Genomic DNA, 57,185 nt, shown 5'->3' on the forward strand with positions numbered 1-57,185 from the left:
CCTCGCTGTCGTCGAGGTCGAGAAGCGGCATCGGCGCTGTCATCTCACCGCACCCCCTTCTCCGTTAGCAGTTCCCGCACCATCCAGCATTCCAGCTCCACGCGGTCCGTGGTGGCAAAGCCCTCGTTCCCGAGGCCGTGGTTCCTTAGATAGTCCCCCAACTATCCCAGGGCTTCGGCTCACCGACAAACCGATCAGACTCGGATTCAAGCCCGGACGATCGCCAGAATTTCGTTCACCAATGCGTCGACATCGGCGGACGTGGGTGCTTCGACGTTGAGTCGCAGCAGTGGTTCGGTGTTGGACGCGCGCAAGTTGAACCAGGCATTTCCCTCGAGACTGACCGTGACACCGTCGAGGCGATCCACCGACTCGGTGCGGTCGGCAAATGCCGCCAGTACAGCGGCCGTACGATCTGCCGCGTCAGCCACGGTGGAGTTGATCTCGCCCGAGGCCGCGTAGCGGGTGTACTCCGCCATCAACTCGGAGAGCGGACGATCCTGCTCGCCCAGTGCGGCGAGTACGTGCAGCGCCGCGAGCATGCCGGAGTCGGCGCCCCAGAAGTCGCGGAAGTAGTAGTGAGCGGAGTGCTCGCCGCCGAACACCGCACCGGTCTCGGCCATCTCCTGCTTGATGAACGAGTGGCCGACTCGGGTACGAATAGCGACGCCGCCGAGTTCTTCGACCAGTTCGGGCACTGCCCGTGACGTGATCAGGTTGTGGATGATCGACGCGCCCGGTTCCTTCGCGAGTTCGCGCTTGGCGACAAGTGCCGTCACCGCGGACGGCGAGACCGGGTCGCCCTTCTCGTCTACGACGAAGCAACGGTCCGCGTCACCGTCGAACGCCAAGCCGATGTCCGCTCCGGTTTCGCGCACGTAGGCCTGCAGGTCGACGAGGTTGGCCGGATCGAGCGGATTGGCTTCGTGGTTGGGGAACGTGCCGTCGAGCTCGAAGTAGAGCGGCAGGACGTCGAGGGGCATCGGCCCGAATACGGCCGGCGCGGTATGGCCGCCCATACCGTTGCCTGCATCGACTGCGACCTTCAGCGGGCGCAACGCAGCCAGGTCGACCAATCCGCGGAGGTAGCTCGCGTATTCCTCGAGGACGTCCTTGGTGCTGGCGGTGCCTGCCGGTCCGTCGTACGCGGGAACACCCGAGACGACCTCGGCAGAGATGACTGCGAGGCCGGTGTCCTGACCGACCGGCTTGGCGCCGGCCCGACACATCTTGATGCCGTTGTACTTGGCGGGATTGTGGCTCGCCGTGAACATCGCGCCCGGGCAGTTCAGCAAACCGGATGCAAAGTAGAGCTCGTCGGTCGACGCCAATCCGATGTAAACGACGTCGAGCCCTTGAGCAAGCACGCCGTCACCGAAAGCCGAAGACAGTGTGGGCGACGATGCGCGCATGTCGTAGCCGATCACAACCGTCGTGGCGGCGCCGGCCTCGTCGCGGACCAGGCGGGCGAACGACGCACCGACGTCGCGGACAAAATCTTCGTCGATCTGCTCACCGACCACACCGCGTACGTCGTACGCCTTGATGATTGCAGCAACCGACTCGGCTGTTCGCCCCACTGAAAACTCTCCTTGTGCATGCACCCTCACAGACGGGAACGTCCGGGCGCATGGCGTCCGGAGATTCGCAGTACTCGGGTGTGGAAGTACTCGGTCGAGCCTAGCGTCTACGGCGACGAATCTCGCGTCAGTTGGACGGGTCGGGCAGAACGCGTAGGTGTCCACGACGCCCTGTACGGGCAGTACTCGGAGCTGCGGGACGTATGTCCTCATCTGCATCGACGTTGGACTTGCTGCGATCTCCGAGACCGGCCTCACGTACAGCTTCAGCCAAAGCGGTCAGATCGTCTTCGTCGGGAGTACTCGACGCGAATCCGCCTTCGTGGCGGACGAGTTCCCACCCCTTGGGGGCGGTGATTCGAGAGCCGTGAGTGTCACACAAATCCCATGAATGGGGCTCGGCGACGGTTGCCAGCGGCCCGACAACCGCAGTGGAGTCCGAGTAGACATACGTAAGCGTCGCGACGGCGGGGTTCTTGCACCCGGGGCGGCAGCAGCGACGCAGAGATCTCACAGGTACGGAGCCTAGCCCTCCCCACGTCCGGAACCTACTCGGACACACCGAGCAGTTTCTCCTGTCGTAATCTGGCGCCATGCCACAAGCCCGCCGCCGACGCTCGGTCACCACTCGTTCCATCGAGCGACACGGCCGTGGCCTGCGCGGACCGCTACTTCCCCCGGAGGTGCCCGCCAGGCGTACCCGCGCGGAGAAGTTCGATCTCCTGGTGCTCGACGCCTTCTCTCCCGTCGACCTCACATGGCACGACCGGCTGACGAAACTCGACATCGCAGTGGACGAAGTTCCGAAGATTCACGCGCACGATCCGGAGTCCGTCACATGGCCGCCGGAGGTCATCGCAGACGGCCCGGTTCCACTGTCACGACTGATTCCGGCCGGAATCGACCGTCACGGAAATACGACTCGCGCAAGAATTGTGCTGTTTCGCCGCCCATTGGAGCAGCGAGCGAAGGATCCGGAAGAACTCACGGATCTGGTGCACGACGTGTTGGTCCATCAAGTCGGCACGTATCTGGGCGTCGACCCACAGGTCATCGACCCCACGCTGCCCGACGAGGACTGATACTGCCCGACGAGGACTGACGCACTGTCAGACGAAAAAACTGATGTCACACGAAGAAGTAAATCCACACGAAGAACAAAACAGTCGTTGCTTGACCTGCAATTCCCCGTTGCAGGTCAGACTTTCGAAGACCGCCCGTCAGCCCCGACGCTGACAGAACCGATTCAGCAGCAGATCAGATGATCCCCCGCTTGAGTCGCCGACGCTCGCGCTCGGACAACCCTCCCCAGATTCCGAACCGTTCGTCGTTCGCAAGCGCGTACTCGAGGCACTCGTCACGAACTTCACAACCGAGGCAGATCCGTTTTGCTTCCCTCGTCGATCCTCCCTTTTCAGGAAAGAACGCTTCGGGATCGGTCTGCGCGCAGAGAGCACGCTCCTGCCACTGATCCTCGATGGTGTCGAACAATTCTTCGAAGCCGGTGACGAGACTCAGCACTGGCCGAGTACTCATACCGTCGAACTCACTGCTGCAGGCACCTTCTGCTGCGCCTGCTCGGGAATCGGTCTGCGGTTCGTCGCTTACTGTCATTGCGAGAGAACTGATCTCGACATTTTCATTGGGCATCGTTCCGCCTCCTCACCTGTAATAGCGCAGAATTTTCACTCCATCTTCAACCCCACCCCGTCGACCGTTCGAAACTGTGTTCGAAACCGGCCCCGCTGCAAGTGAACTCACAAGTAGCGGTTGGAATGACACATTTGAGATTACACACGTCCAGCGTGTCGCGGTCAAGCTAAACGAGATGAATCCATTAGTATTCCGGCCCTCAATTGACGGGACCTTCTGCCCGCCAGACACGACGACGCGCCGACCGCCTAGGCTCTGTTGTCGTGAACGTGACTGTATTGGTTGGCGGCGTCGGCGGGGCCCGTTTCCTTCAAGGTGTTCAAAACGCGCTCGGAATCGCCGGTGGTGAATCCCTCGAGAAATACGAAGGCCCACATCGCATCACGGCCGTCGTCAACGTCGGGGACGACGTGTGGATGCACGGTCTGCGCATCTGCCCCGATCTGGACACTTGTATGTACACACTCGGCGGCGGCATCGACACCGAACGCGGGTGGGGGCACGCCGGCGAAACCTGGAATGCGAAAGAAGAACTCGCCGCGTACGGCGCGAAGCCGGACTGGTTCGGCCTCGGAGATCGCGATATCGCAACGCATTTGATTCGCAGCCAGATGCTCCGCACGGGATATCCGTTGTCCGCGATCACCGAAGCGTTGTGCAATCGCTGGAATCCCGGTGTCGCACTGCTTCCCGTGAGCGACGACCGCAGCGAAACACACGTCGTGATCACCGATCCGGAAGACGGTGAGCAGAAGGCGATTCATTTCCAGGAGTGGTGGGTACGCCATCGGGCACAGGTGGAAACGCACAGCTTCGCTCACGTCGGCGCCGAGCAGGCCAAGCCTGCGCCAGGGGTGGTCGAGGCGATCGACGGTGCCGACATCGTGCTGATCGCACCGTCCAATCCCGTCGTGAGCGTCGGCGCGATCCTCGCGGTGCCCGGCATTCGCGGTGCCCTGCGAACAACCGCGGCCAAGGTTGTCGGCCTCTCCCCCGTCATCGGCGGAAAACCGTTGCGCGGCATGGCTGACGAGTGCCTCGAGGTGATCGGGGTCGAGACGACTTCGGAGGCGATCGGTCGCCACTACGGAGCTCGTTCGATCAACGGTATTCTCGACGGCTGGCTCGTCGACGAAGGTGACACGGCCGACATCGACGGGGTGGACGTGCGAAGCATCCCACTTTTGATGACGTCCCCCGAAGAGACCGCGAAAATGGTTCGCACGGCTTTCGAGATCGCCGGAGTCGAACTGTGACCGAGCCCGGAACCGAAGCAAGCCGCGACAGAAATCACTCTCCCGGTGATCACTCCCCCGGCGCCGCAATCGAAGTCATTCCCGTGCTCGGGCTTCCCGAGTTCCGGCCCGGAGACGACTTGGCCACCGCTGTCGTCGACGCGACGCCGTGGCTCGAGAGCGGCGACGTCGTTGTCGTCACGAGCAAGGTGTTCTCCAAAGTCGAGGGTCGCATCGTTTCCTCACCGACCGATCCGGAAGAGCGCGACGCGGCACGACGCCTCCTGGTGGATCAGGAAGCCGTCCGCGTCGTGGCACGCAAGGGCCGCACTCTGATCACCGAGAACAAACTCGGAATCGTGCAGGCCGCATCGGGCATCGACGGCTCCAACGTCGACGGTGCCGAATTGGCGCTGCTCCCCGTGGATCCGGATGCGAGCGCTGCGGGTCTGCGCGCCCGAATTCTCGAGAGCACGGGCAAGTCCGTCGCCGTCGTCGTCACCGACACGATGGGTCGTGCGTGGCGCAACGGGCAGACCGACGCCGCAATCGGTTCCTCCGGCATTCCGGTCCTGCACGGCTACCTCGGAGCACAGGACAGTCAGGGCAACGATCTGATCGTCACCGAGATCGCGATCGCGGACGAAATCGCCGCTGCGGGCGACTTGGTCAAGGGCAAGCTAGGCGGCGTTCCCGTCGCCGTCGTTCGTGGGCTTCGGTTCGAGGACGACGGTTCGAGTGGCCAGGATCTGATTCGCCGCGGCCCGGACGATCTGTTCTGGCTGGGCACCGAGGAAGCTACGGCGATGGGCCGTGGCCAGGCGCTGCTGTTGCGTCGATCGGTCCGACAGTTCGCAAGTGATCCCGTCGACGCGGAGATCATTCGCAGCTCGATCGCCGAGGCACTCACCGCTCCCGCACCGCACCACACGAGACCGGTTCGATTCGTGTGGCTACGCACGGAGTCGGTCCGCACGGCTCTTCTCGAGCAGATGCGCGAGAAGTGGGCCGCCGATCTTCGCGCCGACGGTCGCAGTGACGAATCCGTCGAGGCCCGGGTTGCCCGCGGAAACATCCTGTTCGACGCCCCCGAGGTCGTCATTCCCTTCTGCGTGCCCGATGGCGCACACAGTTATCCGGATGCCGGACGAACCGCGGCGGAGTCGACGATGTTCACGGTCGCCGCCGGCGCGGCAGTGCAGGGACTGCTGGTCTCGTTGGCCACCCGCGGCGTGGGAAGCTGCTGGATCGGATCGACGATCTTCGCCGCCGATCTCGTACGCGAACAACTCGATCTCCCGGCGGATTGGCAGCCACTCGGTGCCATCGCAATCGGGCACCCCCTCGAACCACTGACTCCGCGCTCTGTCTCCGCCCCCGGGGACGCGTTGGTGGAGCTGTAGGTCCCATGTCAGCCGAATCGCTGCACGCCTCCGCCAAGGGCGTCCTGGAGGGCTGGGAGACGTCCTCCGAAGCGGACGAATCATTGCGGCACACGATGCTCGCGTTCCTCGATTCGGCTCCGGACGGCTGCCTTCGTCGCCACGCACCGGGACACATCACCGCGTCGTCTCTCGTTCTCGACGAGAGTGGCTGCCACGTCTTGCTGACCCTGCATCCCAAGGTGGGCAGGTGGATTCAGCTCGGCGGCCACTGTGAGCCCGACGACGAGACGGTGGTAGATGCGGCATTGCGGGAAGCTCGCGAGGAGTCCGGAATTCACGACGTTCGGATAGACGCGGACCTACTCTCCGCCCACACGCATCCGATCACGTGCTCACTCGGAGTACCGACTCGCCATCTCGATCTACGGTTTCTTGTTGTGGCGCCGGACAATTCACATATCGTCCGCAGCGCAGAGTCCACCGACCTCAGATGGTGGCCGGTGGACGTGCTCCCACCTACAGCGGAACGCGAGACCATCGACCACCTGGTCGCGCTCGCCCGTCAGCGCAAGAATCAGGACTGAATCGGAGACAGCTGGGGCTGCTTGGCGCTCACGCCGTCGCCCGACGATGTTCCCTTCACGCGCCGAGCTACCCACGGCACCAAGAACTCTCGCGCCCATTGACGATCCTCGCGACGAGTTTCGGCTTTCGTGAGAACCGGCGCAGGCCCGAGATCGGGCGGGGTCAATCCGTGTTCGACACCAAGCACGTCGAGCACACGCGTCGCCATGTTCTCGTGCCCGGAGGGCGACATGTGGAGGCGATCCCAGTCCCACATCCGAAGGTCCTGATATTCGGAGAATCGCCAGAAGTCGACGAGGGTCGCGTCGTGGCGGTCGGCCACCTCGCGAACAAGCTCGTTGTAGATCGCCAGACGTCCGCGGAGCTTGCCGAAGAAGGCGGACCATCCGGTGTCGTACGCGGTGAACATCAGAACCCGAGCGCCGGATGCAGTGAGCTGACCGATTGCCGAATCGTAGCGGGCGACCATCGCATCGATGTCGAGCTTCGGACGCATCATGTCGTTTCCGCCGGCGTAGATGGTCACCAGATCGGGCTTCAACGCCAGAGCGGGTTCCAACTGCTCGTCGATGATCGGTCCGAGTAGGCGACCACGAATCGCCAGGTTGGCGTAGCGGAAGTCGGGATTGTTCACCGCCAGCTGCTCGGCCACTCGGTCTGCCCACCCGCGCAGACCGTTGGGGAATCGTTCGTCGGCGTCGCCGACGCCCTCGGTGAACGAGTCACCGAGGGCAACGTAACGGCTCGGAAGAGAAGTCATACCCGCCAGTATTCCAGTAGGTCAGCTAACGATCACACATCTGTGCTGAAGCGCACGCCACCGTCCGGCAGCGTCACCCCCGGCCACACGCGTGCGCCGCGCAACAATTCACACCGCGCACCGATGTCCGCGCCGTCTCCGATGACAGCGTCGCGGACCAGCGCTCGGGGTCCGATACGGACGCCGAATCCGAGGATCGATCGTTCGACCACCGCCCCGGCTTCCACAACGGCGCCGTCGAAGAGAATTGCACCGTCGAGGCGAGCGCCTGCACCAACTTCTGCGCCTCGACCGACAACCGTGCCGCCGATCAGAACAGCGCCCGGCGCGATTCCGGCCCCGGGGTGAACCAGCGACTCGCCGCGCGGACCTTCGAGAGCCGGCGAAGGTGCGATACCTCGCACCAGGTCGGCGGAACCGCGAACGAAGTCCTCGGGGGTTCCCATGTCACGCCAGTACGACGAGTCGACGTGGCCGAACACCCGCTTGCCCTCGGCCAGCAGATTCGGGAACACCTCGCGCTCGACCGATACCGGTCGTCCTTCGGGGATCTGTTCGATGATCTCGCGCTTGAAGACGTAGCAGCCGGCGTTGATCTGATCCGTCGGCGGATCCTGAGTCTTCTCCAGGAATGCCGAGACTCGTCCGTCCTCGTCGGTCGGAACACAACCGAATGCTCGCGGGTCTCCCACACGAACCAGATGCAGGGTCACGTCGGCGTCCGTCTTCTCGTGGGTCTCGAGAATGCCGTTCAGATCGGTGCCACCGAGCACGTCGCCGTTGAACACCATGACGTTGTCACCGCGCAACTTCGGCAGAACGTTGCGGATTCCGCCACCGGTGCCCAGCGGTTCGGTCTCGAAGACGTAGTCGATCTCGAGGCCCATCTTGGAGCCGTCGCCGAAGTAGTCCTCGAATACCTCTGCCTTGAAGGACGTTCCGAGCACGACGTGCTTGATTCCGGCTGCCTCGATGCGGGCGAGCAGGTGCGTCAGGAACGGCAGGCCGGCGGTCGGAAGCATCGGCTTGGGTGCCGACAGCGTCAGCGGACGCAGCCGAGTGCCTTTGCCGCCTACCAGGATTACGGCGTCGGTCGGATTCGGATCGGACATCATTTTCCCCCGTGGTTCGAAACTGATGGGTTGTCGGTCGAGTTGTCGGTGCGAGCGCGCTCGCGAACTGCAGAAGCTACGGCGATCTTGGATCGCACCGCGAGGCCACCGCGCAAGGCAAGTCGTAGCGGAGCCTGCCACCAGTGCGGATGGCGATCAGCCTGGAACTGGTACGCACTGCGATGATGGGCAGGCAACATCAGTTCCGGATGACGTCCTGCCGCATGGCCTTTGGCATGGGTGACGACGGCCGAGGGGACGAATACGTTGAGCCACCCGGCTTTTCCGAGGCGGTCACCGAAGTCCACGTCCTCCATGTACATGAAGTAACGAGAGTCGAAACCGGAGATGGTGTCGAAGGCGTCGCGTCGCACCAGCAGGCACGACCCGGAAAGCCACCCCACTGCACGCTCGGTGACGGCCTCGTTCTCCTGACGGTAACGAGCAGTCCACGGGTTCTTCGGCCATACGGTACCGAGCAACGCGTGCCCGACGCCCGAGGTGATGTCGGGCACCGTTCGCGCCGACGGATAGACACTGCCGTCCGGTTCGAGGACCTTCGGCCCCAGTGCACCGGCCCTTGGCCACCGATTTGCCGCAGCCACCAATTCGTCGAGTGAACCGGGTGCCCATTGGACGTCCGGGTTGGAAATCACGACGAATTCGATCGACGAATCGATCTCCGCTACAGCCCGATTTATCGCTCCCCCGTACCCGATGTTTCCGCCGGTTCGAAGCAGACGGACATGCTCGTACTTGGCATCGGCGGCCTCGGGGGCACCATCGGTCGACCCATTGTCGGCCATGATGACCTGGGGTTTTTCTGTCGTCGCCACAGCGAGCGTGCTCAAGAAATTCTCGAGATGCTCGCCTGGCGAGTAGGTCACCGTTACCACGGCCAGCTTGGGACTCACGCCGGTCAGCCTAGCCGTCCGCGGCCACTGTCCCGAACAATGCTCACGCCAGAGCGGCGTGCAGAGCCTCTCGCCACGGACGCAGCGGCGTCATTCCCGCGGTAACCCACGCCCGCTCGGACAAGACCGAATATGCCGGGCGCGGGGCAGGGCGTACGAACTCCGCACTACTGCACGGGCGCACCCGAGCAGGGTCTGCTCCGATCTCCTCGAAAACAGCTCGCGCCAACTCGTACCAACTTGCTTGCCCGCCGTTCGTCACGTGGAATGTCGACGCACCCGCGAAGTCCAGCAGCGCGAGTTCGACGATGCCGCCGGCCAGATCGACGCTGTACGTGGGTGACCCGATCTGGTCGTCCACGACGTTCACGAATTCGCGTTCGGCTTCGAGCCTTCTCATCGTGGCGACAAAATCCGTGCCGACACCGGAATACACCCACGCGGTGCGGACAACGGCCGCGTCAGCCCCCGACTCTCGAACAGCGATCTCGCCGTCCAGTTTGGTTCGGCCGTAGACCGTCGCGGGACCGGTCGGTGCATCGACGTCGTATGGCGAGCTTGCATCGCCCGGAAAGACGTAGTCCGTCGAAACGTGGATCAACCGCGAACCCGCCCGCGCACAGGCTTGCGCGAGATTCCGCGGTCCGATCTCGTTGACCGCCCTCGCCGCCTCCTGGTCGGTCTCGGCAGCATCGACGGCCGTGTACGCAGCGCAGTTGATCAGCACCGAACCAGGCGAGACGAAGTCGTCAACCGCGCGGCTGTCGGTGATGTCGAGCTCGCGGGAACCGACGGCCGTCACAGTGTGACCCGCCGACGTTGCGAGAGCATCGATACGTGTTCCGAGCTGCCCTCGGGCGCCGGTGAGCAGGATATTCGTCACACGGTTGAGTCTGGCACGCCGCGTCGAGGTACCCGCGGCCGAGCATCGGACCAGTAACCTGAAGGGGTGTCCCACCAGCAACCGCAGCGCCGCGCGCGTCCACGACCTGCGCCGATTCGGACCAAGACGAGCCCGGCTCGCATAGCGGTCGCGGTGCTGTCCGTGCTCGTACTGCTGGTCACCGGGTTCGCATGGCGGGGTGTGGACTCGTTGAGAAACAGCCTTGCCACTGCCAGCGGACTCGGCCTCGGTGGCGGCAAGGACGGAGCAATCGACATTCTGATGGTGGGAACGGACAGTCGAACCGACGCGCACGGCAACCCGCTCTCACAAAGCGAGCTCGACTCGTTGCGCGCAGGTGAGGAAGTTGCGTCCAATACCGACACCATCATCTTGATCCGCGTCCCCAACGACGGGAGTTCCGCGACCGCGATCTCGATTCCCCGCGACGCGTACGTCAACGTCCCGGGTATCGGTATGTCGAAGATCAACGCCGCGTTCGGTGCCACCAAGGAAACCGAACGGCTGAAGTTGGTCAACAACGGGTCGTCCGACAGCGACGCAGACAAGAAGTCGACGGAAGCCGGCCGGACCGCGCTCATCGGAGCGGTGGCGAATCTGACCGGCATCACCGTCGATCACTACGCCGAAGTCGGACTACTCGGATTCGTCCTGCTGACCAACGCAGTGGGCGGAGTCGACGTGTGCCTCAACGCGCCGGTAGACGAGCCGATGTCCGGAGCCAATTTCGCGGCCGGGAAACAGACACTCGACGGTGCCGACGCGCTGAGCTTCGTGCGACAACGACACGATCTTCCTCGCGGCGACCTGGACCGGATCGTTCGCCAGCAGGTGTTCATGGCTTCTCTCGTCAGCAAGGTACTCAGCGCAAAAACCCTCAGTGACCCCGGCAAGCTCAGTCAGCTGACCTCGGCTGTCCAGCGTTCCGTCGTGATCGACGACGATTGGGACATCATCGAGTTCGCCAAGCAGTTGCAGAATCTGGCCGGCGGCAAGGTGCAATTCGAGACAATTCCCGTTCTCGACATCAACGGCATGACCGATTACGGCGAGTCCATCGTCAAGGTCGATCCCAAGGCCGTCAAGAAGTACATCGCGGGATTGGTCGGCGCCGACAGCGAGGACTCGGAGGAGACCTCCGAGGCACCGACCACGGTGAATGCGTCCTCGATCACGGTCGACGTCGCAAACGCCAGTGACATCGCAGGGTTGGCCAGCGGGGTTTCCGAAGCGTTGAGTGCCCTCGGATACAAGCAGGGTCAGGTCGGCAACAACACCGGCTCCGACGTCACCGAATCTACGGTGTTCGCAAAGTCCGCGGACGACGACGCAGCACTCGCGGTGGCCGAGGCACTCGGCGGTCTGACGGTCAAGGCGGATTCGTCATTGTCCTCGGGCAAGGTTCGGGTTGTCATTGCCGAGGACTACAGCGGCCCGCAGTCCGCGGACGCGGTATCCCCGCCCGAAGGAGCGACAAGCACGACTGAATCGTCGAGCACCACCGAGACCAGCCCCACTCCCGCCCCTCCCGGTCCGCCGATCGACGCGGCCTCCAACGGCCCGCGCTGTGTCAACTGAAAAATTGTGTGAACTGAACGGCTGCGTAAGCTGACGACGTGCCTTCGCCTGTAGACAACCTGACCGACGCCCTCCTCGGACCGATCCTGGCTGCCGACCCGGCCGGCCCTCGCGTGACCTACTACGACGACGCCACCGGCGAGCGCATCGAATTGTCTGCGAGCACTCTGGCCAACTGGGCGGCAAAGACAGCGAATATGGTCCGCGACGAGTTCGCTCTCGAGCCGGGCGGCAAAGTTGCCGTGCTGCTTCCCGCGCACTGGCAGAGCGTCGCCGTCTTGCTGGGTGTGTGGTGGGCAGGCGGTGAGGTGGTCCTCTCCCCCGACGCCGACGCCGAACTGGCTTTTGTCACTGCCGACCGACTGGACGATGTTGCGGACGTACCGGAGGTAGCCGCACTCTCCCTCGACGCGTTCGGCAAAGGTTTGAGCGATCTTCCGCTCGGCGTCGCCGACTACGCAACCTCCATCCGTGTGCACGGCGACCAGTTCCGTAGCGCCGGAGCCGGTTCGGCGCTCGAAGGCCGGTCCGTAGCGGACACGATCGACGCGGCACGGGCATCGGCGAAGAACGTCGAATTGGTGTCGACGGATCGTGTCCTCTCCAGTCGCACGTGGGACACGGCAGACGAATTGATCGACGGGCTTCTGGCAGTTCTCGCCGCGGGCGCCTCACTCGTGCAGGTGGCCCACCCGGACGCGGAAGCTACCGCGCGCCGAGTGGGCACCGAGAAGGTCACGAAACAGTTCTGAACGCTAGCTCGCGAGAGCTGTTACCGGTGACACCAGCCCCGCCCGCCTAGCGGGGAGCAGTGACGCGATCACACCGCAGATTCCGCCGATCAACACGATGGCTACCAACTGCACCCACGGCACTGCGCTGAGGGCGACGTCCTCGATCCCGAATACCGATGCGGTACCGGCTACACCGAACACCATCCCGAACAGCACTCCGATCACCGATGCGACTCCTGCCACGAGCAGCGCTTCCCAGATCAACATGGCTCGAATTCCCTTCTTGGTCAGTCCGAGTGCGCGAAGCAGTCCGGATTCGCGGCGCCGTTCGAGAACGGACAGTGCCATGGTGTTTCCGACGCCGATCAAAGCGATCAACACCGCTACCGACAGCAATCCGGCAACCACCATGAGCATGGTGTCGAGGATCGAATCGAGAGCTGAACGCATCTCGGTCATGCCCTGAACATCGCTGCCCGGCGCTTCCTGGCGTGCCAGTTCCGTGATGCGGTCGGTGGCGGCCAAAGCCTGTTCGTCAGTATCCGTCCCCAGCCTTACCCAGTACGAATCGGTGGTCGGCGCGGTGGCCGCTGCACCGAGATCGCCTCGATCCAGTAGTGCTGGTTGACCTTTCACGCCCTCGACCACGCTGACGTTCACGACGCCGCGATCCCCACGCACCGTCGCCGTATCGCCCGCCGAGAGCTTGTATTCGGTCAGGTCAGCGGGCGAGAGCACCAACTGACCGGCCGCGGGTACCGAGATCTCGGTACGCAGAACATCTTTCACCCGCGCAGCGTCGACGCCGAATCCGGCCAACGAACCGCGCCCGTCGATCGTCAGTTCGGCCTTGTCCAGACCGCTCACCGCGCCGACACCGTTGACCGCGGCGATGTCTGTGCCCAACCCTGCGGGAAGCGGTGCCGAACCTGAACTGCTCACCATGACGTCGACGGGGAATTGACTGTCCATCGCCGCGGGTGCGGCTTCCTTGACCGTCGCGATTCCCACGACGAGCGTGCTCGTCAAGGCAACACCGATCAACAATGCGGTGGCCGTCGCCGAGGTGCGGCGTGGGTTCCTACCGGCGTTGCCTGCTGCCAGGCTTCCCACCGGACCGATCAGTCTCGCCAACACTCCGCCGGCCGCATTGATCAGTGCAGGCACGATTCGACCGGACAGTGCCGCGATCCCCAGGAACGAGAACAGTCCACCGGCGGTTGCGGCCGGCACCTGCTGATTCGTCACTCCCAGGACGGTCATCGCGATGCCCGCGAGCAGGATCACGACGCCGAGAACCCGGCGCACCACCGATACCTGAACGCTCTCGGGCTTGGACTCCATCGGCTGCAGTGCTGCCAGCGGGGAGAGCCTCGTTGCCGCCCTCCCGGGCGCAGATGCAGCGAGCATCGTCATCACGATGCCGACGGCAAGACCGACGAGCACGGTCACCGGGGTGACGCTCAGTGACGAAAGAGGAACCGGCACATCTGCGGCCGTTGCTACGCGACCGATTGCCCAGGCAAGTCCGACACCGAGTCCGACGCCGATCACCGAGGCGATCACGCCGACCGCCGCGGCTTCACTGCGAATGCTCCGGCGAACCTGTTTGGCCGTGGCGCCGACGCATCGCAGCAACGCAAGTTCCTGAGTGCGCGCCGCGAGCAGCACGGCAAATGTATTGGCGATCACCAGCGCGGCAACAACAACGGCGATGGCGCCGAAGGCGAGCAACACCGTGCTGAGGATCTTGGTGCCGCCCATGTATTCGGCTGCGGCGTTGTCTGTGGCTTCTTCGCCGGTCAGCACGGTGGAGTCCGCGGGCAACGCGCTCGAGATCGAATCCACGAGTTCTTGCTGAGAGCGTGAACCGTCACCGGCGACACGGAACTCACGTTCGGCACTGTCACCGGCCCACGCGCTCACCTGCTCGGCGGTGGTGAATATCTTGATCCCGCCCAGTCGTTGCGCCGAACCGGAGAGGTCGACCAGTCCGACTACCTCCGCGGTGGGTGCGGCGGCACCGACCGTCGAATCCCGTGCCGTGACTGTGATTCGGGCACCGATCGGTATCCCGGAGTCCGCGCTCACCAACACCTGCCCCAGACCAGCCGGAATCGATCCCTCCGACACCTTCTCCCAACGCAATTCGGGATTGTCGACAATCGAGAGCGCATCCCCGTAGGACGCGCCCTTTGCCTCGGAGTCGACACGAACATAGGTCGACACGTCGTCGGCCACCGCCGAGACGCCCGGCACCGCGCTCAGCAGTGCTTCTGTCACGCCTGGACCGGACGCGACGACATCTGTGGTTTCGTATTGCGTCGCAAGTGATTTGCTCACACTCGCGTCGACAGTCGAGCTCAAGGTCAAAGTCGCGACGATGTATCCGACGGCGATCACCACCGCGAGTATCGACGCCACATAGCGCCCGGCATGTGCCCGCGCCTGCGCAAACGCCAGACCTCTCATCGCAGTGCACCCGAAACTGCAGGAACATCGGCCAGGTCGTCGGCACCGAGAGCTCGCATGGCACCGATCACCGAGTCGACGGTGGGATGGTCGATCTCTCCGGCTATACGCCCGTCCGCGATCAACACGACTCGATCCGCGTACGACGCCGCCACCGGATCGTGTGTCACCATCACGACCGTCTGACCGGTCTCCCGGACACTGGTGCGCAAGAGTCCCAGAACCTCTGTCCCGGAACGGGAATCCAGGTTGCCGGTAGGCTCGTCGGCAAAGATCACGTCGGGCTGCGGCAGTAGTGCGCGGGCGACGGCTACGCGTTGCTGCTGACCGCCGGACAATTCGTGCGGCAGGTGGTCGAGGCGCTGCGACAGGCCCAGCTTTCCGATCACCTCGTCCATCCACTCGGGCGAGGGTTCACTACCTGCCAGCTTCATCGGCAGCAGCATGTTCTCCCGAGCAGTGAGCACCGGTAGCAGGTTGAACGCTTGGAAGACGAATCCGATCCGCTCGCGTCGCAGTTCGGTGAGCTCCGTGTCGCCGAGTTTCGTGACTTCGGTGTCGCCCAGGAAAACCTGCCCACCCGAGACCGTGTCGAGTCCGGCCAGGCAGTGCATGAGCGTCGACTTTCCGGAGCCGGACGGGCCCATGATCGCGGTGAACCGCTCGCGACCGAAGTCCACGTCGACTCCGCCGAGCGCGTGAACCGTGGTCTCACCGGTGCCGTACACCTTGGTGACACCGCGGGCAGTGATCGCCGGCACTGCGGCTGGTTCCGTCGTGGTGTGCGCATGCATTTTTTGCCCTCCGTAAAGCTTCTCGCTATGACGGAATCGACGTTATTGCAGCGCAAGTGGTCTCCGCGTCGGAGTGCGGGGCGATCTTGGAGAGCCCGGTGTCATCCCGGGGTAGGACTGGACAGGGCGGCGTGTCAGCCCTCGGTGCCGAGGAGATCTGCGCGCCGGACAAGTTCGATCTGGAAGGCGAAGACGACTGCCTGTACACGATCACGAGAATGAGTCTTTGAAAGAACCCGTCCGACATGGGTTTTCACTGTCGTCTCGGAGACGTGGAATTTCGCAGCGATCTCCGAATTCGACAGCCCGTACGCCATGGCTTCGAGCACCTCGACCTCGCGCGGCGTCAACTCTTCGGGCAACTGCGCTTCGGGCGCCGAGCCTTCCAGAAGTGGCCCGACGTGCTGAAGCAGTCGCCGAGTGGCCCGGGCTTCGATCACCGCGTCCCCGCGGTGCACGGTGCGGATGGCGTCGAGCAACTGCTCCGGTGGCACGTCCTTGAGCAGGAAACCACTGGCGCCCGCCCGGATAGCCGACATCACGTACTCGTCGTTGTCGAAGGTGGTGAGCACCACGACCTTCGGCGCATCGGGGTCGGCCAGGAGCCGACGAGTCGCCTCGATGCCGTCCATCTTCGGCATCTGGACATCCATCAGAACGACGTCGACATGACGGGCGGCCAACTCGGTCAGCGCCTGCTGACCGTCCGAAGCCTCGACAACCACCGACAGATCCGGCTGTGAGTCGATGACCATTCGAAAACCTGCGCGGACCAGCTGCTGATCGTCGATCAGTGCCACTGCGATCGGAGCCACGTGTTCGTCCATGCCACTCACCTTAAGACCTTCGGACGTTTCAAGACCTACCCAGACGTTCGTTCGTACGGCAAGACGGCCCGGACGCTGTATCCGCCGCCTGATTTCGGTCCGGCGGTCACTTTGCCTCCGTGCAGCTTGGCTCGCTCGGCCATTCCGATCAGTCCCTGTCCGCCTGGTGACGATTCGACCAGCGCGGCGCTGCCGCCTCGTCCGTCGTCGGTGATACCGAGAACGAGTTCGGTTTCAGCCCATGTCATCTCGACGCTCGCCTGTGCTCCAGGCCCCGCATGTTTGAGAACGTTCGTCAGCGATTCCTGCACGATGCGATACGCCGTCAACCCCGCACCCGCAGAGAGTTCGCGTGGTTCCCCGGTCACGCTGACGGCGATGTCGAGTCCGCTGCTGCGTAACTCGTGGAAGAGACTGTCGATGTCGCCGGCGCCCGGGATCACCGAGAAATCACGGGGCGTGTCCTCACGCAGGACGGACAGCAGCGATCGCATGTCGGTCAACGCTTGGCGGCCGGTGGAGGCAATTGTTTCGAGTGCCTGAATTGCAGCCTGAGGATCCTTGGCCGCGCTGTAGCGTCCACCGTCGGCCTGAGCGATGACAACGGTCAACGAATGCGCGACGATGTCGTGCATCTCGCGCGCAATCCTCGAGCGTTCGCTGATCGTCGCGATTTCCGCTTCCTGCGCACGCTCGAGTTCGAGCAACCGTGCGCGCTCGGTCAGACCTTCCAATTGTTTGGTACGAACTCGACGCAAATCACCGAACGCCCAGACCGCGAGCATGAAGATCATGACGGCCACGGACTGCATGACCTGCGAGGACATCGGGATTCCGTCGTAGCCGAAGTATCGAACAGTCCCGGCAATCGAGCCGAGCAACGCGAGCACCAGCCCGGTGAGTGAACTCCACCGAGCACCATAGGCGGCCAGCGCGTACAGGGAGATGGGGACGACAACGGCCGATGCGAGCAGTGTGTTGCCGATGAAGATCACGTGTAGAACTGCGAACCCTGCGATCACCATGCCGGAGAGTTCGGGGCGCGAGCGTCGCCACGCCAACGGAACGGTCATACCCAGCGAGATGAACACCGCCAGCGGACTCGCCTCGACCGCCACGACAACGCTGAACAGTGCGGCAACCGTCGCAATGCAGATGTCCACACCGCGAGCATGATCCGCGCTCCAACGGACGAAGCGCTCACTAGTCGGAAAACGAGCCATGCCGCCAAGAGTAGCTTTTACTGACGAGCTTTCACTCAGGTGCGGTAACCGCCGTCTTCGAGACCGGCCTCGATTTCGAAGCGGTTGCGCGGCCCGCGATGACGCAGTTCCTCACGCAGGTACAGCAACCCGAATATGATTCCGTACCTGGCCCATTGGTCTGCATGAACGGCCTCGTGACGAAGGACGGATCGAGTCGTGTTCCGCCGCGTGAGATACACACCACCGAGAGTTGTTCCCCCTCTGGCGAACCCGCTGAGCAGCCCGGAAGCGACGAAGATCCCGGACTCGTCGTCGAAGCGGATGTCCGCGCCGAGAATCCTGGCGTACAGCAGGGCGACGCGTGTGACGAACGCGGACTGCGCGCTGCCCCGACTCGCTCGGATCAGCGGCAGCCCGCGTCGTGCACACACGAGAAGATCAGCCCAGCAGTTTTTCGCGGAGCGCCTTGTCCTTGTCGAGCACCATCGACTCGAGGCTCTCCTGGAACGCCACCATCCGCTGCTGCAGTGCGGGATCCGAAGCACCGAGAATCCGAGCAGCCAGCAGACCGGCGTTGCGAGCGCCACCGATCGAGACCGTCGCCACCGGGACGCCGGCCGGCATCTGCACGATCGAGAGCAGCGAATCCATACCGTCGAGGTACTTGAGCGGCACCGGAACACCGATGACGGGCAACGGCGTGGCCGAGGCAACCATGCCCGGAAGATGCGCGGCGCCACCGGCACCGGCGATGATGACCTTGATTCCGCGGCCGGAAGCTTCCTTGGCGTAGTCGAGCATCCGCTGAGGCGTGCGGTGCGCCGAGACGACACCGACCTCGAAGCGGATACCGAACTCGGCCAAAGCTTCGGCTGCAGCTTCCATGGTCGGCCAATCCGAATCGCTGCCCATGATCAGGCCGACCTGCGCGCTCTCACTCACCGTGTACATCCCATCCGTCGGTCCAAACTGCGTACGAAAGCCAATGTGCTGCACGCTCGGCGCGTTCCCGAACTGCGGCAACGTAATTCGGATCGTCGATGGATCCGGCGCCGCCCACGATGTTGACGTGTCCGATCTTGCGATCCTTGCGCTCACCCTTGCCGTACAGGTGGATCTTCGCGTCAGGCATCCGCGCGAACAGGTGATGGACGCGCTCGTCCATCGTCATCTCGGGAGCTTCCGGCGCACCGAGAACGTTGGCCATCACGGTGACCGGCGCGATCGGCGAGGTGTCGCCGAGCGGGTAGTCGAGAACTGCACGCAGATGCTGTTCGAACTGAGAGGTGCGTGCGCCGTCCATCGTCCAGTGACCGGAGTTGTGCGGGCGCATGGCCAGCTCGTTGACCACGAGAGTGCCGTCAGTCGTCTCGAAGAGTTCGACGGCCATCGAGCCGACAACACCGAGCTCCGACGCGATGCGCAGCGCCAACTGTTCAGCTTCCTCGGCAACGGCACTCGAAAGCTCGGGGGCAGGTGCGATCACGACGGCACACTGGCCGTTGCGCTGAACCGTTTCCACGACCGGCCACGTAGCGCCCTGTCCGAACGGCGACCGCGCCACCATGGCGGACAGCTCCCGACGCATCGAGACCATTTCCTCGACGATCAGCGGAACACCCTTGTTCAGCTGCTCGGTGACGATGGCTTCTGCTTCGTCCTGATCGTCGGTGATCCAGACGCCGCGGCCGTCGTAGCCTCCGCGTGTTGCCTTGATGACGAGCGGCCAACCGTGTTCGGAGCCGAAACGCACGACGTCTTCCGCCCACGTCACTTCGGCGTACGCGGGTACGGGTGCGCCCAGTTCGGCAAGTTTGCGACGCATGAGCAGTTTGTCCTGAGCGAAGATCAGAGCCTGCGGCGGCGGCTGAACGTTCACGCCTTCGGCAACAAGAACCTCGAGGTGCTCGGTCGGCACGTGCTCGTGGTCGAAGGTCAGTGCATTGGAACCGACCGCTGCACGGCGGAGAGCATCGAGGTCGGTGTGGCTGCCGAGCACGACGTCGGGGCTGACCTGAGCTGCCGGCTCGTCCGAAGTCCCGGAGAGCACTCGGAGCGTCTGGCCCAGGGCCACCGCCGCCTGGTGAGTCATCCTGGCCAACTGTCCGCCACCGATCATGGTGACGACGGGCATGGATGCTTTTGCCGGTCGAGGGGTGGTCGGGCGGGCGGGGATCTGCGCGGGATCGTTGTTGCCGGTCACGGCTCTCTATGTTGTCATGTGCCGCGTTCGCCCGTTCATTCAGCGTTCCCAATCTGTGATTCTGCTGATGAATCCGCGGCAAATTGGTGGTAACGCGGTTTCGTTTCGTAAACTCATCTGTTGTGCCATTTGTCGACGGGGTCATTGCCCGCATACCCCAACCGTTTCGTGACATCGCTCTGCGTCACAGCGAGCTGATCAAATTCGCGATCGTCGGCGGAACGACCTTCCTCATCGACTCGGGCATCTTCTACACACTCAAGCTGTCGATCCTCGAATCCAAGCCGATCACGGCCAAGATCATCGCCGGCGTCGTCGCGGTGATCGCGTCGTACATTCTCAACCGCGAGTGGTCGTTCAAGAACCGTGGTGGCCGTGAACCAGCGCACGAAGCTGCGCTGTTCTTCATCATCAGCGCTATCGGTGTCGTCATCAGCTTCATCCCGCTGTACATCTCCAGTTACGTCTTCAACCTGCGCGTACCCGAAGTCAGCCTGGCGACGGAGAACATCGCCGACTTCATCAGTGCATATGTCATCGGCAACCTGCTGCAGATGGCGTTCCGATTCTGGGCCTTCCGCAAGTTCGTGTTTCCCGACGAGAATCCGGAACCGCTCGAGCTGTCCGACACCACAGGATTGTCCGAAACCACAGCGTTATCCGAAACCACGGCGCCTGACCCGGTAATTCCTGATGCCGAAGAGGAGCTCGGGCACTCCTGAGTTTTCCGTCTGCGCCGACCTTTCGGTCAGCGCGGTTCGCGGTGCGGAACGACGTCCGCGGTCGGCGCCGTGTTGGCCACCGGCAGGAAGACGGCGAACAAGGCAGGCTTACGCCTCTGCAGTTCCAGGCGGCCCCCGTCGGCTTCGATCAGTGCACGTGCGAGCGCCAACCCGACGCCGGTGGACCCCGCCCCCGAAAATCCTCTGTCGAAGATGTGCGGCGCCAGATCGTTCTCCACACCGGAGCCTTCGTCGGTGACCTCGACGCACACCATCGAGTCACGGCGAGACGAACTGCGACCCGTACCGTCGATCAATCGCACCGACACCGTGCACGTGCCTTCACCGTGTTCGAACGAATTGTCGACCAGAACGGAAACAGCTTCACGCAGACGCGAACCTGTGGTCGCAGCCATCACCGTGCGATCGCCGCGTAGGCGCAGCCTGCGTCCCTCTCCGTCGAACTGAGCCTGCCAGTCGCGAGTCACCTGTTCCAGCTCGCCGACTACCGACACCAGACTCGCCGATGACCCACTGGTGCGCGACGAGCGAATCAGGTCGTCGATTCCGTCGGTGAGCCTGTCCACTTGCGCCATGGCTTCCTCGGCCTCGTTCACGACGTCAGGATCTTCGTGAACGGACAACTCGTCCAGGCGCAGCCGCACTGCAGTCAGTCGACTGCGCAGTTGATGCGAGACGTCCGCAACCAGCGCGCGCTCTCGTTGCAGCCGCACCGAAATCTCCACGGTTGCCGCATCGAGGACGTCGGACACGCGGTCGAGTTCGGGGATGTCGTGCCGACGAGGATCCGGCCGGAAGTCGCCTTCGGCGAGGCGCGCCGCCCGGTCGGCCACATCCTGCAGCGGATCGGCAAGCCGACGCGCAGTGACCACAGCAACCACGGTGCCTGCCGTGATGGACAGAAGCACGAGCACGCCGACAGCCATCACCGCCTGTTTCTGCTGGGTGCGCAGGTTCTCCGACGGCACCTCGAGGCGCAACGAGCCGGACGTTCCCATCGCGAGCGATTCGACGAGTGCGTTCTTGACCGTCGCCTCACCGACGTCGACGCGTGCAGCGCCGTCGACGACGGTCGGATACACGACGACGAGGCGCCCGTCGTTCGGGGTGAGAACCTTGAGCGAATCTGTGTTCAACGCACCTTCGACGAGTCCGTTCGTCCCCTCTTGCGCGATGACCTCAGCGGCCATCCGGTCGAGGCGCACCCGGAGATCACTTCGCGTCACGTCCTCCACCCAGAGCCACGCCGTGTAGATCAGCGGAACCCCCAGCAGCAACGCCGTCATGATCACGACAGCGAGAATCGACTGCAATATGCGACGCCGCATGCCGGCAGTTCCTGATTCTCGAGAAGTTAGTCGGTGTTGATTCGGAAACCGACACCGCGGACGGTGGCAATCCTGCGTTCCACGGCGGGGCCCTCGTCGCCGATCTTGCGGCGCAGCCACGACATGTGCATGTCGAGCGTCTTCGATCCACGAAGCTCGACGTCGCCCCACACCTCACGAAGGATCGTATCGCGCGAGACCACTTCCCCGGCGTGCTCGAGGAGGACCCGCAGAAGCTCGTATTCCTTGTTGGCCAAGGCGATTTCGGAGCCGTTGACGAGTACGCGTCGTGCCGCGGGCTCGAGCCTGATGCCACCGACCTCGACGATCGTGTCCTCGCGGCCACCGTGGCGACGCAGGAGTGCTCGCACACGTGCCATCAACTCGGCGAGACGAAACGGCTTGCTGACGTAGTCGTCGGCGCCCGCGTCCAACCCGACCACGAAGTCGACTTCGTCGGTCCTGGCGGTCAACATCAGCACGGCGAGCGAGGTGCGATGCGCACGAATCTGTCGGCAGACCTCGAGGCCGTCCATGCCCGGAAGGCCGAGATCGAGAATCAACAGGTCGAAATCACCTTCGAGCGCCTGCTGCAACGCAGCGGGTCCGGTCGGTTCGACCGTCACCGAATACCCTTCACGCCCCAAGGCGCGGGAAAGGGGTGCAGCAATGGCCTCGTCGTCTTCGGCTAGCAATACGGCAGTCACACGAACAGACTACGGACAACACGCCTTTGCACGTTGATTACCAGCCATTTCGATCGTTCGGGTCGTCGTTTTCACCTGACGGCCACTGCGGTGCCTGCGATGGTGGCTGCTGCATGGAATCGAAAACCTGGTGATACAGCAGGGCGTGAACGTGCTCGACGTCAGGAATGTCGTCGAACTCGAGCGGATCGTCACTGGCAGATGCGATGACCAGAGTTCCGGTCTTGAGCATTCGATCGATCAGGCCGTGACGGAACTGAACATTGCTGATCCGTCCCATGGGAATGTCGATACCCGTGTGCGTGAGCACTCCGTGGCGGATGAGCACTCGCCGATCGGTGACGATGAAATGCGTGAACTTCCAGACCGTGAACGGCGCAACCGATCGCCAGGCCACGACACCGAGCCAGATGATTCCGACGGCAATGGACGACACGGTGCGAGCCGTGCCGTCCAATCTCGTCTGTGCGAGGCCCAACAAGAAACCGGCGACGGCCGTCGCAAGTACGAACGTCAGCGCCGGAAGCACCAACATCTTCCAATGAGGATGGCGATGCAGTATCAGTTCCTCGTCCTGAGCGAGGGCGTCTTCGGGATATCCCATGACGGGAAGTCTGCCACCCCGCACCGACTTTCAGACATACCGACTTTCAGGCACACCGACTTTCAGGCACACCCGCCTTCAGGGCAACGCTCAGGGCTGCGCGATCTTTCGCAGCACCAACGGGGTCACGACGATGATGATGCCGTACAGCACCATCCACACGCCGACCACGATGCGGAAGACGTCGAGCGAGAGTTCGGGCTGCAGAAGGACGATTGCACCCGCGACGATGCTGATGACTCCGAGCACGATCGACAGACCGCGATCGACGGTGTGCCCGGACGCCGCGTCGACCAGATCGAGAACGCCACGGAATACCCACCAGGCACCGATCACCAACGCGATCAGAACCACCGTCTGCAAAGGGCTACGGAGAACCAAGAATCCGAGGAGCACTGCCAACGCGCCGGAGATCGCGACGAGCGTGCGAGTTCCACCCGAAGCCGTCACGTCCGCGAACGAACGGATGATCTGAACGATTCCGAATCCGAACAGCTGGATCGCAATGACAACCGCGACCACGAACAGGGTGGCATCCGGCCACGCGAGTACCGCGATACCCAGGCCCAATGTGAGGACACCGAGCAGCACCGTCACGCCGGTGAGTACGCGGCGAGCGCTCTCGGCCGTCTCGGCTTCGGTCGGAACAACGATCGGTGTGGTCATGACGCCCCTAGGCAGCTCGGTAAATCCCGCAGTTGAGTGAAATGAAGGACGGACGGTTGGTTCGAAAACCGGTCCGGGCCAAAAATTAGCACTTTGGTGCCAGAAAATCCGGCAACGTTCACGATTCGGTGACCGGGGCGGCGCGAAGGTGCGTGATATCACCTGCTGCGACCGCAAAGGTCTCCCCATCTGTTCCCTCGATTTCGATGACGACGCGTCCGGAAGTGTCGACGTCGGTCGCGATACCGAACACCTCCTTGTCGCCCGGCAAAACCGCGCGGACTCGTTTGCCCAGCGTCCCGCAGCGCTGCCGGTATTCGGCAGCCAACACAGATGTATCCCATTTCGACGATTCCCAAGCACGGAATTGCGTCGCCAATTCACGGGCGATTGCGCGAACGAGAGTGTCGCGGTCGACAGTCGATGCTTCTTCGATCAGCAGTGACGTAGCGGTCGGGACGGGCAGCTCCTCGACGCCGAGGCTCACGTTCAGCCCGATCCCCACCACCACCGCGGGATCGGGCGCCGTCCTCGCCACCTCGGCCAGAATGCCGGCGACCTTCTTGTCACCGATGAGAACGTCGTTCGGCCACTTGAGTTCTGCGGGCACTTCGGCCACGTTGCGCAGCGCGTCGACGACCGCGATTCCCGACAGTAGCGGGAGCCAACCCATGTCCGCGAGATTCATTCCGGGCATCGACAGCAGAACCGACATCGAGATCTGCGCTTGCGGCGGACTCACCCACGTGCGCGAATGACGGCCACGGGCACTCGCCTGATATTCGGCGATCAGAACGTGACGGTCGGCATCCGGATCTGCCGCTCGCGCAAGGAGATCCGCGTTCGTCGAACCGGTCTCCTCGACAACGTCGAGGCGGTTCCAGAAAACGCGCGCGTCGTCGTTGTCACTGCGCACGAGTGCGCGTCGTAGGGCATTGCCGTCGAGGGGCGGTCGGTTCAAGTCGGTCCACATAGCCCCAGCCTATGACGACGGCGAGAATGTACTGGTCAGTAGCTTGAGCCTGCAAGACAGCGACAATCGGACCTGCCTTCGAAGCCCCCCACGCACTCTCGTTAAGCTCACGTCCATGACCACTGTCCAAGAGCCGAACGCGCCGGAGGCGGCGGCCGCACCCGATATCCACACGACCGCGGGAAAGCTCGCGGACCTGCGGAATCGCCAAGCCCAGGCGCAGGCACCGAGCGGCGAAGCCGCCATCGACAAGGTGCACGCCAAAGGCAAGCTGACCGCCCGCGAGCGCATCACCGCCCTCCTCGACGAGGGCTCCTTCGTCGAACTCGACGCACTGGCACGGCACCGAAGTGTGAACTTCGGTCTCGCTGACAACCGCCCGGTCGGCGACGGCGTCGTCACCGGTTACGGCACCATCGACGGCCGCGACGTCTGTGTCTTCTCACAGGACGCCACCGTTTTCGGCGGATCGCTCGGCGAAATCTACGGTGAGAAGATCGTCAAGGTCATGGACCTCGCGATCCGCACCGGACGGCCCCTCGTCGGCATCAACGAAGGTGCAGGCGCGCGCATTCAGGAAGGCGTCGTCTCGCTCGGCCTCTACGGCGAGATCTTCCACCGCAACGTCCAGGCCTCGGGTGTCATCCCCCAGATCTCACTGATCATGGGACCCGCCGCCGGCGGCCACGTGTACTCCCCCGCACTGACCGACTTCGTCGTGATGGTCGACGAGACCTCCCAGATGTTCGTCACCGGCCCCGACGTCATCAAGACGGTCACCGGTGAAGACGTCACGATGGAAGACCTCGGCGGTGCTCGCACCCACATGGTCAAGTCCGGCGTCGCCCACTACGTCGCTTCCGGCGAGCAGGACGCACTCGACTACGTCAAGGACCTGCTCAGCTACCTGCCGTCCAACAACCAGGCAGCGGCTCCCCGCGGCGAGATCACCGACCCCATCGTCGGTTCGATCGAAGACAGCCTGACCGCCGAGGACATCGAACTCGACACCCTCATCCCGGACTCGGCCAACCAGCCGTACGACATGCACGAGGTCATCCGTCGCATCCTCGACGACGACGAGTTCCTCGAGGTCCAGGCCGAGCGCGCGATGAATATCATCGTCGGTTTCGGTCGCGTCGACGGACGCTCGGTCGGCATCGTCGCCAACCAGCCCACCCAGTTCGCGGGCTGCCTCGACATCGACGCCTCGGAGAAGGCCGCTCGCTTCGTGCGTACCTGCGACGCGTTCAACGTCCCGATCATCACCCTCGTCGACGTTCCCGGCTTCCTCCCCGGAACCGAGCAGGAATACAACGGCATCATCCGCCGCGGCGCGAAGCTCCTCTACGCATACGGAGAAGCAACGGTCGGCAAGATCACGGTCATCACCCGCAAGGCTTACGGCGGAGCGTACGACGTCATGGGCTCCAAGCACATGGGCGCCGACGTGAACCTGGCATGGCCGACCGCTCAGATCGCCGTCATGGGTGCATCCGGAGCAGTCGGATTCGTCTACCGCAAGCAGCTTCTCGAAGCCGCGAAGAACGGCGAAGACGTCGATGCACTGCGCCTCAAGCTGCAGAACGAGTACGAGGACACACTCGTCAACCCGTACGTCGCCGCTGAGCGCGGATACGTCGACGCTGTCATTCCTCCGTCGCACACCCGCGGACAAATCGTTTCCGCATTGCGACTGCTAGAGCGCAAGGCCGTTTCCCTTCCGCCCAAGAAGCATGGGAACATTCCCCTATGACCGCAACCACCGAGGACATTCTCAGCGAAGATGTCGCACTGGCGGAGACTGCACCGACCAACGGTGCGGTCGTCGAGGGAACCGCGACGGATGCTTCGCTCACGGAGCTGACCGAGACGTCGACCTCCGACGCGTCGGTCATCAAGATCGTCAAGGGTTCGCCCACCGACGTCGAGATCGCGGCACTGGTCAGCGTGCTTGCTGCGGCTGCCGGCAGCGGTCAAGCTCCCGAGTCGAACGTTCCCGCGGAGACCTGGGGCGATCCGACTCAGTTCCACCGCACGCGTGCGCCGTTCTCGCCGTACGCGTACCTGAACCCCGCGATCCGTCGCAGCTGACGATCACTCTGCTGACGTGACTCAACTGGTTCTAGCTTCAGCGTCCCCGGCTCGCCTCGCAGTTCTGCGGGCGGCCGGGGTTTCGCCGCTTGTGCGTGTCTCCGGCGTCGACGAGGACAAGATCGCCGACAACCTCGGACCCGACGCCGCCCCCGAAAAAGTCGTGACGGTACTGGCGGAGGCCAAGGCCGCCGAGATCGTTCCCGGTCTTGCCGCCGACAATCTCACCGACGTAGTCGTTGTCGGGTGCGATTCGATGCTCCTGATCGACGGGCAACTTCAAGGCAAGCCAGGCAGCGTCGATATCGCCCGTAAGCGATGGGCCGCAATGGCCGGACGCAGCGCCACTCTCTTGACCGGGCACTGTGTCCTACGCGTCGCCGACGGCCGCATCGTCCGCATGGCCTCGGATCACAGCGCAACAGTGGTTCATTTCGCGCAACCGTCCACCGAGGATCTCGAGGCATACCTGGCAACGGGCGAGCCGCTCCAAGTCGCCGGAGCATTCACGCTCGACAGTCTCGGCGGCTGGTTCGTGGAGAGAATCGAGGGTGATCCCTCGAGTGTCATCGGTATCGGATTACCTTTGGTACGAACACTTCTCGAGCGTGTCGGGGTTTCCGTCTCGGATCTCTGGCGCACGCAGAGCATCTTCTGACGCGTTTTCTCCAAGCACGTTTTCTCCAAGCACGTTTTCTCCAAGCACCACTGACCAGCCCCGCATCGGGTCCATGCCGATGCGAAGCTGGTCGTTTTTGTTGTCACCGAAAAGGTTTGACCCTTCAGGTTTTGAAGGTGGTGTTCGCCGGCCGCGGGTGCTGCTGCGGGTCGATCGAGGGCGGCGGAATGAACCACGGTTTGTTGTCGACACCGATCCGGATATCCCATTTCCCGACGAACCCGGATTTCCGGTGCATCAACCGGTGATGCGAACGGCACAGCAGGACCAGGTTGCTCATCACCGTCGGGCCGCCGTTCGCCCAGTGCCGGATATGGTGCGCATCAGTCCACGCGGGCACACACGTGCAGCCGGGGAACGCGCAGCCTTTGTCTCGGGCAATCAACGCCACTCGCTGCTCCGCGGTGACCACCCGTTTCCCGGGTTTCGCATCCAACGGCGCGCCGTGATCGTCGAGCAGCACGGTGGACAGGAAACAATCACACCCGAGAAGCCTGGTCTGCGACACCGACAGCGGTCCCAGCCAGGGCATGTGCCCGACATCAAGATCGGACAGCTCCAGTGAGCCGTCATCACCCGAATCCGAAGACTGTGCGGCACAATCCCGATGCTCCGCCAAATCACGAGCATTGATGTGCACATTCACATGCGGACGCTGACCACCATCGGTACCGGTCTTGGCGCAGTCCAGATAGCGGCGGATCAGTTCGGTGAACCCGTCAGCCGTGCGTTTCGCCGCCGACCGAGCATCCGGCGTCCCGTCCGGTGCCGGGGTCGGCATCGTCAGATTCGACAACGCCGACAACAGCATTTCGCCGGTGAGGGCGTCGAAATCACCGCGCACCACCACCCGACCGTTCAATGTCGACGCGATCCGCAACTCGTTCCGGTCGACGTCTTCGGCGGGTGGAATCTCATCCGATTCGAACAACCGCTCCAAGGTCGCGATCACGTTCCGCACCTTCGTGGTCGTGGACTCGACACCGGATGCAGCAGCCAACAGTAGGTCGATGCACTTCGGTAGCGCCTCCTCCGGCATGCCTTTCGGTGGTGATTCGCAGAACGCCACGATCAACACGGCATGATCGAACGAGCAATTCCCGCCATCGAACCGAGCCGCCACCGCCGGAAGCGACCGCAAAGCCGCACCTAACGCGGCGATCTTCTTCCCGTCCCGAACCTGCAGCATCGTGTTGGCCGCCAACCACGCACCGACCCCGCGGCTGGCGATCACCTGATCATCCGGGCGCATCGAGAGTTCGTCGACCACGGCCACACGAACCGCCTCGAGGCGCAGAATCTCAGCACTCGCCTCGACAGCAGCAGCACGCAACTCAGCAGCAGACAACTGCCACAACCGTCCGCGTAACCCCACCGCAGAACCAGACACCACATCCGACAACAAGACACTCATTGAATCCCCCGATCCCCTGCATACAGGGTACTCGAACACCCGTTCGAGTCAAGGGCAATTTTCAGACCGGCGAATTGACCCGCGGCAGAGCAGTCGACGCCAATCCGATACCGAGCGCAATTGCTGCGATGATCGCGAGCACACGGCGCTGCGCTTGGAGAAATGCTTCGCCGGCCGCCGCGCGAGTCGATGCGTACGCGGCATCAACTGCCACCTGAACGGATTGACCCCCGGCACCGGCGGAGCCGTCCCGGCGACATTCCGGCGCCACCTCCATCGGTGTTCCGGATGCCAATTGGCTTGTTGCGCAATCGACAAAGGCCTTTTCGGCGATGTCGATCAGGCCGGGACCAACGCCGGCAGCTTCAAGGTTCGCAACGTACTCGGGCCGCTCCCCCTGCACTGCTTGCGGAGCTTGCCCCGCGACGAGCGAGAAGAACACCACTCCGATCAAGGCCAGTCCGATGGAGCTGCCAACCTGCTGAACGGTAGGAAGCAGTCCCGACACCGAACCCGCGTGCGCGGGTTCGACCGTCGCAAGGATCGCGGTTTGCAGTGGTGCCACGAACAGTCCGAGACCTGCGCCACCGAGAAGCAGCGGACCGGCGAGCGCGAGCCAGCGTGGATCGGTTCCTTCGCGTTCGAGGATGATCGACAGCGCGATCAGCGAGCCGGCAAAGACGACCATCCCCAGGATCAGAACACGGTTTCCGAGCATCCGGTACACCGCCGATGAGAGAACCGCCGCCACGCCCATTCCGACGGCCCACGGCAGCGTCATGACGCCCGCTCGCAATGCGGAGAACCCGAAGCCGAACTGAAGGGTGAGACTGATGGTGAAGATCAAGGAAGTCAGGGTTCCGAAGAAAACGAACGCAAGAACCGCGCCGATTGTGAAGGCTCGGTCGCGGAAAAGCTCGAGACGAAGGACCGGATCGCCGCCTCGTTTCGCCAAACGCGATTCGTAGAGCACAAACGCCACTGCCACCGGCGCCGACATCGCGAGCATTACGACAAGACCTGTGGGCCATCCGCGCGCCCTTCCCTCGGCCAGGGGAAGGATCAGCAGGAACAGCGCCAGTGATGACAGTGCGGCGCCGATGAGGTCCAGTGAGCGCACATGCTCAGCGCGAGCATCGACGAGATGGAAATATCCGAGAATCAAGGCGGCGATGCCGATCGGGATGTTGACGAAGAAGATCAGGCGCCAGCCCCAGTCGAACAGATTCCACTCGATCAGCAGCCCGCCGATCAGAGGCCCACTGACCGTTGCGAGCCCGATGGTCGCACCGTAGATCCCGAAGACTCGCGGATGCCTGGCCTTCGGAAACAGACCCGAGATGATGGCGAACGTCTGGGCGGACATCGAACCGGCCGCCAATCCTTGCAGACCCCGGAAGACGATCAACATCGTCGCGCTCTGCGCGAGCCCGCACAGCAACGAGGCAACCACGAATACGGACAGGGCGGTCAGAAAAACAACTCTACGGCCGAACAGGTCCCCCAGCCGCGCTGCAGTGATCAACGAACACGCGAAAGCCAGGATGTACACGCTGACCATGAGCAACTGCGCCGATACGCCTGCTTGAAGATCGACGGCGATACTCGGAAGCGCGACGTTGACGATGGTCGCGTCGAGCAATTGCATGAATGCCGCCGCCAGACTCGTCGCCAACCCGAGCCAGGGCGTCAGAGAACCAGCTCGCCGCCCGCCCTTGTGGTCGGCGCCGACAGCGTCACCTAAAGGGTCCGGAAGCACCGAATGATCCTAATCGAACACAACGCTTCTAGAACCTGTTCTTGTTTAGATTGTAGTATTTCGGACAATTCAGTCCCCCAGATGGGATAGTTCGTCGTCTGCCCATTTTCAGAGCAGGCTTCTCGACGACACACGCAGGAGTTCTACTCGATGGATCTGAACTTGATCACCCATTGGCACCCGCTTCCTGGGCGGGTAATCGAATGGGGCGTCACGCATGCTTCCGCTCAACGAGCCGCCGAAGCCGAGATCGACCGAGAACTACCCCCGACCACGATGCAGGATCGCCACCTGCGACGCGCCCGCGTCACCGCAGAGAAGGGCGATCCGCAGTCTCCGTGGATCGGTATCGCCTTCGATTTCGCAGGAACACTGGACCGCGACGCCATGACGCGAGCACTTCAGCGCTACATCCGTCGCCACGACACGCTGCACAGCTGGTTCTCGTTCGACGAAGCAACCACCGACGCTGCGGACACCTCGTTCGAGGTCCGTCGACACGTGGTGCCGGTCGAAAGCATCGAACTCGAGTACCGCGTCGGCGACGACGTCTCCGAATCCGAGGCGATCCGCGCGCTCGTCGCGACCAAGTTCGCCACCGAAACCAGCGCGCTGCAGTGGCCGGCATTCGTGTTCGGTGCCGTCGAGCACCACCATGCCGACCTCGAAGCCGATCCGAGCTTCACCCTGTTCCATGCAGTCGACCACGCCCATTCGGACATGAACTCGATGGTGCTGATGTACGCAGAATTGCGTCAGCTCTACGCCGCGGAAACGACCGGATCGCATCCCGAGCTCGGGCCGGCCGGAAGTTACGCACAGTTCGGTCGCGTCGAACGCGAGCGAACAACCGAACTGACGATGCAGTCACCCGAAGTGCACCAGTGGCTCGGTTACCTCATGCGCAGCGGCGGCTCGTTCCCCGGATTTCCGCTCCCACTCGGGGCCGAAGACGCGCCCAAACCGGCTATCGGTTCACGCTTCGACCTGGCCGACGACATCGAGTGCGAGAAGTTCGGTGCGGTTTGTAAAGCCAACGGCGCCAACTTCATCGGCGGAATGTTCACCGCGCTCGCGATTGCGGAATTCGAACTCGCCGGACGCGACAAGTACATCGCCCTCTCGCCGGTCAGCACACGAACCGAGGCCGACTCGTTTGCGCAGGGCTGGTACATCAACCTGATCCCGGTCGGCATCGACGTCGACGACAAGCGACGCTTCACCGAGTTGGCAAAGCTCGGGCAGCAGGGGTACCACGACGGCAAGGCACTCCTCGATGTCTCTGTGCAGCAGGTCATCGATCTGGTTCTGTCGAGCTTGGCCGAGTCGGATTCCGCACCCGGCGGACTGTCGAAGACGCTCACCCCGCCGCCGATCGTCTCGTACATCGACGGCCGACGCATGCCGGATCCATACAGTTACGCCGAGACGAAGGCAACGGGAATCGTCGGCGGCAAAGAGACTCAGATCGCGTCGATGTGGATCAACCGGATGCACACCGGAACCTGGATCGCCGTGTCTCACCCCGACACCCCCATTGCCCACGAATCGGCCACCCGCTTCGCCGAGCATGTCTCGAAGATCATCAAAACTGTTGCAGCTCAAGGCGACTACTCGTTCGTGGCACCAGAGGGAGTGGCCTGATGCATGTCACCTCGATCGATCGATACGGACTCGACCCCGGAATCGTCACCGAATGGTCGCTTCAGCCCGCGGACGGCGCCGTCACCGAGTCGGAAGTACCACCGTCGTACAACCAGCATTTTCACCTCGAGACTGCGCGAACACACGGCATGGGCCGGAGTGTGTGGATGGCAGCCGCATTCGACCTTCCCGGAGAACTGAATCGGCCTGCACTCGATCTCGCGCTGCGCCTGTTCATCAGTCGCCATGACACTCTGCACACAGGATTCGAGGTGGGCGAGTTCACCACCACCCGAATGGGACTCGATCCAGACGGCACACACATCGAGACTTCGGAACCTCTGAAATTCGATTCGACCGAAGACCTCCGAGCGCATCTCAAGAAGCGATTCACGACGGTATGCGATCCACTGACCTTCCCTGCATACACGTTTGCCACGGTCGAACGCGAAGAGCATTACACGGTCCTGAGCGCGTTCGATCACACACTCGTCGACGGCTACTCGTTGGTCATCGCTCTCGGGGAACTGCGACAGATCTACGAGGGACTGATCGCCCTACCCGACCTGACCGACCACGAGGCCGTCGACGCAGTGATGAGCCGACTGGGTGACCCGGGAAGTTTCGTGCGGTACTGCGAACTGGAGGCAGACGCTCTGCTTCCCGTCGACAACGACCCTCGAATCCGAGAGTGGGCAAGGTTCTACGAGATCTGCGGCGGCACATCACCGAGTTTCCCCTTGGATCTCGGCGTCGAGGGCGGAAAGCCCGCGCCGCAGGGCGCCGATGTGCGCGTGCTGCTCGACGAGGAATTGACTGCGACGTTCGACGAGATCTGCCTATCCGCCGGCGGTAGCGTGTTCACCGGAATCCTCACTGCGATGGGACTTTCCGTCCACTCGTACACCGGGCAGTCGACGCTTCCGCTGCAATTTCCGCTTCACATTCGCAAAGATCCGCGTTGGGCCGACGCGATCGGCTGGCTCACCACCAGCGCGCCGATCACGGTCCAGATCACTCCCGACGCGGATTTCGGTGCATCCCTTGCACATACGCACGCGTCGTTCCGAGTTGCGTTGACGCTCGAGGGCGTCACCATGGCCCAGGTTCGAGATGCTTTGGGCGACAAGATTCGACGCACGCGCACCGACGTCTTCATGGTGTCGTACATCGATTACCGCAAACTACCCGGCACAGACGATCATGATCTCCTCAACGCCCATCACATCAGCAATGTGACGGTCGCCGACGATGCCCAGTTCTGGATTTCGCGAACGAACCGTGGTCTCTCGCTGCGTTCACGCTTTCCCGACACCGAGACGGCAAACGACACCATGGTGAATTTCCTCACCGAACTCGACCGGATTCTGAGAGAGGTCTGCGCCCGGGGCGTGACGCCGATCGGAAGTGTCACCGAACAATTGAGAGATTCGAGCGTCGGAGCAGGAACACCGAGGATTTAGGGTCGGCAACGGGCACGAGCAGGCAGAACCTGCTTCCGGGCGTCTCACCTTGCGCACAGCGCATAGAATCGATCAAGTCCGTGTTCGAACCGAACGATTCGTCTTCAGGAGTACGCCCGTGCCCGTTGCCCCCGATCCCTCAACCGCGTTTGCCGAGTTCGCGCATCCCGACCGGTTGGTCTCGACGGAATGGCTCTCGGCGAATCTCGGTGCGCCGGGCCTCAAGGTTGTCGAATCCGACGAAGACGTGTTGTTGTACGACGTCGGCCACATCCCCGGAGCCGTGAAGATCGACTGGCATCTCGACCTCAACGATCCGGTCACCCGCGACTACATCGACGGTGCGAAGTTCGCAGAGTTGATGAACCGCAAGGGCATCGGCCGCGACGACACCGTGGTCATCTACGGCGACAAGAGCAACTGGTGGGCGGCCTACGCACTGTGGGTCTTCACTCTTTTCGGCCACGAGGACGTCCGTCTTCTCGACGGTGGCCGCGATGCGTGGATCGCCGAGAACCGCGACACCGCTTTCGACGTTCCCGACATCACGTCAACGGATTACCCGGTCGTCGAGCGCAACGACGCTCCCATTCGCGCATTCAAGGACGACGTTCTCGCGCACTTGGGCGACGGGCCGCTCATCGACGTGCGATCTCCGCAGGAGTACACCGGCGAGCGCACCCACATGCCCGACTACCCCGAAGAGGGTGCGTTGCGTGGTGGACACATTCCCAGCGCGCTCAGCATCCCGTGGGCGAAGGCAGCGGCACCGGACAGCCGCTTCCGCACCCGTACCGAACTCGGCGAGATCTACGGCGACCTGTCTGCCGACGACAACATCGTCGCGTACTGCCGCATCGGTGAGCGTTCCAGTCACACCTGGTTCGTGTTGACTCATCTTCTCGGCTACCCGAACGTTCGTAACTACGACGGTTCATGGACCGAGTGGGGCAATGCCGTGCGCGTCCCGATCGTCCAGGGCGAAGAGCCCGGAGCCGTTCCTTCCTCCGTATCGGCGTCATGAGCGCTCTTCCTTCGGCTCTGGCCGAGATCGTCGACGACTTCGCGGCCGTCGGCGCCTCGGACAAGCTCACCCTTCTTCTCGAGTTCAGCCGAGAGTTGCCGCCGTTGCCGGCGGAGCTCGAGCAGAGCGCGATGGAGCCGGTCCCCGAATGTCAGTCGCCGCTCTTCCTCTCGGTCGACGATTCGGATCGCGACAACGTCCGTCTGTACTTCAGCGCTCCCCCCGAGGCTCCCACGACGCGTGGTTTCGCATCGATCCTCGCGCAGGGGCTCGACGGCCACAGCGCCGACGAGATCCTCGGTGTACCCGACGACTTCTATTCGGCGCTCGGTCTCGCAGAAGCCGTGAGCCCGCTCCGTCTGCGCGGAATGTCGGCCATGCTCGCGCGCATCAAGCGGCACTTGCGGGGCTGAAAACATGGAGTTCACCGAACTGGCCGACTATGCGATTCCGGCCGGCGCACTCGTCGAATGGTTGCCGTGCGCAACCGGGCCCTGGGTTCCGGATCCGCGGCCCGTCTCCTACATTCACGAGGCACATCTCAACCGTTCCGCTGCAGGCGCAGGCGACAAGTCTTGGCTGGGAACAGCTTTCGAGATTTCCGGCCCGCTCGACGTCGATGCGTTCCGAGTCGCTCTCGGCCGGTGGATCGACCGTCACGAAGTTCTGCGCTCGCATACCGTCCTCGAGCCCTCGAGCGGCGAGATCACCCGGCACACGGTCCCGCTCGGCGGAATCGACATCGGGGTCGTCAGCCACGGCTACGACGCGTCCAGCCAGGACAACTTCGACCACCTTCACCGCCTGTTCGACGATTACGCGTCCCCGCACAGTTGGCCGTCGTACGTCTTCGCGACGTTGACGCCCCGCGGTGGCGACGGTCCGTTCACCGTGTTCTTCGCGGCGGACCACTCGATCATCGACGGGTTCTCGATCGTGCTGGTCGCTCACGAGATCGCAGCTCTGTACCGCGAGGCCTCGACCGGTAGTGCTGCAAATCTGTTTCCGGTGGGCAGCTACGTCGATTTCGGTGCCGTCGAACGCGAGCAGATGGCCGACATGGAAGCCGAGAAGGCTGCGGTCGAGATCTGGCGAAAGGCTCTCGGCACGGACGGTCTACCCCAGTTCCCGCTACCGATCGGTGACCGTGGAACCGATTCTCAGAACGGCCTGTCGACCTGGCTGCTCGACGCCGACCAGTCCAAGGCCTTCAGTTCGACGTGTGCAGCCACCGGCGTGGGGTACTTCGCCGGCCTTCTCGGCGGACTTGCCGCTGTAGGTCGCGAAGTCGCGGGATCCGATCGATTCGAGGTCGTGACGCCGGTTCACACCCGCAGCGCTCAGGAGTGGGCGGGCGCGCTCGGCTGGTTCGTCGGACTGTGCCCGGTCGAGTTCGCCGTTGGATCGGACTGTTCGTTCGGCGACCTCGCGACACGCGCCGCCGAATCCATCGCTTCGGTCAAGCCTGCCGCAGCTGTCCCGTTCGATCGGATCGGTGAGCACCTCGAAACCCCGATCCGACCGCGATTCGTCGTGTCCTACATGGACGTTCGCTTCGTGCCCGAAGCCGCACAGTGGCCCGAATGGAACGCCAGAGCACTTCGAAGCAAGGCATATACGCACGACGTCTACATCTGGATCAACCGCACACCCCAGGGACTCAACCTCGCGGTCAGGTACCCAGGCAACGAGACGGCGAACGCCGCGGTTCACGCCTACGTGGCCGCACTGCGCCGGACCATCGAAGAAATCGTCACCGAACCGGACGCCGCCACCTCCGACAGCTACTCATCGGTAGTTTTCGAAACCGTTTCCTAAGCCGGAGTGGGCTTTAGCGATCCGGTTACAACCAGCGCCGAAGCGATGCATACACTCCGAAGTGATGCCAATCCCCCGATGGTGAAATCCCAGAGGAATACACCGCGGAGACAGACTATGCGAACCACAGGAGGCTCAGTGCCCAGTCATGCCAGCGCGCACATTACGAAGGTGCTTGTCGCGAACCGCGGTGAAATCGCGGTACGGGTCATCCGGGCGGCCAAGGATGCCGGCTACGGCAGCGTTGCCGTTTACGCCGAGCCCGATGCAGACGCGCAGTTCGTGAAGCTCGCAGACGAGGCATTTGCCCTCGGTGGACAGACGTCCGCCGAGTCCTACCTCGTGTTCGACAAGATCCTCGACGCAGCCAAGAAGTCCGGCGCCGACGCCATCCACCCCGGCTACGGTTTCCTCTCCGAGAACGCCGACTTCGCCCAGGCCGTCATCGACGCGAACCTCATCTGGATCGGTCCGTCACCGCAGTCCATCCGCGACCTCGGCGACAAGGTCACGGCACGCCATATCGCAGAACGCGCGAAGGCGCCGATGGCAGCAGGCACCAAGGATCCCGTCAAGGGCGCCGACGAGGTCGTCGCATTCGCCAAGGAATACGGCGTCCCGGTTGCGATCAAGGCTGCCTTCGGTGGCGGTGGACGCGGCATGAAGGTCGCCCAGACCATCGAGGAAATCCCCGAGCTGTTCGAGTCGGCCACCCGTGAGGCCATCGCAGCCTTCGGTCGCGGCGAGTGCTTCGTCGAGCAGTACCTGGACAAGGCCCGCCACGTCGAGGCTCAGGTCATCGCCGACCAGCACGGCAACGTCGTCGTCGCCGGTACCCGCGACTGCTCGCTGCAGCGTCGCTTCCAGAAGCTCGTCGAAGAGGCTCCCGCTCCCTTCCTGACGGACGACCAGCGTGCACGCATCCACGCATCCGCCAAGGCCATCTGCAAGGAAGCCGGCTACTACGGCGCCGGAACGGTCGAGTACCTGGTTCAGGGCGACACCATCTCCTTCCTCGAGGTCAACACCCGCCTGCAGGTCGAGCACCCCGTCACGGAAGAGACCGCGGGCATCGACCTCGTGCGTCAGCAGTTCCTCATCGCCAACGGCGAAGAACTCTCCATCAAGGAAGATCCCACCCCGCGTGGACACTCCTTCGAGTTCCGCATCAACGGCGAAGACGCCGGCCGCGGCTTCATGCCTGCCCCCGGCCCGGTCTCCGTCTACCGTGAGCCCACGGGCCCCGGCGTTCGCGTCGATTCCGGTGTCGTTGCCGGCGACGTCATCGGCGGACAGTTCGACTCCATGCTCGCCAAGCTCATCGTCACCGGCGCCACCCGCGAAGAAGCCCTCCAGCGGGCATCGCGCGCTCTGGCCGAGTTCGAGATCGACGGCCTCGCGACCGTTCTCCCGTTCCACCGCCACATCGTCGAGAACCCGGCGTTCATCGGTGACGGCGAGAAGTTCGACATCTACACCAAGTGGATCGAAACCGACTGGGTCAACCCCATCGAGCCGTACGCAGGCGCCGGTGCTCCCGTAGACGACGAGGACGAGGCTCTGCCGCGTCAGAACGTCGTCGTCGAGGTCGGTGGACGTCGCGTCGAGGTTTCCCTCCCGGGCCAGTTCTCGCTCGGCAACGGCGGCGGCGCTGCCTCCGGTGCGATCCGCAAGAAGCCGAAGGCGCGCAAGCGCGGCGGCGCCGGCGGAGGTGCAGCATCGGGTGACGCTGTCACGGCTCCGATGCAGGGCACCGTCGTCAAGGTTGCAGTGACCGAAGGCCAGGAAGTCGCAGAAGGCGATCTGATCGCCGTTCTCGAAGCCATGAAGATGGAAAACCCCGTCAACGCGCACAAGGCCGGTGTCGTCACCGGACTGTCCGTCGAGCCGGGTGCAGCAATCACGCAGGGAACGGTTCTCGCAGAACTGAAGTAGGGCCTCCGGCCCCGTGCGCCTTTCCGGTAGTCCCCACTACCGGAAAGGCGCACAGTCGTTTGAGTAGGCTGTAACGATGGCTGACGTCCCCGACATTCGCATCGGCACTGCAGAACGCGAGCAGGCACTCGATCTCCTGAGCGAGCACTTCGCCGCAGGCCGCCTCACCGTCACCGAGTTCGACGAGAGAAGCGGAATCGTCAGTGCCGCAACAACTCGCAGTGAACTCGTTCCGGTGTTCGCCGATCTTCCGGGCAACTACCAAGCCCCCGGCACCGCTCCCCTGTCGATGGTGACGCCTCCCGACGCACCGGCGGAGCGAGGCTTCAACCCCGACTGGTCCGGTCGCGTCATGGCCGTCGTCCCGATTCTCGCGGTGATCCTGTTCTTCGTCACCGGTACCTGGTTGTGGTTCCTCGCGATTCCCCTGGCCGGCGCACTGCTGTTCGGTACCGACCGGGAACGCAAAGCCAAGCGCCGCCGCGAGCGGGACTCCGACTGATGGAGCCGATCGAGATCAACGCAGGCGGCTGGTATCTACGCGCACTGCGCGCAGACGAGCGTGTGGACGACCGCCCCGCCCTTGCCGATGGTGGTATCACCGACCCCGATTACGTGAGTCAGCGAAGCGCTCAGTGGCACGAAAACAGCGTCTACTCCTGGGCAGTGTGCCAACCCAACACCGGTGAGCTTCTCGCCGAGGTCGTTCTGACGCCTCTCGACTCCACCGCCCTGCTCACCGGCTGGGCCCGCGACGGGCACACCGAGGCGCTCACGACAGCCGCCGACGCCGTCACCAGGTTCGCCGAAGGTGCACTCGGACTCGTCGTCGTCGAGGGGCAGACGAATTGAAGAACACCCGGTACTGGCCGTTGGCGATCGCCGTGGTCATTGCCCTGATCATGCTCTTCTCCCCGGGTTCCACTGTCCCGTCCAGCCCGGAGAACACCGACAAGATCACTCACACATTGATGTTCGCGGTGCTGGCGATCACCTCGTTGCACGCCCGGATCCCTGCGTGGCTCACCGCGGTGTGGCTCGTGATTTTTGCTGCGACGTCCGAGGTTCTTCAAGCAGCGCTGCCCATTTCGCGTTCCGGTTCGATCTGGGACGGCAGCGCCGACCTGCTCGGCATCGCCATCGGGATCGGTATCGTCAGCCTCGTGACGAGGCGACGAACTTCCCGCCGAGACGAGCCGAGCAGGTCCTGATCAGCTGAGCAGGTTGCTCCGCAATTGGTCCTGGGTCGACGCGTCGATCTTCAAGCCGTCGGTGAAGTAGGCCTCGATGGATCCGTGTACCTGCGCGAGCTCTGCCATCGACGCCTCCAGGTACTCGCGCCTGACACCGAGGACACCCTCGAGCAGGGTCGGGTCGATCCCCTTCGCCTCGAATCGCTCGAGGAGCGGCGCGAACATCGGCAACAAAATCTTGTTGGTTTCGAGGTAGTCCGCGAAGACCGCGTCCTCGGAAGCGCCCAGGAACAGAAGTAACGCGGCGGCGGCCCAACCCGTGCGATCCTTGCCCGTGGTGCAGTGAATGAGTGCCGGCGAGCTGGGCGGCTGGGCCAAGTCGACGAACAGTTGCCGGTACGACGCGACCGCACTCGGCAAGGTCACGAAATCGCGGTAACTTCCCTGAAAGTACTCGAGCGCCTGGCCGCTGCCCAATGCTTCGGCAGCAAACGCCGGGTCGGCGATCATCTGCTGCATCTGAGCCGGAATGGCGCGATACTGCTTGTCCGCCAATACGTCCAGGCCGATTTCTCGGATACCGTCCGGCGCCAGATCCGGTGCCGTCTCGCGTTCGGATTCGGTGCGCAGATCGTAGATCGTGACGATGCCCAGATCGGCGAGGGTCTGTACGCCGTCCGCACTTAGCGATGCCAGATCGGTGGAACGAAACACGCTCCCGGTGCGGACGGTGCCACCGAAGCTCGATTCGGGGCCACCGATGTCTCGGAGGTTCGCCAGGGACGGTACGACGGAAGACAGCTTCGGAGTATCGGTCATACCTGAGAATGTATCGGTCGCCGAGAAACCGTGATCGGGGAAGAGCAGCCGGAGAAATAAGATCGAGACACATCATCTCCCGTAATTGCTGCGCTACAGATCCGTAACATGCTCAAGTAATCCTGTGGACATGCCTACAACGAGTTCCAGTGGTCTCGGAGCCTTCGATGCGCTCGGTGACCACCAGGCAGTCGCGGCGCTGCTCGAGTGTTGCCATTCCGCCGTGTGGGCACAGGAAATCGCCTCGTCTCGCCCGTTCGCCGATCTGGAAGCTCTGTTCGACAAAGCAGATGCGGTGCTGGCCGAGCTTCCCGAGTCCGAGATCGACGACGCTCTCTCCGGCCACCCACGAATCGGTGAGCGAAGCGAGAGCGCGGCCTCTACCCGTGAACAGTCGGGAGTCTCGTCGGCGACAGAAGACGTACTCGCGGAACTTCGACGGAAGAACGCCGAGTACGAAGAGACATTCGGCCATGTTTACCTGGTCTGCGCGTCGGGGAAATCTGGAACGGAGCTCCTCGACATCCTTCGAGGTCGTCTCCGAAACGACCCGGCGACCGAGCGTTCCGTGCTTCGAACCGAATTGGCCGCCATCAATCGGATCAGACTCGCCCGTCTGATCGATGCACTCGCCGGAGGCACAGCATGAGCAAGACCCTCAGCACGCACGTTCTCGACGCGACGACGGGCAACCCCGCGGCGGGGATTCGCGTCGAACTTCGTGATCGAGACGGCGCCTCCGTCACCACTGCGGAGACCGACTCCGACGGCCGCATCCCCGAACTTGCTCCCGGTGGCCTGACCGCCGGTCACTACACCCTGACTTTCGACACCGGAACGTATTTCGAGACCAACGGACAAGAAAACTTCTACCCGGAAGTGACAGTGACCTTCCGGGTGGACGACACGGCACGGGGCTATCACGTCCCACTGTTGCTGTCGCCCTTCGCTTATTCCACCTATCGCGGGAGCTGAACACGTGACTACCGACAACATCACGACCGGCAACATCACAACCGGCAGTACGAACACCGAACGGTTGAGCGGATCGATCGAACTATCGGGTCACCAGTACGGCAAAGCGGAAAATCGAGTAGTCCGAATCTATCGAGACACCCCCCGTCACGAAATTCACGACATCAACGTCTCCACCTGCCTGCGTGGAGATTTCGCCGACGCGTACCTCACCGGTGATCAATCGAAGGTTCTGCCGACCGACACGCAGAAACAAACGGCCTACTCCTACGCCAAGGAAAAGGGTCTGATCTCGATCGAGACGTACGGACTCGAACTCGCCCGTCATTTCGTCGACGACATCGAACCGGTCAGTGGCGCGCGGATCGAGATCGAGGAATACGCCTGGGAGCGTGCGATTGTCGACGGCAGCGAGCACGACTACACCTGGATTCGGAAGGGTCAGGAAGTTCGGACGGCGTCGATCACCATCTCCGATACCGGGACATGGGTGATCGGCGGCCTGAAGGACCTGGTGATCCTCAAATCGACCGGTAGTGAGTTCTCGGGTTTTCTCGAAGATCCGTACACCGTTCTCGAGCCGACCGACGACCGCGTCATGGCGACGACGTTGGTCGCCCAGTGGCGATTCGTCACCACCGACGTCGACTGGGAATCGGTCTACGCGGGCATCAAGGCACAGATCGTCAAGCAGTTCGCACAGGTACATTCACTTGCCCTGCAGCAGACGCTCTTCCACATCGGCAAGGCAATCCTCGAGGAATTCCCGATCATCGCGGAGGTTCGACTGTCCGCACCCAACAAGCATCATTTCGAATATGCACTCGGCCGCTTCGGAGTGGAGAACGACAACGAGGTGTTCCACGCTGCGGATCGTCCGTACGGCCTGATCCAAGCTGCGGTCAGCCGATCCGACGCACCAGACGCGGGACCGTCGTGGACCACCTACGCCGGTTGGTTGTCGTGACCGAATCAGCTCTCGGGGCAACACTCGTCGTGGCGGGCGCTCATGTGGTCACGATGGACGGCGACCGCTCCGAGTACTCCGACGGCTATGTGGTGATCTCGGGCAACAAGATCGAAGACGTCGGCGCCGGAACGCCACCCGAATACCCGGGTGCGCAAGTGATCGACGGGAGTGGTTGCCTGATCACGCCGGGTCTGGTCAACACACATCATCATCTCTACCAATGGATCACCCGAGGCCTGGCCGCGGACTCGACGCTTTTCGAGTGGCTGACCACCCTGTACCCCGTCTGGGCAGGTATCGACGCCGACGCCGTCCACGTGGCGGCCACCGGCGGCCTCACGTGGTTGGCGAAAACCGGATGTACGACCACCACCGACCACCACTACGTCGTTCCCCGCGACGCCGGCGACGTTTTCGAGGCCGAGATCACCGCTGCTGCGCAGGTCGGCCTTCGATTCCACCCGTGTCGTGGGTCGATGGATCTCGGCCAGAGTTCCGGCGGCCTGCCACCGGATCACGTCGTGGAAAAACTCGATGACATCCTGACCGGCACGCAGTCGGTGATCGACCGTTGGCACGACCCGAATCCCGGATCGATGCTGCAGATCGCGGTAGCTCCCTGCTCACCCTTCTCGGTGACGGAGGCATTGCTCCGCGAGTCCGCGACGCTGGCCCGCGAAAACGGCGTGCGTATGCACACGCATCTGGCCGAGACACTGGACGAGGAGAGATTCTGCCGCGAGCATTTCGGTTGCACGCCGGTCGAATACATGGAACGAGTCGGCTGGGTGGGCCCGGACGTCTGGTACGCCCACGCAGTCCATCTCGACGACGCCGGTATCGAGACGATGGCGCGAACCGGAACTGCGGCGGCGCACTGCCCGACCTCCAATGCGCGCCTGGGAGCCGGTATCGCCCGTGCCGCCGATCTGGTGAACGGCGGGGTCACCGTGGGGCTCGGCGTGGACGGCGCGGCGAGCAATGAAGCTTGCAGCCTGATCGAGGAGTCTCGTCATGCACTTCTGTTTGCTCGCGCGAAGGGCGGACCGCAGACGATGACGGTGCGAAAAGCCTTGGAATTGGGAACCATCGGCGGCGCACGAGTTCTGGGCCGAGAGAGCGAGATCGGATCGATCGAGGTCGGAAAACTTGCCGACCTGGCGGTGTGGAAACTCGACACCGTCGCGCATGTCGGCATCACCGATCCAGTGGCGGCGCTCGTACTCGGCTCGACTCCCCCGCTGAAGTTACTGCTCGTCGACGGGCGAATCGTAGTTGCCGACGGACGAGTCACCACCGTCGACGAGGACGTCGTGGCCTCGGATGTCGCACGCGCACACCGCGATCTACTCGGAAAGGCTTGAGGTCGCGATGGACCTGCACAGCGTCGACGAAGTTCTGGTGCCGCGGACCCGCGCCGAACTCCCCTGTGCGTCACCCGGCATCGGGTTCATCGGTGGCGGCACCTGGCTGTACTCGGAACCGCAGCCGCACCTGACCACCCTTGTCGACCTTGCGGGCTTCGACTGGGAAGCTGTGGCGGTCGGCGATCTCGGTCTCGAGATCGCGGCCACCTGCACCATCGAGGAACTGTGCCGCGCCGAACTTCCCGCATCCTGGCGCGCCGCAGCGCTGTTCCAACACTGCGCTGACGCACTACTCGCATCGTGGAAGGTGTTGCGATACGCGACAGTCGGCGGCAACATCGCGCTCTCCTTCCCGGCCGGAGCGATGACGACTCTGTGTACCGCTCTCGATGCCGAACTGACGATCTGGCGTCCGGACGGTACCGAATACTCGTTCCCCGTAGTCGATTTCGTTATCGACGATTCTCGAAACGTACTCAGGTCCGGCGAGATCATCCGCAGTATCCGGATTCCCATGCATGCATTGACTGCACGTACCGCGATGCGAAAGCTGGCTCAGACGTCACTCGGGCGATCGGCCGTAGCCGTGGCCGGACGCTGCGGCGCCGACGGTTTCACGCTGGCGATCACCGCCGCGACCCGCCGTCCGTACGCTCTGAAATTCGACGAACTCCCCGACGCCACAGCACTTGCGGATGCGTTGCGCAGCAGGATTCCGGAAGACGCCTACTTCACCGATGTTCATGGAACTGCGCCGTGGCGGAAGGCGATGACCGAGCTTCTTGCCGAAGAAATCCGAGGTGAACTGGAATGAAGTACTCGGTGGACGGAGTTCCGCGCGACGACCAGCCCCGCCCAGGACAGTGCCTGCGAACTTTCCTCCGCGAGCACGGAGCGAACTCCGTCAAGAAGGGGTGCGATGCCGGGGACTGCGGCGCCTGCTCGGTGCTGGTCGACGGACACCCCACCCATTCGTGCATATTTCCCGCCCATCGCATCGACGGCCGCGACGTCGTCACCGCCTCCGGTCTCGGAACACCGGAGAAACTTCACCCCATTCAACAGGCATTCGTGGACGCGGGCGGATTCCAATGCGGTTTCTGTACAGCGGGAATGGTAGTCACCGCATCAGCGTTGTCGGTCGAGCAAAAATCCGATCTCGCGTGCTCGATGAAAGGTAACCTGTGCCGCTGCACCGGTTATCGGTCCATTCGTGACGCTCTCGCCGGTACATCCAATACGGAGACTGCCAAAATAGGCGGGGCTCAGGGGCGTTCGATCGCAGCACCGGCGTCCGCGCGCATCGTCACGGGAACCGAGCAGTACACCATGGACTTCTCCCCGGGTGAGAAGCCGGTCGACCTGCTTCACGTCGCAGTACTCGGCAGTCCGCACGCACACGCACACATAACGCGGATAGACACGGCAGCAGCCGAAGCGGCGCCGGGCGTCGCTGCGGTCCTCACTTTTCATGACAGTCCGGACGTGCTATTCTCGACCGCCCGGCACGAGGACCGCAACGACGATCCGGACGACACGCGCGTGTTCGACAGCACCCTCCGTTTCCGCGGCCAGCGCGTAGCCGCGGTCATCGCCGAATCCCCGACGCAGGCGGAACGTGCACTCTCGCTGATCGAAGTCGACTACGAGGTACGCGACGCGGTATTCGAACCAGATCTGGCGCGTTCCCCCGGCGCTCCACTCCTGCACGGCGACAAGGACGAGAGCTCGCGGATCGCCGAGGCCCCTCGCAACGTGGTTGCCGCGCTTCACGATGGCGTCGGCGATCTGGACCGTGCGCTCGCGGATGCGACTGCAGTCGTCGAAGGTACGTGGAAAACTGCGCGAGTCCAGCACGTGGCCTTGGAAACTCACGGCGCAGTGGGGTGGCTCGACGAGGAGGGCCGTCTCGTCATCAGAAGCAGCACACAGGTGCCGTTTCTGGTTCGGGACGAATTGGCCCACATCTTCGATCTCGATCGCAGCCGAATCCGGGTGTTCGCAAAACGGGTAGGCGGGGGTTTCGGCGGGAAGCAGGAACTACTCACCGAGGATTTGGTCGCACTGGCCGTCTTGAAGACCGGCAAGCCCGTAGCCTACGAGTTCAGCCGCATCGATCAGTTCACCATCGCACCGTCACGGCATCCGATGCGAGTATCGGTGCGTGCGGGCGCCGACGCCGACGGAACTCTCACTGCGCTCGCTATCGACGTCCTTTCCGACGCGGGGGCGTACGGGAACCATTCGATCGGAGTCATGTTCCATGGTTGCGCCGAATCCATGGCGGTCTATCGCGCTGCGACCAAACGCGTCGACGCCGAAGCGGTCTACACGAACAACGTTCCCTCCGGGGCCTTTCGTGGTTACGGGCTCGGCCAGATCATCTTCGCCGTCGAGTCGGCCATGGATCAGCTCGCGGATCGTCTCGGCATGGACCCCTTCGAGTTTCGGCGGCGCAACGTCGTCGTTCCCGGAGACGATTTTGTCGACTGGCACGTCGAGGACGGTGATCTCGAGTTCGGCAGCTACGGGCTGGACCAGTGCATCGACCTCGTCGACAGTGCACTGTCAAGCGGACGCGGAGAGGCTGCACCGACTGGGTCGCGTTGGCGGATCGGTCGGGGCATGGCAATTGCCATGATCGCGACGATCCCGCCGCGTGGTCACTTCTCCGACACCACCGTCGCGCTCGAGGCCGACGGTCGGTACGTCGTGAACATCGGCACCGCTGAGTTCGGCAACGGAACCACTACGATTCACCAACAGATCGCGGCCACCGAATTGCGGACGACAGTCGATCGCATCACGATTGTTCAATCCGACACCGATGCCGGCGGATACGACACCGGAGCGTTCGGGTCGACGGGAACGGTGGTCGCCGGAAAGGCGCTCCTGATCGCCTGCGAGCGCCTTCGCGAGCGGATACTGACCCGTGCGGTGCGATCGAGCGGTCGCGGCGCGCAGATCGACGACCTTTCGCCGGACGGTGTCGAAACATCCCACGGTTGCCTCGATTTCGCGACGCTACTCGAAGGTGGCCCGCTCGCCGCTGACGGTCGCCACGACGGTACACCGCGCTCGGTCTCGTTCAACGTTCACGGTTTTCGCGTTGCCGTCGACACGAACACCGGCCGGGTGAAGATCCTGCAGTCGGTTCAGGCCGCCGATGCCGGCACCGTCATGAACCCGGCACAACTGCGAGGGCAGGTGGAAGGCGGTGTGGGACAAGCGCTCGGCGCTGCGCTGTCGGAGGAGATCGTCATCGAAGAAGGTCGGGTGATCAATCCGCAGTTGCGCAATTATCACGTTCCCCAGATCGGGGATCTACCGATCACCGAAGTACTGTTTGCCGACACGTACGACAAGCTCGGGCCTTTCGGCGCGAAATCGATGAGTGAGGCCCCCTTCAATCCTGTAGCACCGGCGTTGGCAAACGCGATTGCCAACGCGTGTGGAGTGCGTATGTACTCCACACCGATGACACCGGATCGAGTGTGGGAACAGCTACAGAGGCCCTAGGTCTCGCGTGCGAGCACGCGCTCGACCGCGTCGACCGCGTCGTCCAGCTCACTGGTGGTCACCGTCAGCGCGGGCCGGAATCTGATTCCCCTCTTCCCGGTGGGCAGTATCATCACGTGCTCGTCTTCACGCAGTCGCTGTACGACGCGATCGCGAAGGTCACTGTCTTCCAGAGTGATCGCGCACATGAGGCCACGACCTCGCGGCTCGGTTGCCGCCGCGTACCGCCCGCAGACTTCGGTCAACCGGGCAAGGAGATGCGCACCCGTGAATCGCACGCGGTCGATCAGTCGGTCCTGCTCGACGACTTCGAGTATCCGCCGGGCACGAACCATGTCGGTGAGGTTGCCACCCCACGTCGAATTGATCCGAGAACTGACGTGAAACACGTTGTCATGCACTTCATCCACGCGCCCGCCGGCCATGATTCCGCACACCTGCGTTTTCTTGCCGAACGCCACCACATCCGGACTCAGACCCAATTGTTGGTAGGCCCAGGCAGTTCCGGTGATTCCGCAACCGGTCTGTACTTCGTCGAGAATGAAGAGGGCGTCGTTTTCGTGGCACAACTCCTGCATCGCCTGCAGAAATTCCGGCCTGAGGTGATGGTCGCCGCCCTCGCCCTGGATCGGCTCGGCGATGAAACAGGCAATGTCGTCGGGGTTGTCGGCGAAAGCTCGGCGCGCTTGATCGAGAGCTTGCCTCTCCGCAGCTTCGACATCGCGGCCGTCTGCCAGGTACGGCGAGTCGATACGTGGCCAGTCGAACTTGGGGAATCGCGCGACCTTGCCCGGTTCGGTGTTGGTGAGCGACATCGTGTAACCACTGCGGCCGTGAAAAGCCTCGGTCAGGTGCAGGACCTTTGTCCCCAGATCTGCTGACAACCCGCGGCTTTCGTTCCACCGACTCTTCCAGTCGAAGGCAACCTTGAGTGCATTTTCCACCGCCAGGGCTCCGCCGTCGACGAAGAACAAGTGTGGGAGTGCCGAATCCCCCAGTACCCGAGCGAAAGCCGCAACGAAGCGCGCCATGGGTTCGGTGTAGATGTCGGAGTTACTCGGCTTGTTGGAGGCCACGACAGCCAACTCCTGTTGAAACTCCTCGTCGCCTGCGATCGCAGGGTGATTCATACCCAGGGCCGAAGAGCCGAAGAAACCGAACATGTCCAGATACTCGGTTCCGTCTCGCAGGTCACGGAGATAGGAACCCCGCGACCCTTCGACGTCGAGAATCAGATCGAATCCGTCGACGAGGATGCTGGCCTTCAACACGTCGTAGACCGGAAAGAGCGCACTGTCACCGAAGTCTCGCATCGCAGTACTCATACGCGAAGGCTATGTCAATTTTCCGGGAGTGTCGATAGAGGACCGTAAAAGTTATTGAACAAGCGTCATTCGTCGTAAAAAGTTTGTAGGATGATGGTGCTTCGTGTGTTGACGTTGGCTGCCGTACGGATCTCCTGCAGCAATCGCTCCAACGCCCGAGGTGACGCCACCCGGACCAGGAGGACGTAGCTTTCGCTCCCGGCTACCGAGTGGCACGAGACGACCGCCGGCAGATGACGCAAGCGGGCAGGCGCATCGTCGGGCTGCGAGGGATCGAGAGGAGTGATGGCGACAAATGCGGACAGATTGTGACCGAGTGCCTCCGGATCGATCTTCGCGGAGTACCCACGGATCACCTTGCGAGATTCCAAACGACGCACTCGCGATTGGACTGCGGAGATCGAGAGTCCAGCCTTCTCAGCAAGACTCGCGAGAGTGGCACGGCCGTCCAAGACCAATTCACGCATCAAAAGTCGATCGGTTTCGTCGACCGGAACACCGGCAACGTCACTGGTTTCTGTTTCTCGCACCTGCGCAGGCTAACGCAATCGGACATTCGTATGGTTGAAACCTGGGAGCTACGTGCACGGTTCGCAGCGGCCCTCGCCAAGATGTATGGCGACGAGGTCCCCGCTTACAACACCTTGGTAGATGTAACGATGCAGGTGAACCGTGATTTTGCCGCCGAACATCCGGATTCTGCGGAGCGCCTGGGCAGCCTGGCGAGAGTCAGCACCGAGCGTCACGGCGCCATCAGACTGGGGACTCTCGACGAACTACGTGACGTAGCCACCGTCTTCGGCGGATTCGGTATGTTTCCGGTCGGCTATTACGACCTCCGGCTCACCGACTCCCCCATTCCCGTTGTCTCGACGGCATTTCGCCCCACCGATCCCGCCGAACTCGCCCGGAACCCGTTCCGCGTTTTCACCTCGGTGCTGACCAGTTCCGATTCCAGGTTCTTCGACACCGACCTCGAGCGTCGGATCACCAGGTTCCTGCGTCGCCGGACCCTGTTCTCTCCCGAACTTCTGCAGTGGGCACGGCAATCGAGTCGCGAGGGCGGCCTGACGGAACCCGAGGCGACACAGTTCGTCGATGCAGCGACCTCGGCGTTTCGGCTCGGCACCGATCCCATCGACGCGGGCTGGTACCGCGAACTCGCCGCAATCTCGCCTGTCGCTGCAGACATTGCGGGGCAGGGCTCGACCCACGTCAATCACCTCACCCCGCGAGTGCTCGACATCGACGAGTTGTACCGCCGCATGACCGAGCGCGGTATCACCATGATCGACCGCATCCAAGGCCCGCCGAGATGGAGCGGACCACCACTACTTCTGCGGCAGACGTCGTTTCGTGCATTGGCCGAAGACAGACTCTTCCGTCAGCACGACGGATCGGTCACCACTGAGCCCGTCCGCGTCAGATTCGGCGAGGTGGAGGCACGCGGAATCGCGTTGACCCGCAGCGGGCGAGCGATCTACGACCGACTGATCGCCACGCCCGAGGACGCCGATTGGGACAGCGAATTTCCGCACTCCGAAAGCGAACTCGATGCCGCGGGGTTGGCGTACTTCACGTTCCGAACCGAAGGAACTGTTGTCGTCCGCGACCCGATCGTCTACGAGGACTTCCTACCTGCCTCCGCGGCCGGGATCTTCGCATCCAATCTCGATTCCGTGACCGGATTCGTTTCCGATGCGCCCGGCGCCGAATACGGGCAGGATCGATTGGAGGGTGCCGTCGACCGCACCATCGAAGATCCGTTCGAGCTGTACCGCGCACAACAAGAGGCGTCACGTGCGGTGCTGCCTCCCGCCCACAACAACAGAGGACTCCCCAGTGAACCTGCCTGATTCTTCGAGCCTCGCCGATCGCGCCGAAAGCGCCCTTGCCGCGTGCGGTGTCGAGTGGCCCGCCGGCGACCTGAGCGCACGAACCCCCATCACCGGTACACAACTGCGTACCGTTCGGCAGCACTCCGGCCGAGAGGTCGACGACGCCGTCGAGGCGGCTCATCGTGCGTTCCTCACCTGGCGAACCGTTCCCGCTCCGGCGCGCGGCGCGGTCGTACGCCGGCTGGGCAGCTTACTGACCGAGCACAAGGATGACCTCGCGGAAATCGTGACGTTGGAGGCCGGGAAGGTCACCTCGGAGGCTCTCGGCGAGGTACAGGAGATGATCGACATCTGCGAGTTCGCCGTCGGTCTCTCCCGGCAGCTCTACGGACACACCATGCCGTCCGAGCGTCCCGGACACCGGTTGACGGAAACGTGGCACCCTCTCGGCGTTGTCGGGGTCATCTCCGCGTTCAACTTTCCCGTCGCGGTGTGGTCGTGGAATACCGCCATCGCTCTCGTGTGCGGCGACGCCGTCGTCTGGAAGCCTTCGGAAACCACGCCGCTGACTGCACTGGCATGTGACGCCCTCCTCCGACGCGCCCTCGCCGACTGTGATGCACCGATCGACGTTCACCAGTTGGTCGTCGGCGGACGTGGCGTCGGTGAGGCTCTCGTGGACAACCCACTCGTGGCCTTGGTCAGCGCCACCGGTTCCGTGAGGATGGGCCGCGCCGTGGCTCCGCGGGTCGCCGAGCGCTTCGGACGAAGTCTCCTGGAGCTGGGTGGAAACAACGCCGCAGTCGTCACGCCGTCGGCGGATCTCGAGCTTGCCGTACGCGGAATCGTGTTCTCCGCCGCCGGAACTGCGGGGCAGCGGTGCACCTCACTGCGCCGGCTCATCGTTCACGAGTCGATCGCCGACAACGTCGTCGACCGCGTTGCGTCCGCGTACGCGCAACTCCAGGTCGGTAGCCCCTTCGATTCCGGTGTTCTGGTCGGGCCGCTGATCAACGAGGCTGCATTCGAAGCGATGCAGAAGTCCCTCTCGGCCGCGCGCGCCGACGGCGGCACCGTGGTGTGCGGCGGCGACCGCGTCGGCGATTCCGGGTTCTACGTGACGCCCGCTCTCGTTCGTATGCCCGCACAGACCGAGGTGGTGCGGGCGGAGACTTTTGCACCCATCCTCTACGTCTTGACATACACCGACTTCGACGACGCCATTGCGCTGCACAACGGCGTGCCTCAAGGGCTTTCGTCCTCGATCTTCACACTCGATCAGCGAGAAGCAGAGCGCTTCCTCGCCGCCGACGGCTCCGATTGCGGCATCGCGAACGTGAACATCGGAACGTCCGGTGCGGAGATCGGCGGCGCATTCGGCGGGGAGAAGGAGACTGGCGGCGGACGCGAATCGGGTTCGGATTCGTGGAAGGCATACATGCGCCGAGCCACCAATACCGTCAATTACTCGGACCAGCTTCCGCTGGCTCAAGGGGTCGAGTTCGGCTGAACACCTGCCGGGCGAAATCGGTGATCGCGTCGATCAACTCCGGGAGCGCCGACAACTGCGGTGCATGGTCGGTGCCCAGGCTGACCACCTGGGCACCGGGGACAAGTCTCTGCATGGCGCGTTGAGCCTCGATCGGCACGGTTCGATCCAGCGTGCATTCGACATACAACCTCGGCACGGTTCCGAATCGCTCTTCCGTCCAGACCGGTGCCATCAGGCGGGCTGACTCCAGTTGTGGAACGAGCATGCGCGCGGCGAAGATCGCATCAGCCACCGGCGCTTCGTGGAAGAACACAGCGGCACCGGCTTCGGGCGGAACAGCCGTCGCATCCCCGTCGTCGGCGGGGACCAACCAACGTGAGATCCCGACCGGACTTTCCAGACCGAGTTCGATGCAGAGCATCCCGAAGTCCGTCTGCGATGGAAGCATCATCCCTGCGACGTACACAAGACCCGTTACCCGCGAAGGCAGCAACTCAGCCACCTGTGAGGCCACGATGCCACCGCCGGAGTGACCGACGAGGGCGCACTGTCCGTCCAAGGACTCGACAACTGCCACAACATGTTCGGCAACGACATCGAGATCGATCACGTCGTCTGGGTTCCAACTTCCCGAGCCGGGAAGCTCCACCACAACGGGATTGAAGCCGGCCGATTTCAGTGGGCCACACACACGATCCCAGACCCACCCGCCGGCCCACGCTCCGTGGATCAGGACGATGTTCCGTGCACTCACTGCTTGACCTCGAGCTCTGCAGCCGAAAGTACCCGAGCCGCCTCACGACCTGCGGCGGCGTTGGACTTCCCCTGCCTCGACCCGGCCAATTTGGCCTTGATGTGATCGCGAACGGTAATGGGTTCGTACTCCAAGCCGGAGTCGTCCTGAAAACTCGGCAAGGTCGCAATCACCGCGTCGACGTTTCCGTCATGGAAGAAGGCCGCCGATCGCCGGCGCTTGATGGTGCCGTTCACCACCGGAGGCGCGACTCGGTGCAGCGTGGACATCCACCTGTCGTTGGTCAGTCGCGCGGTGAGATCCCCGAGGTTGACCAGTAGCGCGCCGTCGTGCGGCCAGACATCGTGCCAGCGTCGGTCGCTCCCGAGTACTTGCAAACCTTCGACCTGATCCGCCCACAGCACGGTGACCAGCCCGAAATCGGTATGTTCGCCCATCCCCTTCAACTCACCGTCCAACGTCACCGTCCCTTCGGGTAACGCGTAGTTGTTCATCCGCAGTACGTCGATGGAGTGGTCGGTGATCGACTCGAAGAATCCTGGGGTCAGCCCGAGCGCGTCTTCGAAAATGGTGGTCAGTGTGCGTGCCACCCGCTCGCCATGGGCGTAGTAATTCTCCACCCGCGCCGTGAAACCAGACACTGCGGGCCACAGGTTGATTCCGTAATCGTCCTCCGACAGTTCGAGTTCGGTGAATGATCGGGCTTCGGTTCCGACGTTGAAGGCCTCGAAAAAGTCGTTCATTCTGGTCGCGGATTCGACGCCGAGGCTCAGGCTCAGCGACTCACTCTTGGGCGGGCTGTACCCACGATTCGCGCCCTCGATTCGGTAGCCCGACTTCGTCTCCATCGGCAGCCCGAAGAAGTCGTCCATCGCTTCGGCGAGGCCGGAAGAAACAGCGGCCGGAACACCGTGGCCCCGAATCTGCATGAAACCTACAGTCCGACAAGCATGGTCGACTTCGGCAGCCACTCGCGCCTTGTCCTGGTCGGCACCACCGAGCACGTAAGGCGAGATGTCGACGACGGGCACTTCGAAGGGATCAGACTGGGACTGTGACACTGGCGTCTCCTGCAGAGCTGGTGGCGGGTTCAGATTTTGCAGTGGCATGGAGGCTCTCTCGCGATCGCCTCGCGAGTTCACCGAGTCGGGTGTGATTGAACAGCAGATTGAGCGAAAAGGCCGAGGCCGCAGCCAAGGTGATGCCGCTACCGAGGAGGATCTGAGCCGAGGAGGGGAATCGCTCGAACATCCCTTCCGCAAATTCCGGAAGAATACCGATCCCCACCGATACAGCGGCGATCGTGGTGTTGATCGGGTCGCTGAGATCGACCTTGCGCAGCGTGTTGATTCCGACCACGGCGACAGTGGAGAACAAGATGATTCCGACGCCGCCGACCACCGGATCAGGCAGGGCTGCAACCACTTCACCCATTCGCGGGATGAGGCCGAGGACGATCAGAATGGCACCGCTGGTAGCGGTCACGTACCGGCTGTACACCCGGGTCGTGGCAACGGCGCCGACATTCTGCGAGAAAACGGTGTCGACAAAGGCATTGAAGATTCCGCCCAGAACTCCCGACATCCCGTCGGCCACCAGCCCTCGTGCGAGATCTGCTTTCTTCAAAGGCTTTCCGGTGATCTCGCTGACCGCCAGCATGCTCGCCGTCGATTCTGCGAAGACGACTGCCATGACGATACTCATCGCCACCACGGCGGTGACGGGAAACTCCGGAGCGCCGAAGTGGAACGGCATCGGGAAGCCCACCCAGGCCGAGCCGCCGACGCCACTCAGATCGATCAGGCCCATCGGGATGGCGATCACGGTGCCGATCACCAGCGCCATCAGTACACCAAGCTGCGTCCACATCCCGCGGCCGAGGCAGATGAAGGCCACCGCGACCACAACGACTGCGGCAGCCAGCGCCAGATTCTTCGGGTCGGCGAACGACGGGGAGGTGGGGTCGTTTCCGACGATCAGTCCTCCTGCGACACCGATCAACGAGATGCCGATGACTGTGAGGACGACGCCGGTAACCAGGGGTGGGAAGTATCGGACGATCTTGGCGAACGGCACGGCCAAGGCAATGCCGACTACGCCACCGACCAGCATGGACCCGTACACCGCCTGCAGGCCGTACTCCTTGGCGATCAGAATCATCGGCGTCAGCCCGGCGAAGGTCGCCCCGCAGACGATCGGCAGCCGGACACCGGCGACCTTCCCGACGCCCAGGCTCTGAATGATCGTGATGATGCCTGCAACGAGCAAGTCCGCGCTGATCAGCATCGCGACTGTGCTGCGGTCCAGCCCTACGGCGGCACCGAAAACCAGCGGGACCGTGATGCAGCCGGTGTACATGATGAGGACGTGCTGAAGAGCAAAAGCAGACTGGCGGGCAAATGGGAGCCGCTGGTCGACAGGATGGATGGCCATGCGCCGATCTCCGTCCGAAGCTGGAAGTGTTTCGTGTACGGGACTATTCAGCACGTCGATAATTTCTTACCGTGGTCGAATTTGTTTCGTCTGTGTAATCAAAACTTTCACCAGAGCACTGCTATCTTCGGCACATGGACGACGACCAGAAGGCGATAGCGACCGCAATCGGGGCTGCCGTGCGGACGGCGCGAAAAGAAGCCGGACTGACGTTGCGCGAGGTTGCCGTGAAGTCGGGCTTGTCGCAGCCCTTCCTGAGCCAGACCGAAAACGGCCACGCAGTACCCAGTGTCATGAACCTTCATCGCCTCGCGCAATCGCTCGGCACCACGGCGCACGCACTCTTGGCACAGGGTGAGCGAACTCCGTCCAGCCTCGTCCGCGCCGGCGAGGGGCGAACCTTCGAACTGGCACACGATTCGGTGATTCGATTCTGCTCCACCGGCTCACGGACCATGGAACCCAACGAGATCACGGCAGCACCTCATTCCGAGGCAGGTGAGCACACCGAGCACGCCGGCGAAGAGTTCATTCATGTTCTCGAAGGATCTGTCGAGGTCGAGGTGGGACTGGACGAGCATCACGTTCTTCACGTTGGCGACACCCTCCTCTACACCTCGACCATCCCGCACCGGTGGTTCAATCGCACCGATGCGGTCGCGAGGTTCCTCATCGTGAGTTCGCCGCCCTCGTTCTAGATGCGCGGCTGTAGTTCCACACCACAACCACCGGCTCACGGCTTACCCTGACAGCGTGACCATGTGGCCGGAACTTGCGCGCGAAATCGCCGATACCGTTCTGTTTCCCGTCGCCGACAGCGTCGACGCCGACGGAGAAATCCCCAGCAGCCATTTCGACGCGCTCGCCGCCGACGGCTTCTACGGCATCGCCGCCCTCGGTGAGGGTGGCCCCAGCAGCGAAGAACTGGTCGAGGTCCTCGAAACCTTGTGCGGCGGTTGCCTCGCGACGACGTTCACCTGGATGCAGCATCACGGCGTCGTCGGAGCCCTGGCGGCGAGTCCCAATGCACCTCTGCGCGAACAATACTGGGACGGTCTGGTTTCCGGCACGATTCGCGGTGGGGTTGCCTATGCCGGCGCCATCCCCCGCCCACCGCTCCTGTGGGCGAAGCGGGTGAACGACGGCTACGTCCTCGACGGGATCGCACCCTTCGTCACCGGTTGGGGCATCGTCGATGTTCTCTTGGTGTCGGCGCGCGACGAGTTCGACAATTCCATCGTTCATTCCGTCGTACCGGTAGGCGAGGCCCCGGGTCTGACGATCGAGGAGCTTCCACTGATCGCGGCGCGCGGGAGCAACACCGTCCGAATCGTGTTCGACGCTTTCGAAATTCCCGATACCGACGTCTGTGCTGTCGTCAGCGACGAACAATTCCAGAGCACCCAGCTCCCCGGCTTGTGGCTCAACGGCGCGATGGCCATGGGCACCACCCGCCGCGCTGTCACCGAACTCGCGGATCTGGGAGTCGACACCGACGCGTTCAAGGAACAAGCCACCCGGGCGCGCGCCGATCTCGATGCAGCACTGCGCGGCGGCGGCGACATGTCGGCCGCCCGCGCCCGAGCGTCGGAACTTGCGATACGCGCGTCGGCCGCACTCGTGACTGCGACCGGAAGCCGCGCTCTGGTCGGCAGCAACACCCCCGAGCGGCTCATGCGTGAAGCCACCTTCACTCTTGTCGCGGCTG

The 57,185-nt window shown here is 63.2% G+C and carries 57 protein-coding genes (2 of these 57 only partly in view); 29 read left to right on the forward strand and 28 right to left on the reverse strand.

The window, feature by feature from the left end; translation table 11 throughout:
* From ATN37_RS12790 to ATN37_RS12800, 3 genes are all read right to left on the reverse strand, one after another.
* Window positions 1-43 carry the 5' portion of a tobH protein gene (locus ATN37_RS12790; RefSeq protein WP_218695214.1) on the reverse strand. 1,052 nt of this gene lie to the left of the window's left edge, so 43 of the gene's 1,095 nt are visible here — the first part of the coding sequence; the start codon lies at window positions 41-43; the stop codon falls past the left edge of the window.
* Between the two features lie 163 nt (window positions 44-206).
* The gene (locus ATN37_RS12795) at window positions 207-1,580 is read right to left on the reverse strand and encodes a phosphomannomutase/phosphoglucomutase (protein WP_003941022.1); all 1,374 of its coding nucleotides are present in this window, start codon (window positions 1,578-1,580) and stop codon (window positions 207-209) included.
* A gap of 127 nt (window positions 1,581-1,707) precedes the next feature.
* Window positions 1,708-2,094 (reverse strand): DUF3499 domain-containing protein, encoded by a 387-nt coding sequence (locus ATN37_RS12800; protein ID WP_007731177.1) that lies wholly within the window; start codon window positions 2,092-2,094, stop codon window positions 1,708-1,710.
* Between the two features lie 79 nt (window positions 2,095-2,173).
* On the opposite strand from ATN37_RS12800, the gene ATN37_RS12805 reads away from it, so the two are divergent.
* On the forward strand, window positions 2,174-2,662 hold the full coding sequence (locus tag ATN37_RS12805) for a metallopeptidase family protein (protein WP_075832845.1): 489 nt from the start codon (window positions 2,174-2,176) through the stop codon (window positions 2,660-2,662).
* A 175-nt stretch (window positions 2,663-2,837) separates the two neighbouring features.
* Here the strand turns inward: ATN37_RS12805 and ATN37_RS12810 are convergent, their stop codons facing one another.
* On the reverse strand, window positions 2,838-3,116 hold the full coding sequence (locus ATN37_RS12810; protein ID WP_020907098.1) for a WhiB family transcriptional regulator: 279 nt from the start codon (window positions 3,114-3,116) through the stop codon (window positions 2,838-2,840).
* A 380-nt stretch (window positions 3,117-3,496) separates the two neighbouring features.
* Here ATN37_RS12810 and cofD point away from each other — a divergent pair, with 380 nt between their 5' ends.
* The 3 genes from cofD to ATN37_RS12825 are packed head-to-tail and all read left to right on the forward strand — an operon-like array spanning window position 3,497 to window position 6,437.
* Window positions 3,497-4,489 (forward strand): 2-phospho-L-lactate transferase, encoded by a 993-nt coding sequence (gene cofD, locus ATN37_RS12815; protein ID WP_003940958.1) that lies wholly within the window; start codon window positions 3,497-3,499, stop codon window positions 4,487-4,489.
* Window positions 4,486-5,871, forward strand: a complete 1,386-nt coding sequence (locus tag ATN37_RS12820; RefSeq protein WP_003940947.1) for a coenzyme F420-0:L-glutamate ligase — start codon at window positions 4,486-4,488, stop codon at window positions 5,869-5,871. Before cofD ends, ATN37_RS12820 begins: the two co-directional genes overlap by 4 nt.
* A gap of 5 nt (window positions 5,872-5,876) precedes the next feature.
* Window positions 5,877-6,437 carry an NUDIX hydrolase gene (locus ATN37_RS12825; protein ID WP_064688944.1) on the forward strand — a complete coding sequence of 187 codons (561 nt, stop codon included), beginning with the start codon at window positions 5,877-5,879 and terminating at the stop codon, window positions 6,435-6,437.
* Here the strand turns inward: ATN37_RS12825 and ATN37_RS12830 are convergent.
* Genes ATN37_RS12830 through rfbD form a run of 4 tightly spaced genes read right to left on the reverse strand, consistent with a single transcriptional unit; the run spans window position 6,428 to window position 10,107 of the window.
* The gene (locus tag ATN37_RS12830) at window positions 6,428-7,198 is read right to left on the reverse strand and encodes an SGNH/GDSL hydrolase family protein (protein ID WP_003940765.1); all 771 of its coding nucleotides are present in this window, start codon (window positions 7,196-7,198) and stop codon (window positions 6,428-6,430) included. The genes ATN37_RS12825 and ATN37_RS12830 overlap by 10 nt on opposite strands.
* A 32-nt stretch (window positions 7,199-7,230) precedes the next feature.
* On the reverse strand, window positions 7,231-8,313 hold the full coding sequence (locus ATN37_RS12835) for a sugar phosphate nucleotidyltransferase (RefSeq protein WP_037125580.1): 1,083 nt from the start codon (window positions 8,311-8,313) through the stop codon (window positions 7,231-7,233).
* Window positions 8,310-9,224 (reverse strand): glycosyltransferase family 2 protein, encoded by a 915-nt coding sequence (locus ATN37_RS12840; protein WP_003940999.1) that lies wholly within the window; start codon window positions 9,222-9,224, stop codon window positions 8,310-8,312. Before ATN37_RS12840 ends, ATN37_RS12835 begins: the two co-directional genes overlap by 4 nt.
* Window positions 9,225-9,267: 43 nt before the next feature.
* Window positions 9,268-10,107: a dTDP-4-dehydrorhamnose reductase gene (rfbD, locus tag ATN37_RS12845; RefSeq protein ID WP_125050594.1), complete on the reverse strand. Its 840-nt coding sequence runs from the start codon at window positions 10,105-10,107 to the stop codon at window positions 9,268-9,270.
* Between the two features lie 114 nt (window positions 10,108-10,221).
* Here rfbD and ATN37_RS12850 point away from each other — a divergent pair, with 114 nt between their 5' ends.
* Together ATN37_RS12850 and ATN37_RS12855 are read left to right on the forward strand one after the other, a co-directional pair.
* The gene (locus tag ATN37_RS12850; RefSeq protein WP_037125651.1) at window positions 10,222-11,706 is read left to right on the forward strand and encodes an LCP family protein; all 1,485 of its coding nucleotides are present in this window, start codon (window positions 10,222-10,224) and stop codon (window positions 11,704-11,706) included.
* Between the two features lie 38 nt (window positions 11,707-11,744).
* Entirely contained in the window at window positions 11,745-12,458 is a 714-nt protein-coding gene (locus tag ATN37_RS12855; protein WP_003940786.1) for a TIGR03089 family protein, read from the forward strand.
* 3 nt (window positions 12,459-12,461) lie between these two features.
* Here the strand turns inward: ATN37_RS12855 and ATN37_RS12860 are convergent, their stop codons facing one another.
* From ATN37_RS12860 to ATN37_RS12890, 7 genes are all read right to left on the reverse strand, one after another.
* A complete protein-coding gene (locus ATN37_RS12860) occupies window positions 12,462-14,912 on the reverse strand; it encodes an ABC transporter permease (protein ID WP_218695215.1) in 2,451 nt (816 codons plus the stop codon).
* A complete protein-coding gene (locus ATN37_RS12865; protein WP_042450120.1) occupies window positions 14,909-15,706 on the reverse strand; it encodes an ABC transporter ATP-binding protein in 798 nt (265 codons plus the stop codon). Before ATN37_RS12865 ends, ATN37_RS12860 begins: the two co-directional genes overlap by 4 nt.
* A 134-nt stretch (window positions 15,707-15,840) precedes the next feature.
* Window positions 15,841-16,533, reverse strand: coding sequence for a response regulator transcription factor (locus tag ATN37_RS12870; RefSeq protein WP_218695216.1), 693 nt, complete (start codon window positions 16,531-16,533; stop codon window positions 15,841-15,843).
* 35 nt (window positions 16,534-16,568) lie between these two features.
* Complete coding sequence (locus ATN37_RS12875) at window positions 16,569-17,756, reverse strand: sensor histidine kinase (RefSeq protein ID WP_075832839.1); 1,188 nt, start codon at window positions 17,754-17,756, stop codon at window positions 16,569-16,571.
* Between the two features lie 35 nt (window positions 17,757-17,791).
* Window positions 17,792-18,169 carry a hypothetical protein gene (locus ATN37_RS12880; RefSeq protein WP_075832837.1) on the reverse strand — a complete coding sequence of 126 codons (378 nt, stop codon included), beginning with the start codon at window positions 18,167-18,169 and terminating at the stop codon, window positions 17,792-17,794.
* Between the two features lie 7 nt (window positions 18,170-18,176).
* Entirely contained in the window at window positions 18,177-18,689 is a 513-nt protein-coding gene (gene purE, locus ATN37_RS12885; RefSeq protein WP_039973205.1) for a 5-(carboxyamino)imidazole ribonucleotide mutase, read from the reverse strand.
* Window positions 18,673-19,872 (reverse strand): 5-(carboxyamino)imidazole ribonucleotide synthase, encoded by a 1,200-nt coding sequence (locus tag ATN37_RS12890; RefSeq protein WP_256933273.1) that lies wholly within the window; start codon window positions 19,870-19,872, stop codon window positions 18,673-18,675. Before ATN37_RS12890 ends, purE begins: the two co-directional genes overlap by 17 nt.
* 191 nt (window positions 19,873-20,063) lie before the next feature.
* Here ATN37_RS12890 and ATN37_RS12895 point away from each other — a divergent pair, with 191 nt between their 5' ends.
* The gene (locus tag ATN37_RS12895; RefSeq protein ID WP_007731156.1) at window positions 20,064-20,663 is read left to right on the forward strand and encodes a GtrA family protein; all 600 of its coding nucleotides are present in this window, start codon (window positions 20,064-20,066) and stop codon (window positions 20,661-20,663) included.
* A 26-nt stretch (window positions 20,664-20,689) separates the two neighbouring features.
* On the opposite strand, the gene ATN37_RS12900 is transcribed toward ATN37_RS12895, so the two are convergent.
* From ATN37_RS12900 to ATN37_RS12920, 5 genes are all read right to left on the reverse strand, one after another.
* Window positions 20,690-22,012: a HAMP domain-containing sensor histidine kinase gene (locus ATN37_RS12900; protein WP_007731154.1), complete on the reverse strand. Its 1,323-nt coding sequence runs from the start codon at window positions 22,010-22,012 to the stop codon at window positions 20,690-20,692.
* Between the two features lie 26 nt (window positions 22,013-22,038).
* Complete coding sequence (locus ATN37_RS12905; RefSeq protein ID WP_003940916.1) at window positions 22,039-22,719, reverse strand: response regulator transcription factor; 681 nt, start codon at window positions 22,717-22,719, stop codon at window positions 22,039-22,041.
* A gap of 37 nt (window positions 22,720-22,756) precedes the next feature.
* Window positions 22,757-23,323 (reverse strand): PH domain-containing protein, encoded by a 567-nt coding sequence (locus ATN37_RS12910; protein WP_003941034.1) that lies wholly within the window; start codon window positions 23,321-23,323, stop codon window positions 22,757-22,759.
* 90 nt (window positions 23,324-23,413) lie between these two features.
* Complete coding sequence (locus ATN37_RS12915) at window positions 23,414-23,989, reverse strand: HdeD family acid-resistance protein (RefSeq protein ID WP_003941007.1); 576 nt, start codon at window positions 23,987-23,989, stop codon at window positions 23,414-23,416.
* Window positions 23,990-24,107: 118 nt separating this feature from the next.
* Window positions 24,108-24,962, reverse strand: coding sequence for a biotin--[acetyl-CoA-carboxylase] ligase (locus tag ATN37_RS12920; RefSeq protein ID WP_003940755.1), 855 nt, complete (start codon window positions 24,960-24,962; stop codon window positions 24,108-24,110).
* Window positions 24,963-25,077: 115 nt separating this feature from the next.
* Between ATN37_RS12920 and ATN37_RS12925 the strand changes: the two genes are divergently transcribed.
* The 3 genes from ATN37_RS12925 to ATN37_RS12935 are packed head-to-tail and all read left to right on the forward strand — an operon-like array spanning window position 25,078 to window position 27,714.
* On the forward strand, window positions 25,078-26,718 hold the full coding sequence (locus ATN37_RS12925; protein ID WP_003940853.1) for an acyl-CoA carboxylase subunit beta: 1,641 nt from the start codon (window positions 25,078-25,080) through the stop codon (window positions 26,716-26,718).
* Window positions 26,715-27,056, forward strand: coding sequence for an acyl-CoA carboxylase subunit epsilon (locus tag ATN37_RS12930; RefSeq protein ID WP_007731147.1), 342 nt, complete (start codon window positions 26,715-26,717; stop codon window positions 27,054-27,056). The genes ATN37_RS12925 and ATN37_RS12930 overlap by 4 nt, the downstream gene beginning before the upstream one ends.
* Window positions 27,057-27,072: 16 nt before the next feature.
* On the forward strand, window positions 27,073-27,714 hold the full coding sequence (locus tag ATN37_RS12935; protein ID WP_007731146.1) for a nucleoside triphosphate pyrophosphatase: 642 nt from the start codon (window positions 27,073-27,075) through the stop codon (window positions 27,712-27,714).
* A 124-nt stretch (window positions 27,715-27,838) separates the two neighbouring features.
* Here the strand turns inward: ATN37_RS12935 and ATN37_RS12940 are convergent, their stop codons facing one another.
* Both ATN37_RS12940 and ATN37_RS12945 read right to left on the reverse strand, forming a co-directional pair.
* Window positions 27,839-29,149, reverse strand: coding sequence for an HNH endonuclease signature motif containing protein (locus ATN37_RS12940; protein WP_218695217.1), 1,311 nt, complete (start codon window positions 29,147-29,149; stop codon window positions 27,839-27,841).
* A 61-nt stretch (window positions 29,150-29,210) separates the two neighbouring features.
* Entirely contained in the window at window positions 29,211-30,908 is a 1,698-nt protein-coding gene (locus tag ATN37_RS12945) for an MFS transporter (RefSeq protein ID WP_003940674.1), read from the reverse strand.
* Window positions 30,909-31,058: 150 nt separating this feature from the next.
* Here ATN37_RS12945 and ATN37_RS12950 point away from each other — a divergent pair, with 150 nt between their 5' ends.
* The 9 genes from ATN37_RS12950 (at window position 31,059) to ATN37_RS12990 (ending at window position 40,003) form a co-directional block, all read left to right on the forward strand.
* The gene (locus ATN37_RS12950; protein WP_042449584.1) at window positions 31,059-32,552 is read left to right on the forward strand and encodes a condensation domain-containing protein; all 1,494 of its coding nucleotides are present in this window, start codon (window positions 31,059-31,061) and stop codon (window positions 32,550-32,552) included.
* Entirely contained in the window at window positions 32,552-34,015 is a 1,464-nt protein-coding gene (locus ATN37_RS12955) for a condensation domain-containing protein (RefSeq protein ID WP_050654892.1), read from the forward strand. The genes ATN37_RS12950 and ATN37_RS12955 overlap by 1 nt, the downstream gene beginning before the upstream one ends.
* A 118-nt stretch (window positions 34,016-34,133) precedes the next feature.
* Entirely contained in the window at window positions 34,134-35,039 is a 906-nt protein-coding gene (locus ATN37_RS12960; protein ID WP_003940962.1) for a sulfurtransferase, read from the forward strand.
* On the forward strand, window positions 35,036-35,452 hold the full coding sequence (locus tag ATN37_RS12965; RefSeq protein ID WP_003940804.1) for a SufE family protein: 417 nt from the start codon (window positions 35,036-35,038) through the stop codon (window positions 35,450-35,452). Before ATN37_RS12960 ends, ATN37_RS12965 begins: the two co-directional genes overlap by 4 nt.
* A gap of 4 nt (window positions 35,453-35,456) precedes the next feature.
* Window positions 35,457-36,857 (forward strand): condensation domain-containing protein, encoded by a 1,401-nt coding sequence (locus ATN37_RS12970; RefSeq protein WP_003940858.1) that lies wholly within the window; start codon window positions 35,457-35,459, stop codon window positions 36,855-36,857.
* 138 nt (window positions 36,858-36,995) lie between these two features.
* Window positions 36,996-38,792 (forward strand): acetyl/propionyl/methylcrotonyl-CoA carboxylase subunit alpha, encoded by a 1,797-nt coding sequence (locus tag ATN37_RS12975; RefSeq protein ID WP_030535031.1) that lies wholly within the window; start codon window positions 36,996-36,998, stop codon window positions 38,790-38,792.
* 76 nt (window positions 38,793-38,868) lie between these two features.
* Window positions 38,869-39,294, forward strand: coding sequence for a DUF1707 domain-containing protein (locus ATN37_RS12980; protein WP_003940708.1), 426 nt, complete (start codon window positions 38,869-38,871; stop codon window positions 39,292-39,294).
* The gene (locus ATN37_RS12985; RefSeq protein ID WP_003940792.1) at window positions 39,294-39,644 is read left to right on the forward strand and encodes a hypothetical protein; all 351 of its coding nucleotides are present in this window, start codon (window positions 39,294-39,296) and stop codon (window positions 39,642-39,644) included. The genes ATN37_RS12980 and ATN37_RS12985 overlap by 1 nt, the downstream gene beginning before the upstream one ends.
* Window positions 39,641-40,003 (forward strand): VanZ family protein, encoded by a 363-nt coding sequence (locus ATN37_RS12990; RefSeq protein WP_083057790.1) that lies wholly within the window; start codon window positions 39,641-39,643, stop codon window positions 40,001-40,003. The genes ATN37_RS12985 and ATN37_RS12990 overlap by 4 nt, the downstream gene beginning before the upstream one ends.
* On the opposite strand, the gene ATN37_RS12995 is transcribed toward ATN37_RS12990, so the two are convergent.
* Window positions 40,004-40,804, reverse strand: coding sequence for a tyrosine-protein phosphatase (locus tag ATN37_RS12995; RefSeq protein ID WP_083057789.1), 801 nt, complete (start codon window positions 40,802-40,804; stop codon window positions 40,004-40,006).
* Window positions 40,805-40,934: 130 nt separating this feature from the next.
* On the opposite strand from ATN37_RS12995, the gene uraD reads away from it, so the two are divergent.
* The 6 genes from uraD (at window position 40,935) to ATN37_RS13025 (ending at window position 47,635) form a co-directional block, all read left to right on the forward strand.
* The gene (uraD, locus tag ATN37_RS13000; RefSeq protein ID WP_064689005.1) at window positions 40,935-41,453 is read left to right on the forward strand and encodes a 2-oxo-4-hydroxy-4-carboxy-5-ureidoimidazoline decarboxylase; all 519 of its coding nucleotides are present in this window, start codon (window positions 40,935-40,937) and stop codon (window positions 41,451-41,453) included.
* Complete coding sequence (gene uraH / locus ATN37_RS13005) at window positions 41,450-41,779, forward strand: hydroxyisourate hydrolase (protein WP_007727227.1); 330 nt, start codon at window positions 41,450-41,452, stop codon at window positions 41,777-41,779. The genes uraD and uraH overlap by 4 nt, the downstream gene beginning before the upstream one ends.
* A 64-nt stretch (window positions 41,780-41,843) precedes the next feature.
* Complete coding sequence (gene pucL / locus ATN37_RS13010) at window positions 41,844-42,746, forward strand: factor-independent urate hydroxylase (protein ID WP_037129153.1); 903 nt, start codon at window positions 41,844-41,846, stop codon at window positions 42,744-42,746.
* A 53-nt stretch (window positions 42,747-42,799) separates the two neighbouring features.
* Window positions 42,800-44,113: an 8-oxoguanine deaminase gene (locus tag ATN37_RS13015; RefSeq protein WP_256933275.1), complete on the forward strand. Its 1,314-nt coding sequence runs from the start codon at window positions 42,800-42,802 to the stop codon at window positions 44,111-44,113.
* 7 nt (window positions 44,114-44,120) lie between these two features.
* Window positions 44,121-44,930, forward strand: coding sequence for an FAD binding domain-containing protein (locus ATN37_RS13020; protein ID WP_218695219.1), 810 nt, complete (start codon window positions 44,121-44,123; stop codon window positions 44,928-44,930).
* Window positions 44,927-47,635 (forward strand): molybdopterin cofactor-binding domain-containing protein, encoded by a 2,709-nt coding sequence (locus tag ATN37_RS13025; RefSeq protein WP_218695220.1) that lies wholly within the window; start codon window positions 44,927-44,929, stop codon window positions 47,633-47,635. Before ATN37_RS13020 ends, ATN37_RS13025 begins: the two co-directional genes overlap by 4 nt.
* On the opposite strand, the gene lat is transcribed toward ATN37_RS13025, so the two are convergent.
* Together lat and ATN37_RS13035 are read right to left on the reverse strand one after the other, a co-directional pair.
* Complete coding sequence (gene lat, locus ATN37_RS13030; protein ID WP_047271731.1) at window positions 47,632-48,960, reverse strand: L-lysine 6-transaminase; 1,329 nt, start codon at window positions 48,958-48,960, stop codon at window positions 47,632-47,634. The genes ATN37_RS13025 and lat overlap by 4 nt on opposite strands.
* Window positions 48,961-49,025: 65 nt before the next feature.
* Window positions 49,026-49,490: an Lrp/AsnC family transcriptional regulator gene (locus ATN37_RS13035; RefSeq protein ID WP_003940830.1), complete on the reverse strand. Its 465-nt coding sequence runs from the start codon at window positions 49,488-49,490 to the stop codon at window positions 49,026-49,028.
* A gap of 30 nt (window positions 49,491-49,520) precedes the next feature.
* On the opposite strand from ATN37_RS13035, the gene ATN37_RS13040 reads away from it, so the two are divergent.
* On the forward strand, window positions 49,521-50,816 hold the full coding sequence (locus ATN37_RS13040) for a VOC family protein (protein WP_165638233.1): 1,296 nt from the start codon (window positions 49,521-49,523) through the stop codon (window positions 50,814-50,816).
* Window positions 50,803-52,308 carry an aldehyde dehydrogenase family protein gene (locus ATN37_RS13045; protein WP_165638232.1) on the forward strand — a complete coding sequence of 502 codons (1,506 nt, stop codon included), beginning with the start codon at window positions 50,803-50,805 and terminating at the stop codon, window positions 52,306-52,308. Before ATN37_RS13040 ends, ATN37_RS13045 begins: the two co-directional genes overlap by 14 nt.
* Here the strand turns inward: ATN37_RS13045 and ATN37_RS13050 are convergent.
* Genes ATN37_RS13050 through ATN37_RS13060 form a run of 3 tightly spaced genes read right to left on the reverse strand, consistent with a single transcriptional unit; the run spans window position 52,259 to window position 55,477 of the window.
* Window positions 52,259-53,044, reverse strand: a complete 786-nt coding sequence (locus ATN37_RS13050; protein WP_058039073.1) for an alpha/beta fold hydrolase — start codon at window positions 53,042-53,044, stop codon at window positions 52,259-52,261. The two genes, ATN37_RS13045 and ATN37_RS13050, sit on opposite strands and share 50 nt — an antisense overlap.
* Complete coding sequence (locus tag ATN37_RS13055; RefSeq protein ID WP_065352214.1) at window positions 53,041-54,105, reverse strand: isopenicillin N synthase family oxygenase; 1,065 nt, start codon at window positions 54,103-54,105, stop codon at window positions 53,041-53,043. Before ATN37_RS13055 ends, ATN37_RS13050 begins: the two co-directional genes overlap by 4 nt.
* Window positions 54,086-55,477, reverse strand: coding sequence for a uracil-xanthine permease family protein (locus ATN37_RS13060; RefSeq protein WP_007727244.1), 1,392 nt, complete (start codon window positions 55,475-55,477; stop codon window positions 54,086-54,088). Before ATN37_RS13060 ends, ATN37_RS13055 begins: the two co-directional genes overlap by 20 nt.
* 134 nt (window positions 55,478-55,611) lie before the next feature.
* Here ATN37_RS13060 and ATN37_RS13065 point away from each other — a divergent pair, with 134 nt between their 5' ends.
* Both ATN37_RS13065 and ATN37_RS13070 read left to right on the forward strand, forming a co-directional pair.
* Entirely contained in the window at window positions 55,612-56,175 is a 564-nt protein-coding gene (locus ATN37_RS13065) for a helix-turn-helix domain-containing protein (RefSeq protein ID WP_007727247.1), read from the forward strand.
* Between the two features lie 61 nt (window positions 56,176-56,236).
* Window positions 56,237-57,185, forward strand: the 5' portion of a protein-coding gene (locus ATN37_RS13070; protein WP_256933276.1) for an acyl-CoA dehydrogenase family protein. It continues 50 nt past the right edge of the window; only the first 949 of its 999 coding nucleotides appear in the window; it begins with the start codon at window positions 56,237-56,239; its stop codon lies beyond the right edge, outside the window.

Origin of the sequence: Rhodococcus sp. MH15 (genome assembly GCF_019266045.1) — a bacterium.
GTDB classification, from domain to species: domain Bacteria; phylum Actinomycetota; class Actinomycetes; order Mycobacteriales; family Mycobacteriaceae; genus Rhodococcus_F; species Rhodococcus_F qingshengii.

What these genes read in the sequence shown, in the direction of transcription:
- ATN37_RS13020 (WP_218695219.1), top strand. Translation starts at nt 44,121, where the DNA reads ATGGACCTGCACAGCGTCGACGAAGTTCTGGTGCCGCGGACCCGCGCC.
- ATN37_RS12835 (WP_037125580.1), bottom strand. Translation starts at nt 8,313, where the DNA reads ATGATGTCCGATCCGAATCCGACCGACGCCGTAATCCTGGTAGGCGGC.
- ATN37_RS12980 (WP_003940708.1), top strand. Translation starts at nt 38,869, where the DNA reads ATGGCTGACGTCCCCGACATTCGCATCGGCACTGCAGAACGCGAGCAG.
- ATN37_RS13060 (WP_007727244.1), bottom strand. Translation starts at nt 55,477, where the DNA reads ATGGCCATCCATCCTGTCGACCAGCGGCTCCCATTTGCCCGCCAGTCT.
- ATN37_RS12930 (WP_007731147.1), top strand. Translation starts at nt 26,715, where the DNA reads ATGACCGCAACCACCGAGGACATTCTCAGCGAAGATGTCGCACTGGCG.
- ATN37_RS12830 (WP_003940765.1), bottom strand. Translation starts at nt 7,198, where the DNA reads ATGACTTCTCTTCCGAGCCGTTACGTTGCCCTCGGTGACTCGTTCACC.
- ATN37_RS12900 (WP_007731154.1), bottom strand. Translation starts at nt 22,012, where the DNA reads ATGCGGCGTCGCATATTGCAGTCGATTCTCGCTGTCGTGATCATGACG.
- ATN37_RS12970 (WP_003940858.1), top strand. Translation starts at nt 35,457, where the DNA reads ATGGAGTTCACCGAACTGGCCGACTATGCGATTCCGGCCGGCGCACTC.
- ATN37_RS12940 (WP_218695217.1), bottom strand. Translation starts at nt 29,149, where the DNA reads ATGAGTGTCTTGTTGTCGGATGTGGTGTCTGGTTCTGCGGTGGGGTTA.
- lat (WP_047271731.1), bottom strand. Translation starts at nt 48,960, where the DNA reads ATGAGTACTGCGATGCGAGACTTCGGTGACAGTGCGCTCTTTCCGGTC.
- ATN37_RS12810 (WP_020907098.1), bottom strand. Translation starts at nt 3,116, where the DNA reads ATGAGTACTCGGCCAGTGCTGAGTCTCGTCACCGGCTTCGAAGAATTG.
- ATN37_RS12875 (WP_075832839.1), bottom strand. Translation starts at nt 17,756, where the DNA reads ATGGCTCGTTTTCCGACTAGTGAGCGCTTCGTCCGTTGGAGCGCGGAT.
- uraD (WP_064689005.1), top strand. Translation starts at nt 40,935, where the DNA reads ATGCCTACAACGAGTTCCAGTGGTCTCGGAGCCTTCGATGCGCTCGGT.
- ATN37_RS12890 (WP_256933273.1), bottom strand. Translation starts at nt 19,872, where the DNA reads ATGCCCGTCGTCACCATGATCGGTGGCGGACAGTTGGCCAGGATGACT.
- ATN37_RS12985 (WP_003940792.1), top strand. Translation starts at nt 39,294, where the DNA reads ATGGAGCCGATCGAGATCAACGCAGGCGGCTGGTATCTACGCGCACTG.
- ATN37_RS13040 (WP_165638233.1), top strand. Translation starts at nt 49,521, where the DNA reads ATGGTTGAAACCTGGGAGCTACGTGCACGGTTCGCAGCGGCCCTCGCC.
- ATN37_RS12955 (WP_050654892.1), top strand. Translation starts at nt 32,552, where the DNA reads ATGCATGTCACCTCGATCGATCGATACGGACTCGACCCCGGAATCGTC.
- ATN37_RS12965 (WP_003940804.1), top strand. Translation starts at nt 35,036, where the DNA reads ATGAGCGCTCTTCCTTCGGCTCTGGCCGAGATCGTCGACGACTTCGCG.
- ATN37_RS12865 (WP_042450120.1), bottom strand. Translation starts at nt 15,706, where the DNA reads ATGCATGCGCACACCACGACGGAACCAGCCGCAGTGCCGGCGATCACT.
- ATN37_RS12915 (WP_003941007.1), bottom strand. Translation starts at nt 23,989, where the DNA reads ATGACCACACCGATCGTTGTTCCGACCGAAGCCGAGACGGCCGAGAGC.
- ATN37_RS12910 (WP_003941034.1), bottom strand. Translation starts at nt 23,323, where the DNA reads ATGGGATATCCCGAAGACGCCCTCGCTCAGGACGAGGAACTGATACTG.
- ATN37_RS12805 (WP_075832845.1), top strand. Translation starts at nt 2,174, where the DNA reads ATGCCACAAGCCCGCCGCCGACGCTCGGTCACCACTCGTTCCATCGAG.
- uraH (WP_007727227.1), top strand. Translation starts at nt 41,450, where the DNA reads ATGAGCAAGACCCTCAGCACGCACGTTCTCGACGCGACGACGGGCAAC.
- ATN37_RS13015 (WP_256933275.1), top strand. Translation starts at nt 42,800, where the DNA reads ATGGACGGCGACCGCTCCGAGTACTCCGACGGCTATGTGGTGATCTCG.
- ATN37_RS12920 (WP_003940755.1), bottom strand. Translation starts at nt 24,962, where the DNA reads ATGTGGACCGACTTGAACCGACCGCCCCTCGACGGCAATGCCCTACGA.
- ATN37_RS13025 (WP_218695220.1), top strand. Translation starts at nt 44,927, where the DNA reads ATGAAGTACTCGGTGGACGGAGTTCCGCGCGACGACCAGCCCCGCCCA.
- ATN37_RS12950 (WP_042449584.1), top strand. Translation starts at nt 31,059, where the DNA reads ATGGATCTGAACTTGATCACCCATTGGCACCCGCTTCCTGGGCGGGTA.
- ATN37_RS12870 (WP_218695216.1), bottom strand. Translation starts at nt 16,533, where the DNA reads ATGGACGAACACGTGGCTCCGATCGCAGTGGCACTGATCGACGATCAG.
- ATN37_RS12995 (WP_083057789.1), bottom strand. Translation starts at nt 40,804, where the DNA reads ATGACCGATACTCCGAAGCTGTCTTCCGTCGTACCGTCCCTGGCGAAC.
- ATN37_RS12925 (WP_003940853.1), top strand. Translation starts at nt 25,078, where the DNA reads ATGACCACTGTCCAAGAGCCGAACGCGCCGGAGGCGGCGGCCGCACCC.
- ATN37_RS12825 (WP_064688944.1), top strand. Translation starts at nt 5,877, where the DNA reads ATGTCAGCCGAATCGCTGCACGCCTCCGCCAAGGGCGTCCTGGAGGGC.
- purE (WP_039973205.1), bottom strand. Translation starts at nt 18,689, where the DNA reads ATGTACACGGTGAGTGAGAGCGCGCAGGTCGGCCTGATCATGGGCAGC.
- ATN37_RS12860 (WP_218695215.1), bottom strand. Translation starts at nt 14,912, where the DNA reads ATGAGAGGTCTGGCGTTTGCGCAGGCGCGGGCACATGCCGGGCGCTAT.
- ATN37_RS13065 (WP_007727247.1), top strand. Translation starts at nt 55,612, where the DNA reads ATGGACGACGACCAGAAGGCGATAGCGACCGCAATCGGGGCTGCCGTG.